We start from the raw sequence: 44,029 nt of genomic DNA on the forward strand, positions 1-44,029 counted from the left end.
CCGGAGCACACGCCCGTCGTCACCGTCGCCGGGCTCCTCGAGGGACGCGAGGGCCCCGGCCGGGACGAGGAGGGGGCATGGGCACTCGACCTGCTGGTCCTCTGCGACGCCCCGCAGCTCGACGCCGAGACCGGCGCCGCCGTCGTGGAGTCGCTGCCCGACGGCGCCCGGCTGGTGCTCAGCGGTGATCCTCAACTGCTCGGCTCAGCCGGTCCGGGGCAGGTCTTCGCGGACGTGATCTCGTCCGGCGCCTGTCCCCGCGTCGCCTCGCGTACGCCGGACCCCGGCCCCATCGGCGAGCTCGTCTCCGGCATCGGGATCGGCGAGCTGAGCCAGGTCGAGGCGCCCGGCAAGGAGGTCGTCATCGTCCCCGTCCGGGATGCTCCGGAGGCCGTGCACCGCACCGTTCAGCTCGTCGCCGACTCGGTCCCGCGCGCGCTGGGCGTGCCTGCAGGCGACACCCAGGTCATCACGCCGGGGCACGGCGGAGCGGCGGGCACGCGAGCGCTCAACGCCGCCTTGAAGGAACGGCTCCACCCCGGGCCCGGCCGGTTCGGCGGCTTCGACCCGGGCGACCGGGTGGTCCATGCGCCCGCCCCGGGCAGGAGCGTGCCGGCGGTGGTCGTCTCCGCCGACGACGAGGGTCTGCGGCTGGAGTACACCGGCAGCGGGGAGAGCGTGGTCGTGGCGCGTGAGCGCGTCGCCGGGGCCGTCCGGCACGGATGGGCGGTCACGGCGCATCAGGCGGTGGGCATGCGCTGGCCCGCCGCGGTGGTCGTGCTCCCCGGGGACGCCACGGGAGCGCTGACGCGCGAGTGGATCTACACGGCCTTCGGGCGCGGAGAGCGGCACCTCTCGGTCGTCCACGGCGTGGAGGACGCGCTGCCGCGCGCGGTGGCGTCGGTGACCTCTCCCGAACGCACCACTCGGCTGCGCACGCTGCTGACGCAGTCCGCCCGGGCTGCTTCAGCGGCCGCGGCGGAGCCGGCTCAAGGGCAGGAGCAGAGCGCGGAGCAGGAGCAGAGCGCGGGGCACTGACGGCGGGCGGAGCACCTGCGGAACCGCGGGCAGGAGGGCCTCACAAGCGTCCCGACGCCACGAGAGGTCCGCCGCCGCGCCACGGCCTGCCGTTAGGCCCGCGATCCGTGAGGGCCGGACGGGCCGGTCCTCACGGTCAGCCGCATGGTCAGTCGTCGTCGTCCAGTTCCAGGTCGCCTTCGTCGAAGACGGAGCTGACGTCGAACCGGCAGATCACCCGCTCGGGGTCGGCCTGCTCGAACGGAGCCGTCAACCACTCCCCCGGCTCACTCGGCTCGTCGGCCGCCGCCACCCACAGTGTGGAGTCGCCTTCGTCCAGCCCGAATTCCTTGTGGCGGGTGGCGATCTCATCGGCCTCGTACTCTCCGAAGAGGACGCCCAGCGCGGCGTGCACGCTACTGCCGGCCGACGTCCCTGCCGCAGAGTCCTCGTCCGTGGAGTCGGGGTCGAGATCGGTGACGCGCTGTGCCTGGGCCAGGAGCCGCTGCGGCTCGACGACGGTGTAGTCGCGCCGGATCAGGACGGTCAGAGCACTGGGCACCTCGGGACCCGTGTAGGCGGGCATGGAATCGCCGCCCGGGATCTCGAACGGAGTGACCTCGTCGTACTTTTCGTAGAGCAGCTCGTCGTACGCCTCCCCGGCAGCCGCGAGCTCGTCGAACGCCGCGTAGACAGCTGTGTCGGAGGCGCCGTCCTCGTCGTCTTTCCCGGCGCCTTCCGCTCGTCGCTCGACCGCCTCCAGGTGCCGGTCCAGCGCGGCTTTCACCGCATCGGCGGCGGCGCGTACGTCGGCAGCCGTGGGCTGCGCAGCATCAGACATAGTGCAGACGCTATCCGCATCCGTCCTCTGCCCGCACAATAGATGAGATGCCGGAATACGAATTTCGCGATGTGTACGTCCCTCGCGGGGTCACCCGCAAGGCGGCGACCCGACTGTTGACCGAGCATGCCGAGTACGGGCACTGGGAGTTGGCCCGCACACGGCTCTACCCCGACGGCAGCCGCAGGGTGCGGCTGCGCCGCCGGATCATCCGCCAGCTAAGCGCGACCTGGTGAACCTCAGGGCTCACGGCTGACAACGCGACGGAGCGGGCCCCACATGAGTGGTGCCCGCTCCGCCGCCTGTCCTGCTGTCCTGAGTCAGCGACGCGCGACCCGCCCACGGCGGTAGAGGACGAAGCCGCCGATCAGCAGCCCCGCGCTCAGCGGCGCGGCGATGCCGATGGTGTCCGCACCGGTGTGCGCCAGCTCGCCGGTGGTCTCCGGGTTGGAAGCCGCCTCCACGTCCGTCGCCTCGGGGGCCTGCTCGGCGTCCGGGGTGATGTCCGACCCCTCGTCCGCCGGGGGCTGCCCGGGGTTGTCGGGGGTGTTCGGCTCATCCGGGGTGTTGGGCTCGTCCGGGGTGTCCGGTGTGTTCGGCACCTCGGCGTCACCGCAGGCGTCACCGCCGGCGGGGCTGAGCTCGGTGACGGCGCTGACGCCGTTCCCGCACACGTTCACCGGGACGTTGACCGGGGCCTGGATGTTGTTGCCGGAACCGACGGAGCTGGAGCCGTCATCCGAGCTGCTGCCCGAGGACCCGCTGCCGCTGGTGCTCGACTCGGAGCCGCCACAGGCGCTTCCCGAGGCCGAGTTGAGTGCTCCGATGACGCTCACCGTGTTGCCGCACACGTTGATGGGAGCGTTGATCGGCGCCTGCACGTTGTTGCCCGAGAGAAGCCCCGAGCCCGAAGCCGTCCCCTGGGTCGACTCCGCGTACGCCGTACCGCCCGAGAGCGCCGCGAGCACACCGCTCGCCGCGGCCACGGTGATCAGGCCTTTTCTTGTGACCTGTCGCATGGTTCTGATTCCCCTGCCTTGCTATCTGCCAGTTGGTGTTACAAGGGCACACAAGGGAGGGCGTGGAGTTGTTCGCGCGCCCTCCCCTGGAAAGGCCAGGCCGCCGTGAAGGTGCGAAAGCACGCTCAGGCCGCCCGGACTTCACTTCCTCACGCGATGAGGATTCAGTTTCACCTGCCGGGGCACGCACTGCCGCCGGCCGAGTTCATGAACCCGAGCGCGGAGACGGTGTTCCCGCAGACGTTGACCGGAATGTTGACGGGCGCCTGCACGCTGTTGCCGGAGACCAGCCCGCCACCTGAGGCGGTGCCCTGAACTCCCTGCTGAGCGACGGCCATGCCCGCACCGGCGAACACGAGACCGCCAGCGGCAACCGCAACCGCGGCAACCTTCTTGATCATGAATTCCTCCTCGTTGGCATGCAGTTCAAGCTTCGAACCGCATCTCCTGTAACGAAGATGGAGGAATCCGGGTACGAGCCGACGCGGGCATTCACTCTTTCCGGGGGCGGACGCACAAGAGGCCGAATTCATTCCCTCGACCGTACGAACGGGCGGCAGGCCGGGAGGACGGCCTGCCGCTCAACGCCCGTACCGGGGTTCAATTCAGCACTGGTCGAGGAACCGGTCCAGCACTCGCGCACCGAACTTCAGCCCGTCCACGGGCACTCGCTCGTCCACACCGTGGAACATGCCGGCGAAGTCGAGCTCGGGCGGCAGCTTCAGGGGTGCGAAGCCGAAGCAGCGAATGCCCAGGGCGTCGAAGGACTTGGCGTCCGTACCGCCGGAGAGCATGTACGGCACCGCCCGCGCGGCCGGGTCCTCCGCCTTCAGGGAGGTCTGCATGGCGTCGACGAGGGCGCCGTCGAAACTCGTCTCCAGAGCGATGTCCGCGTGCACGTCCTCGCGCTGGACGCGGGGCCCCAGCACCCGGTCCAGATCGGCGAGGAACTCCTCCTCGTGTCCGGGCAGGAACCGGCCGTCGACGTGGGCGGTGGCCTGGCCGGGAATGACGTTGACCTTGTAGCCGGCGCCCAACTGGGTCGGGGCGGCGGTGTTCTGGAGGGTCGCCCCGATGATCTTCGCGATGCCGCCGAGCTTGGCGAGCGTCTCCTCCATGTCCTCGGGGTCGAGCTCCGTGCCGAGTGCGTCGGAGAGCTCGTCGAGGAAGGAACGCACGGTCTTGGTCACCCGGACCGGGAACTTGTGACGGCCCAAGCGCCCGACGGCCTCGCACAGTTCGGTGATGGCGTTGTCCGTGTTGGTCATCGAGCCGTGGCCCGCGGTGCCGTCCACGGTGAGCCGCATCCAGTGCATGCCCTTCTGGGCCGTCTCGACGAGGTACAGCCGCAGGTTCTCGTTGACCGTGAAGGAGAATCCGCCCACCTCGCCGATGGCCTCCGTCACGCCCTCGAAGAGGTCGCGGTGGTTCTCGACGAGGTGCTTCGCCCCGTACACACCGCCGGCCTCCTCGTCGGCGAGGAAGGCGAGGACCACGTCTCGGGGCGGCTTGCGGCCGCTGCGCAGCCGGTCCCGTACGACGGCGAGGGTCATGGCGTCCATGTCCTTCATGTCGACGGCGCCGCGCCCCCAGACACAGCCGTCGGCGATCTCGCCGGAGAAGGGATCGTGAGTCCAGTCCGCGGCGTTGGCGGGCACCACGTCCGTGTGCCCGTGGATCAGCAGCGCCGGACGCGAACGGTCCTCCCCCGCGATGCGGGCGACGGTCGAGGCCCTGCCGGGCGAGGACTCGAAGATCTCCGGTTCCAGGCCGACCTCGGCGAGCTTCTCCGCGACGTACTCCGCTGCGGCACGTTCGCCGGGGCCCTCGTTGTTGCCGTAGTTGCTGGTGTCGATGCGGATGAGATCGCGGCAGAGGTCGACGACCTCACTCTCGGCGCTCACACCTTTACCGACCGGTTCAGGGCTCGGCTGGTTCACACTGCCTCCTCGTGTCACGGGTCCACTCCCATACTCCCGCTTCCCGGGCAGGCCCCCAAGGGCAGGGACCGGCGGGGTGATCTGGGGGGTCGCATCCAGTGTTAAAGTTGGCCTGCCGCACGCCGATGGCGGGCGGTGCACCATGTCGGGGTGGCGGAATGGCAGACGCGCTAGCTTGAGGTGCTAGTGCCCTTTACAGGGCGTGGGGGTTCAAGTCCCCCTCCCGACACCGATACGGAGCCTGCGGGCATCGTGCGAATGCCGGCCGAGAAGTCTTCGGCCGGCATTTCTGTTTCGCGGGGGCGGACGAGACGCCCCGCCCGGCCGGCAAGCGCGGTCAGGGCGGGCAGCGGAAAGGGGCCCGAGGCACATGCGGGACGAGCAGGAACCACGGACCGTCTTCGATGTGCCGGGGCTCTCCGCGCCCGTGGAGGTCCTGATCGACCGGTGGGGCGTGCCGCATCTGTACGCCTCCTCCCGCCGGGACCTCTTCCTCGCCCAGGGGTTCAACGCCGCCCGCGACCGGCTCTTCCAGATCGATCTGTGGCGCCGCCGCGGACTGGGCCTGCTCTCCGAGGTCTTCGGCCGCGCGTACCTCGAACACGACCGCGCCGCACGGCTGTTCCTCTACCGCGGCGACATGAAGGAGGAGTGGCGGGCCTACGGGCCCGGCACCGAGGAGAGGACGAAGGCGTTCACCGACGGTGTCAACGCCTTCGTGACGCTGTGCCGCCGGGAACGCTCGCTGCTGCCGCCGGAGTTCGCCCTTCTCGGCTACGAGCCGTCCCTCTGGGACGCCGCCGACGTCGCACGCATCCGCAGTCACGGGCTCTACTACAACCTCAACGAGGAGGTCTCCCGGGCTCTGACCCTGCGCGACTTCGGCGCCGAGGTGGAGGACCTGCGGCGGGTGCGCGAGCCCGGCCCGCACCGCATCCGGGTGCCCGACGGCCTGGACCTGACCGTCATCCCCGACGACGTGCTCCGCGTGTACCGGCTGGCGACCGTGCCTCCGTGGGCGGCGCCGTCACCGGGCGGGCTGCCCGCCCCTTCCCGTACGGGCCTCGACGGGAGCAACAACTGGGTGATCGGCGGCTCCCGTACGGCCACGGGACGACCGCTGCTGGCCAACGACCCCCACCGGGCGGTCACTCTGCCCTCACTGCGGTATCTCTCGCACCTCTCCGCGCCCGGTCTCGACGTCATCGGCGCGGGCGAGCCCGCGCTGCCCGGCATCTCCATAGGGCACAACGGGAAGATCGCCTTCGGGCTGACGATCTTCCCGATCGACCAGGAGGACCTGTACGTCTACCGCACCGACCCGGCGGACCGGACCCGCTACCGGTCCGGCGAGGGCTGGGAGTCCATGGTCAGGGTCGAGGAGACCGTCCCCGTCGCGGGCGGCGAGGACGCCGAGGTCGAGCTGTGGTTCACGCGGCACGGCCCAGTGATCCGCGAACACCCCGACAGGGACGCGGCGTTCGCGGTGCGGGCGGCCTGGCTGGAGCCCGGCATGGCCCCGTACCTGGGCAGCATGGACTACATGGGCGCCCAGGACGCCGACGAGTTCACCGCCGCGATGCGACGCTGGGGCGCTCCCGGTGAGAACCAGGTGTACGCCGCCGCAGACGGCACCATCGGATGGTCCCCCGCAGGACGCGTCCCGATCCGCCGCGGCTGGGACGGGACGCTGCCCGTACCCGGCGACGGCCGCTACGAATGGGAGGGCCACCTCGACGCGGAGGAACTCCCCTCCGAACGCGACCCGCGGCAGGGCTGGTTCGCCACGGCCAACGAGATGAACCTCCCGCCTTCCCATTACGACGGCACCGATTCGAAGCCGCCGGTCACCTACGACTGGTACGCGCCCTACAGGCACCGGCGCATCGCCGAGGTGCTTCACAGCGGTGACGAGTGGACCGTGGCGGACTGCGTACGGCTGCAGACCGACCACGTCAGCCTGCCCGCCCGAAGCATCCTGACGGTGCTGTCCGGGTTGGACTCGGAGGACCGGCGGCTCGCCGACGCCCTTGAAATGCTGCGGAGTTGGGACGCGAAGCTGTCTCCCGACTCGGGCGCGGGAGCCCTCTTCGAGATCTGGTTCCGCCGGCATCTGCGTCCCGCCCTGCTGCGCGCTGCCCTCTCGCGGCTGGTGCCCGCGGATCAGGTCGGACGTGCGCTCGCCCGCGTCCTGCCCGCTGAGGACGCCGCAGCCGATCCACGCGTCGATCTGCAACTGCTGCTGGAGCCGGGCGACCGTCTCGGCCCCGATCCGTCCGGCACGCTGCGCGAAATCCTGCTCGGCACCCTCGCCGACGCCGTCCGCGAGACGGAGGGGCTGCTCGGCGAGGACCCGGGCGAGTGGCGCTGGGGAACGCTGCACCGCAGCCTGCTGCGGCATCCCCTCACGGGGCTGGGGCTCCTGGGCGAGCGCGGCAAGGGAGAGCCGGAGTGGGCCACGGTGGGGCCGGCGCCACGCGGCGGCAGCGGCGACACCGTCGGCGCCGCCGCCTACACCTCCGACTTCCGCCAGAGCGGCGGCGCCACCTTCCGCCTCGTGGTCGACGTCGGCGACTGGGACAGGTCCGTGGCCATGAACTCCCCCGGCCAGTCCGGAAATCCCTCAAGCCCGCACCACCACGACCTGTTCAGCCGGTGGGCGGACGACGAGGCCTTCCCTCTTCTCTACAGCCGTGCGGCGGTCGAGGAGCACACGGCGCGGCGGCTGCTCCTCAGGCCGTCTCCGGAGCAGGAGCCCCGGCCTGGGAGCGGTCCAGCCAGCCGGTCGTGATGAGGTACTGGCCGAAGATGTAGCCGGCCATGATCAGCAGCTCCTGCGAGGGGACCTTCCTGCCCGCGGCCTGAAGGCCGATCAGCAAGTCCGAGCCGAGGAACGCGGCAGCGCCCGCGCCGACCCTGCCGCCCACTCCCAGCGCCGTCGCGCCCATCACCGTCAGCGCGAGGCTGTAGCCGGCGACCGGCAGCCTCAGGTTCTTCTCCAGCGACGGCGCCAGCACGGCGTTCACCGCGGCCCAGCCCGCCAGGCAGCCGACCGCGGGCCACGGCTTGCGGCGTATGGAGCGCAGGGCGCCGAGCCGGGCGTATCCCGCGGTGTAGCTGACCTGGGTGCCGAGGAAGGCGGCCATGCCCAGAAGAAAAGCCGGCTCGTGCTCGTCGAAGAGCAGGGCGCTGTCTCCGGCGGTCGCGAACGCGAGACCGGTGACGAGCGCACCGGGAGCGGGAGTTCGCGTGTCGGGGCGGCGGCGCAGGGCGTACGAGGCCAGGGCGGGCATCAGCAGCGGCTTGGCCGCCCGGCGAAGCCCCCGTGCCCGGCCGTCCCGCACAGCCGCCAGGTCGGCGGCGGCGAGTGCGCCGAAGGCCACGAGCGCACCGCGGCCGTGCCCGTCGGGCCGGGTGAGACGCGCTGCGGCGGCCTTCGCCGCCGAGAGGAACGTGTGTCTGGGAGACCGCCCGGTGATCGTCATGCCGGGAAGTCTGTCCGGCAGGTTACCGACGGGTCAACAGCACCCGGGCGCGGGCCAGGTGGGCGAAGCGCCGCTACCGCCTGCGACCGGGGCCCGCCGTCCGGCGCGACAGTCCGTGATGGCGGACGACGCCGTCCCACAGGGACTGCGGATCGCACACGCCGAGCGGGCGGTAGACCTCTTCCCTCGGGATCGTGCACGGCCGGTCGTACTGGAGCCAGCTGCCCTCCTGACGGTTCATCGTCCGCCAGCCCTTGGTGCCGATCTCGCCGTAGTGCGCCGGCAGCCCGCTCTTGTCGCGGCTGGTGATCTTCAGGGCGCGGATCTGCGACGCGTCCGCCTCGATGACCAGGCAGGGGCGCCGCTTCCCGCCCGGCCCGTCCTCGTACGGATACCAGGCCTCCCACACCTGTCCGGGCAGAGGGCTCGAGCCCGGGCGGGGGAAGGGCGGCAGCTCCGCATGCGGCGCCCGGGGCGTGCGCACACGGGTGGACGACGCCGTGGAGGGTCCGCGGGACGGCCGGTGCGTGGGGCGGCGGAGCGGCAGCGGACGCCTGAGGCCCAGTAGGAGGCAGGGCAGCAGGGGCGTGACGGTGGAGACGAGCACGCCGGCACCGGCGGGTGTGTCCGTGATCGGGACGGCGCCCGCGGGTGCGGAAGCGGCGAGCAGGCCGCCGAGCACGTTGAGCGCGACCAGGAGCGCGGCGACGGCGGGCAGCGAGCCGCGGAAAGCGGGGAAGATCCGGCGGCTGCGGGCGTCCGTCAGCCACAGCAGCAGGCTCAGACCGCCGATGGCGACGAGCAGGACCAGGGCCCAGCCGCCCGCGCCGAGGTCCGCCCCGCCGCCGGTCGGTACGGAAGCGCGCAGCGTCCCGTGCAGGAGCCAGGCGGGGAGGGCGCACCACACCCACACCAGGAAGAGCAGGGGGACCGCGAGCGTGCGGCGGAGCCCGGAACGCACTCCCACCCGGCACCCCCATGATCGTCCGCTCCGGAACGCGCCCAGTTTATGGGGTGCGCTTCACGAAGATCCGTCCGCACCGGCCAACGCTGACCCGCTCCTCTGGGATGCGCTCAGGGGCGCGGAGTAGCAGTCTTGATGCATGACACCTCCGATAGTCGTGCATCCGCTCGCGGCAGAGGGCGGCCGCCGGGTCACGGCGCACGCAGAACGACTCGGGGTGGCCTTCCGCCCGGAGGACGTGACCGAGTTCCTGCGGCACGCGGGCCTGAGCGAGGACGAGATCCAGCTCGACGACCCGAACCTGATCGAGTGGCGTGGCGGCGGACCCGACGTGTGGAAGTGACGTGCGGCAGTGAGGAGCCGCACGGCTGCTGAACTTCCGCACGGTCCACACGCACCAAATGGCGGCCGCAAGCGATGAGTCAGGGCCGTCCGGCCGGTCAATCCCGGCACAGGCACAAGGGGAACGACGGCCAAGGAGGACGGCGCACATGCCCAAGATCACGACCAACCTGTGGTTCGACACCCAGGCCGAGGACGCGGTGAACCACTACACCTCGATCTTCCCCGACTCGCGTGTGATCGACATCCAGCGGTACGGCGAGGCGGGGCCACGCGAGGCGGGGATGGTCATGACGGTGGCCTTCGAACTGGCGGGGCAGCGTTTCATCGCGCTCAACGGCGGCCCCGAGTTCAACTTCACCGAAGCGGTGTCGATGTACGTGGACTGCGCGGACCAGGCCGAGGTGGACATGTACTGGGCCAAGCTCGGCGAGGGCGGCGAGGAAGGCCCCTGCGGCTGGCTCAAGGACAAGTACGGGCTGTCGTGGCAGATCATCCCCAGGGCCCTGACCGAACTCCTCAAGGACCCCGACCCGGTCAAGTCCCAGAAGGTCATGCAGGCCATGCTGGGGATGTCGAAGATCGACGTGAAGGCCTTGGAGGACGCCCACGAGCAGTGAGCGGGACGCGTGCCGGAACGGGCCGGCGCCGGTCCGGGCCGAGCGTGGACCCGTGGGGTGCGGGACGAGTCGGCTCGTCCCGCACCCTTATGCTGCGCGGTGCCCGACCCTGCTTCGAAGGGACCGACCGATGACGCCTGAGCAGTGGGCCACGATCCGGCGTCTGGTGGAGTGGCTGGACACCGCCAACGGCGTCGGCGAGCAGGAGACGGCGATGCGGCTGATGAAGCTGGCCGAGGAATCCGGCGAGGTGATGCAGGCCTACATCGGCACCAGAGGCCAGAATCCGCGCAAGGGCCACACCCACACCTCCTCGGACGTGGCCGCCGAACTGTGCGACGTCATCCTCACGGCTGCGGTGGCACTGCACCGGTTCACCGACGACCCGGCGGCCGCCCTGGACGAGAAGATCCGCCAGGTCGCGCTGCGCTCACTGCCGCCGGAGCCACTCCCGCCGGGGAACGGCCACCCGCCCGGCGACGGCCAGGCCGCCTGCGGCACGGCCTCGTAACCGGCACGGCCGGGGCGGAAATCCGGTGCGGGGCGGCCCGTCGCCCGTCAGACTGACGGCCATGAGCGCCAAGATCACCCGCCTCAATCCCGACAGGTTGCACGAGACGCCCGGCTACCACCACATCACCGTGGTCGAGGCCGGCCGCACCGCCTATCTGGCAGGGCAGTGCCCTCTCGGAAGCGACGGCGTCCTCGTCGGACCCGGCTCGCTGGACGTCCAGATCGACCAGGTCGCGGCCAACGCCCTGACCGCGCTGAGCGCCGTGGACGCCCTGCCGGAGCACGTCGTCCGCTCGGTGATCTACGTGCGTACCGATGAGACCCCCATCCTGGGCGGCGCCTGGCAGCGCTTCACCAGCTCGGTCATCGGCCCGGCGTTCACGACCGCCAGCACGCTTCTCGGGGTGTCACAGCTGGGGTTCAGCGGACAGCTCGTCGAGGTGGACCTCACCGTGGCGCTGCCCGGCTGACCGGTACGGGCCGGGCCGGGCCCTGGATCGGACCCGGCCCGTACGCGGACCGCGACGGCAGGTTCAGGGCCTGGGCTCCGGAGTCCCGCCCTGCGGCTCGGGAACCGCCTCAGCGATGTGGCCCGTCAGCACGGGTTCCGCCTTTGCGGGCGGTAGCGGCGCGGCACCGTCGGAGGGGGCCGGGTCTTCGACCAGTGCGCCCTCGGTCTCGGGGGGCAGCGACTTCTGCGCGCGTCCCATCGCGAACAGGAGGACCACCATGATGATCGGGCACAGGGCGAAGCTGGTGAACGCACCGCCCGTACCCAGGCCGGCGTCCAGCAGGACTCCGCCGAGCCAGGGGCCGATCATCGCGCCGACCTTGGCGACGGACGACGCCCATGCCGCACCGTTGGCACGTATGGGCGTGGGATAGAAGGTGCCGGCGATGCTGGTGATGCCTCCATGGCCGCCGTTGACGAACATCTTCGCGGAGATGACGACGCACACGTAGAGCGCGGGACCGGGCGATCCGAGACCCAGCGTCAACATGGCCACGGTGGCCATCAGCGGCATCCACAGGATGCTCCCGACGCCCTTGCGGTCCACGAACCGGCTGATGGCGAGCTGGGCGGCGGCGCCGGCGACGCTCGCGGCCGCCGCGATGAGCGCCGCCGAGCTGACGCTGAAGCCCATCCGCTCATTGATCATCGGCGTCCAGAACACCATGAAGTAGATCAGCGCCGAGGAGCACAGGTAGATCACCCAAAGGAGCGGCGTGATACGGGCGAGCGAGCCGCGGAAGAGGGTGGCGGGCGTGAACTTGCCGGCGGTGAGCGCCGGTTGGGGGTCGCCCGGCACGAAGTGCGTGCCGGGGGCGACGGTGTATCCCGGCCAGAGCTTGGAGAGCGTCGCCACGATGCGCTTGTCGTCGCCCGGACGGCCGCGCTGGGCAAGGAACTTCACGGACTCGGGAAGGTAGATCAGCACCGGGACGAGCGCCAGCAGCGAGCACACGCCGCCCGCGACGAAGACCGACTTCCAGCCGTAGTCGGGCACGAGCAGGTTCGAGATGGGGCCGCCCGCCGCTCCGCCGAGCGTGTAGCCGACCATGATCACCGAGATCGCGGTGACGCGGACCCGCTTGGGCGCGTACTCGGCTGCCAGCGCCCACGAGAGGGGGAGCACCCCGCCGAGGAAGAAGCCCGAGATGAAGCGCAGCAGGATCAGGTGCCCGTAGGTCTCCGCGAGCGCGAAGGCGAGCATGAAGACGCCGAAGCCCACGACGCACGCCACGATCGAGGGTTTCCGCCCGATGCGGTCACCCAGGAAGCCCATGCACAGACCGCCGACGAGCGTGCCGAACAGCCCCACGGTGCCCAGCGTGCCCAGTTGGGTGTCGCTGAGGGCGAAGTCGCCTTTGAGGTACGTGGCGGTGAAGGAGAGGATCTGGAAGTCGAAGCCGTCCAGGAAGGTGATCAGACAGCAGACGGCGAACACCCGGTACCAGGCCCTGCGGCCTTGCTGCTTCTCGACCAGCGGTGCCAGTTCGACGACGGGTGGTGACTCGGCGGACGGTGTGGATGACATGGAGAGCTCCTCGTCATTGAGGGTGCGCGGGATAGACCGAGATCACGCCTCGGTCGGCGTCGACGTGGACCCGGTCACCGGTACGGATGACGGTGAGGGGGTCGCGGTCCAGCCCGGTGACGCTGGGGACCCGGGTGACGACCGCCCCGAGGGCGGCCTTGGTGGTGACGGTCACGAAGATCATGGCGAGCGGCGCGGTGCCGAGAAGCCGTGTGGACTGGAAGAAACCGGCCCAGCCGGAGGAGCCCTTGGCGCCCGGGAAGACGAGGACCTTCCCCGCGAAGGACTGCTCGTAGAGCGGATGACGGCGCTCGATGATCACGCCGCGAGCGGGGTCGATCCCGCCCCAGCCCGAGATCGTCTCCTGGGAGACGAGCGCCTCTCCCTCCGCCGTACCCGGCACGACCGTCCTGCCCCGCAACTCCAGCGGGGCGGCGGGGAGTTCGCCGGGGGGCGCGAAGGCGTGCGTCTCGTGTGCCTGCGTCTCGTGTGCCTGCGCCTCGGGTGCGGGCGCCGGCGTGAACGCGTGGGGGTCGTGGCGAAGACTCATCGGAGGTCTCCCTTCCAGCGGCCGGTCACGGCGGCCGAGACGCAGTCCTCGAGCGTGCCGAACCAGGCTTCGATGCCGAGGATCGCGGGCAGGTAGTGCGCCTGCTTGGCGGAGTCGGTGGCGAAGACCTTGGTGCCGGGCGGCGCGGACCGTGACATGGCCGGGCAGGAGTCGGTGAGCACGCGCCCGCCCGCCCGTTCGATGATCTCGGTCCACCCGTTGCGGTCGGCGGTGGTGCGCAGTGCCCGCGGCACCATCAGCCACAACTGGGTGCCGGAGTGCAGCCGCTTGCCATCGAGCAGCTGGGCGGTGTCGCGTACTTGGTCGAGCGAGGCGTGCGGGCAGCCGAGGAGGACGAAGTCGACGTCGGTGCAGTCGCCTTGGGAGTTGAGATCCTCATAGACGCTGCGACGCTCACGCTCCCCGTACGGCACCGCCTCGGGCACGGCCGCTCCCCCGAACGCCGCCTCGGTGGTGGGTGCTTCGGGTGTGACGCCGGGCAGGTGGTAGATCTCCACTCCGCCGGACGACGCGGCCGCCGCGCCGAAGTGCTTGAGGTCCAGAAGGTCCGGCTGCTTCAACTCGCCGGTGACGACGGGGCGTTCCTCCTGCACGAGGCCGCCGGCGAAGTATCCGAGCATCCCCCAGTCGAGCGGCCCCTCCACGGGGGTACGGGCCTCGATGAGGTGGGTGCCGTAACGGTTCTCCGGGTGGTGGTTGCCCCAGCAGGGGATCCGGCCCGTCAGCGACGCCGACCCCGTGGAGGCACCGCCCTCGCAGTTCGTACGGGCGCCCAGTACGGAGTTCGCGTAGACCACCGCCGAGGACTCCATCCACGCCACGTGCTCTCCGCGGACGGGGATGTTGCCGACCTGGTAAGGGGTGCACGTCGCAAGGATGTTGACGCCTTTGCGGCCGTAGAAGGACTCGGCGTCGCTCTGAAGCTCGATCAGCTCCTTCGGGTAGGGCGCGATGCCCACGGAGTCCGGCCCGAAGGACTGCTGCAACTGGCATGTCGGGACGCGCATGTCGGGGATCTCCAGCGCGTCGTCGCAGTCCAGGTTGATCACCGAGTACGCCTTGTCCCAACCCCCTTCGCGCACCAACCGGGCCTTGACCGGGGAGGGTTGGGTCATCGTCCCTGCGACGTTGCGGACGTCGCACAGCCGCTCGGCGTCCAGCGCGCGGCCGTAGCGGACGAGCAGGTCCATGGCCGCCGCGACGGCCGGGCCCTCCTCGCCGTCCAGCATGGCCTTGTCGGAGTCGGTGAGCTGCATCAGCGGGAGGTCCCTTCCGCGTGGTGTGACGGGCGCCCCGGCCCGCGGGGTGAACGGGGTGAGAGAACCGCACCCTCCTGGAGGGGCCGTACGGTGCGGCGGTAGACCGACAGCCAGCCCCGTGCCGCAGCGTCGTCCGCACCGGCAGCGGTTCCGGCCGCGGCCAACGCCTCCCGGCGGCGGGCGAGTTCGTCGTCCGGCACGCGCAGGTCGGCTCGGCGGACGCCGAGGTCGATCTCGATCGTGTCGCCGTCCTCGACGAGTGCCAGCGGCCCGCCGTCCGCCGCCTCCGGGGAGACCTCGCCCACGACGACGCCCTTGTTGACCAGGCCTGAGAGCTGGCCGTCGGTGACCACGGCGACCTGTCCTGTCAGCCCCGCGCCGTCGAGTGCGAAGACGGGGCGTGAGGCCATGCCCATGCCGGGTGTGCCCCTGGGGCCCAGCCCGCGCAGCACCAGCACCGATCCGGGTTCGACCTCACCGCGCTTGAGTCCGTCGAGCGCCGACTGCGGTGACTCGAAGACCTTCGCCGGGCCGGTGAAGGAGGTCTCACGCTCCTCGTCGACGGCGAGTTTGACGATGCCGGTGGCCGGGGCGAGGCTGCCGCGGATGAGCACGATGGTCGGGCGGCGCCCCAGTGGCCGCTCCGCGGGGCGGATCACCGCTTCGTCCTCGGGGGTGCCGTCCGGCGTGACCGCCGCCCGTGCGTCGAGGTTCTCGCCGAGGCTGCGTCCGGTGACGGTGTGCACGTCCGTGTGCAGCAGGCCGCCGAGAGCGTGCATGACGGCCGCGGCTCCTCCCGCCTCCTCGAACTCCTCGATGGAGTGGGGCCCGTTGGGACGCACGGCCGTCAACAGGGGGACGCTGTCCGCGAGTTCCTCGTACAGCCCGTAGACGTCGGTGCCCGACTCGGCCTCCTCGGCGATCCCCTGCAGATGCTTCACGGAGTTGATGGAGGCGCTGACGGAGAGCATCAGCGTGACGGCGTTCTCGAAGGCGGACTGCGTCAGCAGGTCTCGGGGGCGCAGGTCCTCGTGTACGAGTTCGACGATGCGGCGTCCCGCCGCGCGCACGTCCGCCCACATCTTCGAGCTCCCGGCGAGCACGGGCGTCGAGCCCGGCAGGGCCATACCGAGCGCTTCGCACGCCATGTGCATGGAGTTGGCGGTGCCCATGCCCGCGCACACGCCCGGTCCGGCCACGGCGTTCTCGCTCATGCCGGTCAGATCCTCCAGGGACAGCCTGCCCTGGGCGTGATGGCCGGCGCCGAGGAAGACGTCCTCGATGTCGCAGTGCTTGCCCTGGAACGTGCCGCAGGGCTGGTAGCCGCAACCGACCATGACGGTCGGCAGGTTGAGGCGGGCGGCGGCCATCAGCTGGCCGGGCGCGGTCTTGTCGCACGAGGCCAGGCAGACCATCCCGTCCAGCTGTGCGCCTTCCACCGCGGCCTCGATGTCGTGGCTGATCAAGTCGCGGGCCGAGAGGATGTAGCCGCCGCGGCCCCCCGCGCTGTGGATGAAGTCGCTGGGGGCGACGGTGCGTATCTCGAAACCCAGGCCGCCCGCTTCGGCGACGGCCTCCTTCACCACCTCCGCGATGCCGTCGAGGTGGCTGTAGCAGGTGGCCAGCTGGGACGAGGAGTTGACGATGGCGATCTTCGGCTTGGCCATGTCCTCGTCGGTGAGTCCGAGGGCGCGCCACTGGGCACGGCGTACCGCCCACGGAGAGGTGCCCGGCGTGTAGTTGCTGCGCAGTTGCGTCATGAGCGCGTCCTCATCGTCAAGTCGCCGGTCAGTCGTCGAGGTTGGAGGCGAGGCGTTCGCGGAGGACGGGCGTGTCGATGTCGTGGACGCTCCCGCCGCTCGCCAGGTCCAGTGCGTGTGCGGCGCCCGCGCCCATCGCCGCGCACGGGCCCATGACCCGGACGCTGGAGAGGGCGGCGGCGTCGCCGTCCGCGCAGCGGCCCGCGGCGACGAGGTTGTCGGCGTCCGGGGAGAGCATCGAGCGCAGCGGCACGTAGTGCAGGTGGTCGGCGTCGAACATCTCCCAGACGTAGCCCTCGGCACGGTCGTGGAGTTCGATGGGCCAGGCCGTGCGGGCCACCGCGTCGTGGAAGCGGGTGCCTGCGCGCACCTCCTCCAGGCTCAGCGCGTGCACCCCCTTGATCCAGCGGGTCTGACGCCGTCCGGGCAGCCCGTAGGAGCGCACCCGCGCCTGCCCGAACGCCTTGGGGTACTCGGCACGGAGGAACTCCACGACCCGGTCGGCCTGTTCGCGTCCTTCGAGCTGTGCCTGCGCGGCCCGGACGGGGTCGAGCGGCGCCTCGATGTGGGTCATGTTCATCACGGCCGTGTTCCGGCCGGGGAAGAAGAAGGCGAGGCCGTCGCGGCGCAGGAGCCCGTAGTCGTCGGCCTTGGCGGCCACGTGTTCGGCGAGTTCCTCGCGTCCCGGCTGGTGCGTCTCGTCGAGGTGCTCCAGGACGATCTGCTGCGAGCCGTAGATGGTGCGCTCCGGAATCCGGCAGGGCAGCCCGGCCTCCCAGGCGAGCGCGGCATCGCCGCTCGCGTCGACGAAGCCGGGTGCCGCGACCCGTACGTCGCCGAAACGGGTGGCGAAGGTGACGGCCTCGATGCGTCGCCTGTCCTTCTCGACACCGGTGATCGACGCCCCCAGGACGACGCGGATGCCCAGTTCGCGGATCTTCCGCTCCACCCACCGTCCGAGCGCCACCTCGTCATAACTGACGGTGATGGTGTGTCCGCGGTTGAAGTGCACGTCCTCGCTCGCCCCGAGATCGGCGAAGATCTCGTCGAACATGCCGTGCGTGAGCTGCCGGTAGCCGGGCGCGTTGCCGAACACTCCGCAGAAGAGACCGATGAGCGAGTTGACCATCTGCCCGCCCAGCACCGGCAGGCTGTCGACGAGCACGACGTCGCGCCCGAGCCGGGCGGACTCGATCGCCGCGGAGACCCCGGAGACGCCCGCCCCCACGACGCACACGTCGGCTTCCAGGGCGTGGGCTGCGGGAGCGGACGGCCTGGTGACGGTGTGCACCGTGAGTTCTGTCAGGGCGTGGGGCATACGGGCTCTCCAATTCCGTGACGTGCGCCGGAGCCGCCCTCAACACGCGTCTCCGGGTGGAGGGCGGAGGGGGCGAAACCGTTGCGGGCAGACTAGGAAGTCGCCGTCCAGAAATGGAATGTCCGGTTCAATAGCCTGTTTGGCTGGCCGCCATCAACGCCGCTTATGAGGCGCGTTCTCCGGTTCCCTCACCGGCGTCGCCGTCAGGTGTGCCGCCTGCCGCGCCGTCGCCGAGTTCGGCCGCCGCCCGCGCCACCAGGCCGCGCAGCCAGACATTGGCCGGGTCCTTGTCGTAGACCGTGTCCCACCAGAGCAGTTCGTCGATCTCCTCCAGCGGGACGGGCCACTCCAGGGCGCGCAGTCCGCGTTCGGCCGGCAGCCGTGCCGCGAGCCGGGCGGGGTAGAGCGCGACCCGGCTCGTACCGGCGATGAAGTCCGGCACCGCCCGGTAGCTCTCGACGCGTACGGCGATGCGCGGGCGGATGCCCAGTGCCGTCAGCTGGCGGGTCGCGGGTGAGGCCGAGGGATATCCCGCGTCGCGGTGGTACGGGACGACCCAGGGCAGCGGGGTGAGGTCCTCCAGCCCGAAGGAGTCCGCATCGCAGAGCGGATGGTCCGCCGAGAGCAGGCACATCCAGCGGTCGCGGAAGAGCGGCGTCGAGCTGACGGGCGTACGGAAGTGCCCCAGGCGCGGGGAGACCATCCCGTCCACGAGCCTGATGGTCTCGACGATGTCGTCGCCGATCGTCTCCCGCACCAGCCGCATGTGCAGGGCGGCGCGTGGCGCCTCCCTGGCCAGCAGCCGGGAGAGCCGGTCGCCGAGCACCGTCGCCGGGTAGTCGGACATCAGCAGCGTGAACTCGCGCCGCGAGTCGGCGGGCTCGAAGGCGCTGCCGGTGGCGAAGAGCCGCTCCGTGGCGGCGCACACCGTCTCCACCTGTTCCGTCAGCTGCGCGGCGAGCGGGGTGAGGACGTACACGCTGCCCGTACGCAGCAGGAGCTCGTCCCCGAAGTGTCTGCGCAGCCGGGACAGGGACGCGCTGACGGCGGGCTGCGAGACGCCCAGCCGCCTGGCCGCCCTCGTGACGTTGCGCTCCCGGAAGAGCTCGCGCAGCGTGACCAGCAGGTTGAGGTCGAGATTGGCGAGATGCGCGGGTGGACGCGACGGAACGATGGCCATGCGGGGAGCGTGCGCGGTCGCCCCCGGCCGGGCAAGGCCTGGTTCCGGGAAGTTCCCTGCAAGACCGGGGAAACGGAACAACTCATTCCTCCCCGGCCGTTCCCTGCCGCCCGGGGCCCGCGCCGGCTCCGGCGGATCGTGCGGCCGTGCGTTGACGGATTCCGGACACCTGTCTAGCTTTTCGCCAGGGCGACGCACCCGCCCGGAGGAGTGCCGCATGGATGAGGGGAACCGTTCCGCGACGGGGTCGGTGACCGGCAGGGCACTACGGGTGCTGGAGGCGTTCACGCCCACCGCCCCGGTGCTCACGCTCACCGACATCTCCCGGCGTACGAGCCTGCCGCTCACCACGGCGCACCGCCTGGTGGGCGAGCTGACGAGCTGGGGCGCGCTGGAACGCGACCAGGACGGCGGCTACCGCATCGGGCTGCGCCTGTGGGAGATCGCCGCGCTCGCGCCGCGCGGCCTCGGGCTGCGCGAGCTCGCCCTCCCCCACCTGTCGGACCTGGGCCGTGTCACCGGCGAGAACGTGCAGCTGGCCGTACGCGAGGAACTGTCCGTCGTGTACGTGGAACGGCTCGCCGGACAGAAGTCGGTGCCCGTGCTGACGCGGGTGGGCGGACGGTTCGCGCTGACGCCCACAGGCGTCGGACGGGTCCTCCTCGCCCACGCGCCGCCCGAGATCCAGGAGCACGTCCTGTCGCAGCCGCTGGTGCGCTACACCGAGCGGACCGAGTGCGACCCCGGGCGGCTCCGGCAGGCGCTGGCCGAAGTACGGCACACCGGCGTCGCCGTGTGCGAGCGTCAGGTGACCATGGACAGCGTGTCCGTGGCCGCTCCCGTCTACGGTCCCGGCAGCGAAGTGGTCGCCGCCGTCTCGGTCGTCGCCCATGTCGAGGCCGTGCAGGCATACGCCTTGGTGCCCCTGATCCAGGTGGCCGCCTCCGGCATCTCGCGCACGCTGAACGGCGCCCCGCCGCCGGGGCGCCGCTGAGCGGGACGGTTCACAGGTCGAGCACGAGCCGCCCCTCCTCGCACCGGGAGACGCAGATGAACATCACGTCCCCGGCGGCCCGTTCGTCAGCGGTCAGCAGCGAGTCACGGTGCTCCGGGACGCCCTCCAGCACACCCGTCTCACACGTGCCGCACGTCCCTTCGCGACAGGAGGAGAGCACCGGCGTCCCCGCCTCCTCGACGACCTCCAGCACGGACCGGTCCGCGGGGACGGTCAGGGTCTTGCCGGAATGCGCGAGCTCCACCTCGAAGGCCCTGGACGGCTGCTCCTCCCCCGTCGCCCTCGGCGCGAAGCGCTCGGTGTGCAGGACGCCGGGCGGCCAGGACGCGCTGCGCTCCTCGACCGCGTCGAGCAGCGGTTCCGGACCGCAGCAGTAGACAGCGGTGTCCGGCCCGGGCACGGCCGGCAGCGCGTCGAGGTCGAGCAGCCCGCACTCGTCCTGCGGGGACAGCTGGACTCGCGAGGGCCAGCGCTGCGTGAGCGTTCCGGTGAAGGCCATGGAGGAGCGGGTGCGGCCGCCGTAGAGCAGCTGCCAGTCCGCTCCCCGGCTGTCCGCTTCGGCGATCATCGGGAGGATCGGGGTGATGCCGATGCCGCCCGCGATGAAGAGGTAGCGGGGGGCGTCGACGAGGGCGAAGTGGTTGCGCGGCCCGCGTGCCCGCACCGTCGAGCCGACGTGCAGGTCGTCGTGCACGTGCCGCGATCCGCCGCGTCCGTCCGGTTCCCGCAGGACCGCCACCTGGAGTGACGAGGTGTCGCCGGGGTCGCCGCACAGTGAGTACTGCCGCTCCAGCTGCGGCCCGAGAAGCAGGTCGATGTGTGCGCCGGGCTTCCAGACGGGCAGCTCGCGGCCGTCGCCGGCAGTGAGAGTCAGCCGCGTCACGCCCTCGGCGAGCCTCTCCTTGTGCGTGAGCGTGAGCGTCAGCTCGGCCTCGGCACTCTCGCTGCGGGAGGCTCCGGCGGTCGGCGCAGTGGCCGGCGGAGTGGTCGGCGCAGTGGTCGGCAGAGCAGCCTGCGCAGTGGTCGGCACGGCAGTGGTCACGGGGAATCCCTCTCTGGGTACGGCAGCACGAGGCCGTCGTGGGCGTCGGAGTCGGTGCCGGGGTGTGCCAGCAGCCAGTCCCACAGCTCGACCGGGTCCTCGAACTCCCGCTCGGTGCGGCAGAAGCAGACGGCGAGCAGCCGGTCGGTCCCCGGGATCCAGTGGATGCGCTGGACGCCCTCGCCGGGGAGAGCTGCCGTCCGGCGGGGGCCTTGCGACTGCTCCGGCCGGCTCGCGCGGGTCATCGTGCGACGGCCGGTTCGCCGGCCGGTGCGCCTTCCCGGCGCAGCCGCTCGAGGATGCGGCGCGCGGCGAGTCCACCGGTGTCGATGTTGATGCTGAGCTCCTGGTAGCCCTCCTGCTCCGCCTGAAGGGCCTGCTCCAGCACGTCCAGGGCGACGACGTCCTGGAGGACGACGGTGCGGTTGCTCTCGCGCAGGAAGTCGGTGACCTTCTCGTCCTCCGGGGCGAAGTCCCGGGCCACGGCCCAGAAGTCGTGGGTCGTCCCCTCCGTCTCGGGCGTGATGGCGTACACGACCTCGACGTGGAAGGCGTCCGGGTCGCTGCCGTCCTCCTCGGCGGGAGGCGGGGTGCCGACGGGTGCGATGCGGCTGTGCAGCAGATACAGGCACGGGGCGTGGTATTCGATGTCCTGCCAGCGCGTGATGCGCCCTTCGATGCCGGTGGAGGTGGCGTAGAAGGGCGGGCAGGCCGCGTCGTCCATGTGCCGGCTGACGCGTACGACCGCCGCGCTCTCGTCGACCTCGGTCGTGATCGGCGTCTCGGCGACCTCGGGGGTGCCGATGTGCCCGCCGTGCAGATACGTCTCGTGGGAGAGGTCGAGCAGGTTGTCCACGAGCAGTCCGTAACGGGCGTTGAGCGGCTCCATCCCCTTGACCACGGTCCAGCCGGGCCGGTCCAGCCACGGTGCCCGCGGGATGAGCTTCTCGTCGGCGAGTTCGCGTTCGCCGATCCACACCCACACGAACGAGTCCTGCTCGACGACGGGGTAGGTCGCCAGCCGCGCCGTGCGCGGAACCCGCCGCTGCCCGGGGACCCCGACGCACACACCGTCGGCGCCGTAGGTGAACCCGTGGTAGCCGCACACCACTTGGTCGCCGTCGAGGTGGCTGGGCTCCTGCGAGAGCGGGAAGCGCCGGTGCACGCAGCGGTCGGACATGGCCGTCACCTCGCCGGAGCGGGTACGCCACAGGAGCACCGGCTCGCCGCAGACCGTACGGGAGAACAGGCGGCGGCCCACCTCACTGCCGTAAGCCGCCACGTACCACTGATTGCGGATGAAGGACGTCATCGTGCCTCCTGCACAGAGGGCCCTTGGGGGAGGTGGCCCACGGTGCTCCCGCCGCAGACGGGCGAACAGAGGCGTTTCCGTTCAACGGAAGTGCGGAAGGCGATCGGTCACCGCAGCGCGTCGCGCAGCCGCACCGACAGGCACGTCACACAGCCCTCCAGCTTCTCGAACTCGCTGATGCCGACCACGACCGGCTCGTAGCCCAGACCGGCGAACAGCTCCGCGCTCCTGGGCGCACTCGCGGCCATCAGCAGCCGGTTCCCGCCGAGCAGCACGACGTGCGCTCCCGAGTCCTCCGGCACGGGCCTGAACTCCCTGAAGAGCGAGACGTCTTCGGCCAGTGACGGAGCGCCGATGACGGTCCCGTCCGGGAGGGCGGTGACCGCGGACTTCAGATGCAGCACCTTGCTGACGGGCACGGGCACCACGCGTGCGCCGAGCGGCTCGAAGGCGGTGGTCAACTGCCGCAGACCCTCGGCGTTCGTACGTCCGCCCTGCCCGACGTACACGGTCTCGCCGGTCTTCAGCACGTCGCCGCCGTCCAGCGTGGCCGGGGCATGGAGCCGGTGAACGGCGTATCCCTGCGCCCTCACGGACTGCTCGACGCCTGCCGTCTCAGGCCGGCGCTCGGGTGCTCCGGAACGGCAGATGAGCGCGGCACCGCGGAAGACGACGACGGCGTCCTCGACGAACACGCTGTCGGGACAGTCGTCTTCGGACGGCACCTCGACGGTGTGCCAGCCGTGCTGCCGCATCGCCGCGACGTAGGCGTTCCACTGGTCCATCGCCACGTCCTGGTCGACCGGCACGCGCTCCTGGTGCGTGACCAGGCCTTCCGCAAGACGTGAACTGGGCCTGCGGACAAGCGCCTTCGGAATCGTCATCGCACCCTTCCAGCAACGGTCGCGCCCGCACCGGCGCGCGTCGCCCATCCTGACAGACCCGCCGGGCGCTGCCTGGAGTTCAGGGTGCCAGGGCGGTGAGCAGGGGCTGGAAGAAGCCACTGGAGTCGGGGGTGTGCCAACGGGGTGCTTCGAAGCCCGCCTCCAGGACGAAGTCCGTCAACTGCCGCTGTGTCAGGGCCCAGTAGGTGGTGCGCCCGACCTCGACGTGCCAGCCTTCGTCGCGGGGCAGCAGGCGGAAGAGACGGAGGTCGTAGCGTTCACCGTCGTCGTGCCAGTCCCAGACCTGGAAGGTGAAGGCCTGCCCGTCGGCTGTCTCCGACAGCTGAGGCGCCGTCGTGCGAGGACGCGAGCGCAGGATCTCGTCGTACGGGCGGGTGCTGATCATCAGCAGTCCTCCGCCGCGCAGCACCCTGCGCATGCCGGTGAGAGCTGCGAGGACGTCCGTGCCGGTCAGCAGGTGGGGCAGCGAGTTGTCCGCGCTGAGGACGGCGTCGAACCGGGCGTCGGGGAACGGCAGTCGGCGCATGTCGGCGACAGCGGCAGGCAGCCGGACCGCGCGGGCGGCGGCTTCGTCCACGGCCCGCGCCACAGCCGCACGGCTCAGATCCGTGCCGGTCACCCGGTGCCCGAGACGGCTCAGTCCGACCGCCTGCGTGCCGATGCCGCAGGAGCAGTCCAGCACGGACGCAGACCCGGTGCCGAGGCGTGCGCCGATCACGGCGTGCAGGCTCGCGCTCTGCCGCGACATGCTCGCGTCCCAGTCGTGGTACACGAGGTGATAGTCGGCGGCGAGCCGGTCGTAGAACCGCTCCACCGATGCGTCGGCCACGGCTCCAGGGTATGGCGCGTCGTCCGCTCCCGCGTCTCCGGCCGTTCCGGGCGGGGGGAGCGTCTAGGACGGCGTGATCGCGCCCAGCAGTGCACGAGCGCACAGGTCCCGTACGTCCTCGCGCGGCATGGCCGGTTCCTCCAGCCACTCCAGGCACACCGTGACCATGAACGACAGCCAGCCCCGCACGGCGATACGGAGGCCCGCCGCCGTCATCTCCGAGGCGAGCCGGGCGACTTCGGGGTCCGCGGCCAGCGCGTCGAGGATCTGACGCTCCTGCGCGTCCAGACCCTCCCTGTAGACCTTGCGCACCACCGGATCACCGGCCGCCTCCGCGCGGTGGAAGGCGCGGAAGCCCTGCGCATGCGACTCGACGTACTCGAGGAAGCTGTCCAGGCCCAGCGAGAGCTGCTCGCGGGCCGGCACGCCGGGGACCGCGGCTGTCAGCTGGAGCATCCGCCGGCTCTCACGCTCGACGACGGCGGCGAAGAAGTCCTTCTTGGTCGGGAAGTAGTGATAGAGCAGCCCGCGGGAGACACCCGCGATCTCGGCGACCTCTTCGATCGACACGTCCTCGTGGGGGCTTCGCGAGAACAGCCGGGCTCCGACGGCCAGCAGCTCTTCCCTGCGCTCCTCGGTGCTCAGCCGGCGACGTGTGCGTCCCCCCTGCTTCCCGGCCATGCCGGTCACTTTACTTGACGTGCGTTCAACAGCGAGCACACACTTGGAGCGCGCTATTGAACCGATGTACAACAAGCGCGACGGGACGTACGACGCGGGGAGTTGACCCGGATGACGCAGGCACAGGCGGCACCCAGGACCGGTACGCCCAAGGGCTTCCGCAGCGCCGAGCTCTCCTGGCCCGAGCTGCACCGCATCCCCCGGCCGCCACGCCGCATCCCGTTCCTGGGAGACGTGCTCGGCGCGGACGTCAGCGCCCCCGTGCAGGACTCGATGCGCTTCGGACGGCGGCTGGGCCCCATATTCCGGCGCAAGGCCTTCAACAACGAGATCGTCTTCGTCTGGGGCGCGGACCTCGCTGCCGAGCTCGCCGACGAGTCGCGCTTCGCCAAGCACGTCGGGCTGGGGATCGCCAACCTCCGGCCCATCGCGGGCGACGGTCTCTTCACCGCCTACAACCACGAACCCAACTGGCAGCTCGCGCACGACATCCTCGCCCCCGGCTTCAGCCGCGCCGCGATGGAGGGCTACCACCCGCTGATGCTCGACGTCGCCAGGCAGCTCACCTCGCACTGGGACGAGCAGGCCTCAGCGAGCCGCCCGGTCGACGTTCCCGGCGACATGACGAAGCTGACGCTGGAGACCATCGCGCGTACGGGCTTCGGCCACGACTTCGACTCCTTCGAACGCCCGACGCTCCACCCGTTCGTCAACGCCATGGTCGGAGCGCTCTCCTACGCCCAGCGCCGCAACACGGTGCCTCCGGTGCTGAGTTCGCTGCTGCTGCGGGGCGCGACGAAGCGCAACGTCGTCGACCGGGAGTTCCTCAACAGCACCGTCGACCAGGTCATCGAGGCCCGCCGTGCCAACGGCGAGGCGGGTTCACGCGACGACCTGCTCGACATGATGCTGAGGACCGCTCATTCCGAGACGGGCGAGCGCCTCTCGACCGAGAACATCCGCCGCCAGGTCCTCACGTTCCTCATCGCCGGACACGAAACCACCTCCGGCGCCCTCTCGTTCGCGCTGCACTACCTCTCCCGCAACCCCGCCGTCCTGGCACGGGCACGTGCAGAGGTGGACGAGGTGTGGGGGGATTCGCCCACACCTGCGTACGAACAGGTCCCCAGGCTCCGTTGCATCAGGCGCATCCTCGACGAGACCCTGCGTCTGTGGCCCACCGCGCCCGCCTTCTCCCGCGAGGCACGGCACGACACCACGCTGGGCGGTCTCCATCCCATGCGTCAGGGCGCCTGGGCTCTCGTCCTCACGTTGTTGCTGCACCGCGACCCGGCGGCCTGGGGTGAGAACGCGGACGAGTTCGACCCGGACCGATTCACGCCCAAGGCCGTACGCGCGCGGCCGGCCCATGTCTTCAAGCCGTTCGGCACCGGAGCGCGTGCATGCATCGGCCGGCAGTTCGCGCTGCACGAAGCGACCCTGGTCCTGGGCCTGCTGGTGCGCCGCTACGACTTCACCGCGGACCCCGCCTACCGGCTCAAGGTCGCCGAGCGGCTGACCCTCATGCCGGACGGTCTGCGGCTCGGGCTCACCCGACGCACCGCAGAGGCACGCTCCGAAGCGTGAGCCCGCGTGCCCGTGCGTGTCATCCGCCCTGCCCCGACGGGGCGTTGACCTCGACGGGCGTGTCCCAGTCCAGCTGCCGCTGCAACTCCTCGTCCGCCTGTGACGTGGAAGCGCCAGCAGGACGGAACCGCGCACGGTAGCTGCGCAGGGTCCGCTGAAGGCGGTTGGGCGCCCGACGGGGCGTCAGCCGGGCGCTGTTGACGATGTTGCGCTCCACGCGGGGGCGTCGCAGCTGTTCGTAGGTCTCCATCGCCACCTGCGTGGTGGGGGCGTCGCGCAGCGACTTGGCCAGCACCACCGCGTCCTCGAGCGCCATCGAGGCGCCCTGCCCGGTCGCCGGGGAGGCGGCGTGCGCGGCGTCGCCGACCAGCAGCATGCGCGGCGTACGCCACCGGGTGACGGTGGACAGGTCACGGGCGTTGGTCACCATCAGCCTGTCCCCGGTGGCCGCGACGATGTCGGCGGCAGCCGTTGCGTCCGGCCGAAGCAGCGGGAGGAGTTGGTCGCGCCACTGCGCGGGAGTGGTCTCCGCGATCTCGGTGTCCGTCAGCTCGCCCTCCGAGATCCGCGCGAACCAGAACGTCTCCCCCATCGGTGAGACCGCGTACCCCATGGCGGAGCCGCTGCCTCGGAGCATGTCGATGCGCCCGACTTCGTGCGGCGGCGTCGCCTTGCTGGTGTAGCCGTAGAAGACCCGCTGGCCCGCGTACCGGGGCGGGGTGGCGTCCGGGTCGGTCAACGACCGTACGACGGAGTGGATTCCGTCAGCACCGAGGAGCAGATCACCGCGTGCCGTGGTGCCGTCGGCGAAGGACGCCGTCACGCCGTCCTCGTCCTCGGCGGCGGTGACGAGCCGCTTTCCGTGCTGCACGGCGATGCCGCGGCGCACCGCCTCGGCCCTCAGCGCCGCGCCCAGTTCGGCCCGGCGCAGACAGCGGAAGCGCCGCAGGGGGTGTTCGGTCTCGCCGAGCGGCACGGTGGAGACGACCGCACCGGTGTCGGTGGTGATGCGCATCGCCGTCAGCTCGAAGCCGGCCGCCGCGACGGCCTCGGCGGCGCCGAACTGCGCGAGCGCGCGCATGCCGTTGCTGGCGAGGGTGAGAAAGGCTCCGGTGTCCTCCCCGGTCTCGGGGTGCGCCTCGTGGACGGTGGCCTCGAGCCCGGCCTTGTCCAGGGCGAGCGCGGCCGCTGTTCCCGCGATGCCGCCACCGATGATCAGGATCCGCATGTTCCGAGCCCTCATTCGCTGGTCGGTGTCCCGGTTGTTCCGCGTCAACGAGCCGTTTCTCAGGGCGAGTTGGCTTGCCCCAGCCCGCACAGGAGAGTCTCCCCCACCGGCTTTCGCCGGGCCCCGGTGCGAACGGATCCGAAGTCGTTCCGGAGAACGGTACCCGTTGCCCGGCTCCGCCGCCGGAGGCCCGCGCCGTTCGCTCAGGAGCCTCCCGAAGGTGTGTCCAGCAGGTCCGTCACGCACGCCAGGTACATGGCCAGAGCCCGCGTGGGCTCGCGTACGTCCGTACCCGAGAGCCGGGTGATCTTATCCAGCCGGTATATGAGGGTGTTGCGGTGTACGTGCAGGCGCTCAGCAGCCCGCAGCAGGCTGAATCCGCCTTCGGCCCAGCCGATCAGGGTGGCCCGCAGGACGGGCCAGTCCGCATGGTGGTGCAGCTCGCGCAGCACCGAATCGGCGTACCTGTGACGGGCGGTGCCGGACACCGAGGCCACCAGCTGCGGCACCCGGAGCTCCGTGATCGTGAAGATCCTCTCCCCCCGGGGCGACGGAGGGGCCGATGTGCAGCGCCGTGGCCGCGTCACGGCAGGAGGTGTGCATTCCCGTCGGGCCCGAGCCCGGTTCGCCGAGAGCCATGTGCATCTCCAGCCGTGCCGCTCGTGCAGCAGACCGAGCAGGTTCTCGCACCGTCTCAGCAGGGCGGGCTGCCCGCCGGAGGTGGCCGTCAGTACGGTGAAGCGCCCCGTGGCGGTCTCCCCCGCGACGTCCTGACCTCCGCGGAAGACCCCCCGTATCGTCCGCAGCACGGGCAGCCGCCGGGCGGGAGGGCGCGAGGCGGCCCCGGCCCCGCGTTCGCCTGAGTCCCGTACGCCGGTCTCCTGTCTGCCGGTCTCCCGCACCCGCAGCAGCACGGCCGTCCTGGGCAGGGCGGGGGCCAGGCCCAGTTCGGCCGCTCGCGACTCCAGGGCATGCGCGTCGACGATCGCGGGGTCGTAGAGCGCGATGTCCCTGACGAAGTCGTCGACGACGCGCTCGTGCACCATCCGCGACCGCAGCAGGGCCGCTTCCTCCAGCAGGATCTCCGTCTGCCGCTGGACCGCCAGCCCGAACCTGTGCACCTGCTGCGGCTGCCCGGTGAGGCAGACCGTGCCGATGGCCTCCTCGCCCACGATGATCGGCAGGCTCATCCCGGGCTTCACGCCCTTCATCCGCCCTGCCTGCCGCGCGGCGTGCGTGGCGGGGCGACGGCTGCGCAGCACCTCGAACGAGGCCTCGTGCGGGGAAGGGCTACAGCTTCTCCGTCGCCGCCGACCCGCTCCCCTCCCGCCTGGTGCACCTCGGCTCGGCGAAGGTGGTGCTCACCCCCGTCGGAAATCGCGTCAGGGTGGCCGGGACGATGGAGTTCGAACGCGACCCGGACCGTTTCCGGCGCCGGCGCATCGACGCGATCGTCTCGGCAGCACGTCCCTATCTGCGCCATGCCGACTGGGACGACTGCCAGGAGGAGTGGGTGGGTGCCCGTCCGATGACGCCTGACGGACTTCCGCTGATCGGCCGGCTGCCGCACAGCCCGAGGGTGTTGCTGGCCACCGGTCACAACATGCTCGGCCTGATGCTGGGACCGGCGACCGGCAGGCTCGTCAGCGGGTTGCTGACCGGGACCGCGGATCCGGCCACCGCGGCGCCGTTCGAGCCGTACCGGCGGATCAGGCGTTACGGCCGCACCCGCACCGGGTCGGCCGGCCGCCTGTGAACCCCCGCGACGCAGGCCGGACTTGCGCTCACTCGGACTTCCTCGCGACGCCGCCCAGCACGGGCACGCTCGTCCCTGTCGTGACGTCGGCGTCGTCGGCCGGACGCCACAACGGGCAGGGGACGACGCCGGGTTCGACGAGCTCCAGGCGGGCGAAGTACCGGCTGATCTCCTGAGGTGAACGCAACTGGTAGGGCGCGGCACCGGACTTGCCGTACTCCTGCATGGCGGTCCTGTAGGCCTCGTCGGTGTCGGTGCCGTCCCTGATCGCCAGATGGCTGCCGACGGGAAGGTCCTGCATCAGCCTGCCCGCGATGGCGCGTGCCTCGGCGTAGCGGGTGACGTGACCGAGGATGCCCATCAGCATCACGCCCACCGGCTGGTCCAGGTCCAATGTCCGCGAGGCGTAGCTCAGTATGCGGTCGGGGTCGTGCGCGTCCGCGTGTATGTAGTCGGCGGCGCCCTGCGAGGACCCGGCCAACAGCGCGTCGGCACGGGCCAGTACGAGCGGATCGTGGTCGACGTAGACGACGCGGCACTCCGGAGCGATGCCCTGGGCGACCTGGTGCGTGTTGCCCGCGACGGGCATGCCCGTACCCACGTCCAGGAACTGCCGCAGACCCGCCTCTTCGACCATGTACCGCACCACCCGCCCGGCGAACTGCCGTGACAGACGGGTGAGTTCCCGCATCCGGGGGAAGGCGGCGAGGACCTGCTCGCCCGCGCTCCGGTCCACGTCGAAGTGGTTCTCGCCGCCGAGCCAGTAGTCGTTGATCCGCGCCGGGTGAGGAACCGTGACGTCGACGGCAGGAGGTGGTCCCTCCTGACCCGTCACCGCAGGCCTCGCGCTGGGACGTACGGGCGCAGGCGCAGCGCCCGTACGTCCGTTGTGCACGTGAGCGACATCCCACTCCCCCGCAGTGGTACCCCGCAAGCCCTCGCTACCGGCCCGACGTCCGACTGATGACGTCCCGCTTCCCCTGCACCGGTGAAGAGCATCACGTTGCCACTATGTCCCTGTAGGCTTCAGGCCGCAAGCTTCGTTCTGATAATTTCAGAGTCAAGTCGCAAGGAAAACGCTTGTGTTGACGAAGACCCGGCTGCCCACTGCGGTCCATCTCAATCAGCGGCCTGGTGTGGTCATCGCGGCTGCAGGCGCTCCCATGTGTCCGAAGCCGGCTGCCGAGTACGCGCCGGGCCCCCGGCCGTACCTGAACCACCGCGGAAGGAGTTCGTAAATGAACCCCGAGGCAGAGACCGAAACCATCACCGGACGCGTCTACAACGGCATGCCCGCCCGTGATCTGGGCACCGAGGACTGGCACAAGCCCTGGAGCGGTCAGAACGGCGGCGCCTGCCTGGAGGCGAAGAAGCTCGCGGACGGACGCGTCGCGCTGCGCCAGTCCACCGATCCGGACGGGCCGGCGCTGCTCTACACCCCCCAGGAGATCAACGCGTTCATCCAGGGAGCCAAGTCGGGGAAGGCCGATTTCCTCACCGCCTGACGCAGAGGGTGAGCACGTTGCGGCAGGTTCACTTGCCTTGGAGCGCGCTCCAATTCGTAGCGTTCCCGGCATGACCCCTCCTCAGCACAGCACCACCCCTCAGCACAACCTCGGCTCCGGCTTCGGAGCCCACAGCACCGCCGCCGACGTCCTGCGCGGCATCGACCTGTCCGGGAAGCTCGCCGTCGTCACGGGCGGCTACTCGGGTCTCGGTCTCGAGACGACGCGTGCGCTCGCCTCGGCGGGCGCACGCGTCGTGGTGCCGGCACGTCGTCCCGAGACCGCCCGGGAAGCCCTTGCCGGCATCTCCGGAGCCGAGGTCGACACGCTCGACCTCGGCGACCTCGAGTCCGTCGCCTCCTTCGCCGAGCGGTTCCTCGCCACGGGCCGCGACGTCGACCTGATGATCAACAACGCGGGCGTGATGGCCTGCCCCGAGACGCGGGTCGGCCCCGGGTGGGAGGCCCAGTTCGCCACGAACCACCTCGGCCACTACGCGCTGGTGAACCGGCTCTGGCCGGCGATCGCACGCGGCGGCGCCCGCGTCGTCTCCGTCTCCTCCGCCGGACACCGCCTCTCGGGCATCCGCTGGGACGACGTGCACTTCGAGAAGGACTACGACAAGTGGCAGGCCTACGGGCAGGCGAAGACGGCCAACGCGCTGTTCGCCCTCCAACTCGACGCGCTCGGCCGCGACTCGGGCGTACGGGCCTTCTCGCTGCACCCCGGAGGCATCCTCACGCCGCTCCAACGTCACCTGCCCACCGAGGAGATGGTGGCTCTGGGCTGGATCGACGCGGACGGGAATCCGCTGCACACCTCCTTCAAGACACCCGAGGCCGGCGCCGCGACCAGCGTGTGGGCGGCGACGTCGCCGCAACTTGAGGGCATGGGAGGTGTCTACTGCGAGGACTGCGACATCGCGGAGCCCGTGCAGGGCGACCCGGCCTCCAACGGGAGCGGTGTACGCGCGCACGCGACGGATCCCGAGCAGGCGGCGCGCCTTTGGGCGCTGTCCGCCGAACTCACCGGTGTGGACGCCTTCTCCGTCGCTGCCGGACGCTGATCGCCGGGTCGGTGACCTCCGGCCACTGATCTCCGGTCACTGATCTCCGGCTGCCGACCGAGTGGTTCGGCACGCGGGTCCCGGCAGGCCTCCGGGGCCCGCGATTCCACCGCTCAGCCCGCGCGGCCCGCCACCTGGACCGTGCACAGGGCGTCCGCGCGGAACGGGGCGAGCTGGTCCTCGCTCGCCCCCTGGTCGGTGATCAGGGTCCAGGGACGGTCGAAGGTCGACCACCAGTGGGATTCGGCACGGCCCAACTTCCCTGCGTCCGCGAGGACATGGACGTCCCGGGAGCGGTCGATCATCAACTGCTTGAGCGTGCTCTGCTCCGGCGACGCCTCACAGATGCCGCGTCCGGCGACCACCCCGTCCGCGCCGAGGAAGACGGCGTCCGCGCTGAGCCTGGAGACGGCTGCCTCGGCCAGCGGCCCGACCATGCCCAGGCTCAACTGCCGGACGCTGCCGCCGAGTACGACGAGTTCGATCCCGGGGACCCCGGCCAGGATGTTGATCGAGGTGAGCCCCGGCGTCGCCACGGTGAGCCCGCCGCGCCCCGCAAGCCGTCCTGCCAGCGCTCCGACCGTGGTGCCGGCGTCGAGCAACACCATGCTGCAGCCCGCCACATGGGCCTCGGCCGCCCGCGCGATGGCGGCCTTCTGCGCCACCGCGAGGCCTTCGCGCTCGTGGAGGGTCTGCTCCTCACCCGTGGCGTGCGACAGGGCACCGCCGTAGGTCCGTACGACCTGGCCCGACTCCGACAGGCGGGTCAGATCGCGCCGGATGGTCGACTCGGAAACGCCGTAGCGCTCGGCGAGTTCGGCCACCGCGATGGGCCGCACCTGAAGAAGATCCCGGATCTCACCGCGCCGGTCGTCGCCGTTCACCCGGCCTCGCCCGCCTGGCTCTTCACGGCGGCCGCGCCCGTACGGTCGGGGGCCAACTCGACGGCCTGCCGGAGCGCTTCGAGCATGCTGGCCTCGTCGGCCGTGCCGGTGCCGGCGATGTCGAAGGCGGTGCCGTGGTCGACGCTGGTGCGGATCACGGGGAGTCCTACGGTGACGTTGACGCCCGCGTCCAGTCCGAGCACCTTGACCGGGCCGTGGCCCTGATCGTGGTACATGGCGACGACGAGGTCGAAGTCGCCGCGTACCGCTCGGAAGAAGACCGTGTCGGCGGGCAGCGGCCCGCGAGCGTCGATGCCGCTCGCCCGCACCGCCTCGATCGCCGGAACCACCTTGGACTCCTCCTCGCCGTACCCGAACAGCCCGTTCTCACCGGCGTGCGGGTTGATGCCGCAGACGGCGATGCGCGGCTCGGCGACTCCGGAGGCCACGAGGGTGGCGTGGCCACGGCGCAACGTCCGCTCCACCAGCCCCGGTTCGATCTTCGCCACGGCGTCGACGAGTCCGATGTGCGTCGTGACGTGGATGACCCGCAGCGTGGGCGCGGACAGCAGCATCGAGACCTCGTCCGTCCCGGTCAGCTTCGCGAGGAGTTCGGTGTGACCGGGGTACTTGTGCCCCGCCGCGTGCAGCGCCTCCTTGTTGAGCGGAGCGGTGCAGATGGCGTCGACGCGATGCTCCGAGGCCAGCCGTGTGGCCACCTCGATGTAGCGGTACGCGCCCTCGCCGGCCACCTCGGAGAGCTCACCGAACGGCAGGTCCTCCGGAATGTTCGCCAGATCGATGCAGTCGGCCACTCCTGGCGTCCAGGAAGCCTCCTCCGGCGAGGCGACCGGGTTGATCTCCAGCTGTGCGCCGGTGAGTTCGACCGCGCGGCGCAGCCGTGCCGCGTCGCCCACCACGAGGGGCCGGAAGGAGGGGTCGGCAGCGGCGAGTGCCTTGACGATCACCTCGGGGCCGACGCCTGCGGCGTCTCCCATCGTGAGGGCGATGACGGGTCGGGACATGGTGACAGCCTTCCGCAAGTGAGGGGTTGAAGCGAAACCGGGCATCGGTCAGGGCAAGGATCCGGACACGTACGGCCCGTCGTGCCGGGAGGGCGGTGACAGCGGGCGGACGATGCGCAGCAACGTCCCGGAGTCGCCGAACGATCCGGCCTTGGTGACGACACGCAGCCCGCCCGGCGTGCGCATGCTCACCACTCCGGGCTCCAACTCACCCTGCACGGCAAGGGTGTTCACGCCGCCCGCGGTCAGCGCCGACCTCGCCGTCTCACCGCCGGTCGCCACGAACGTCCCCGCGGCGTCGAGACCGGCGCGCGCCACCTCGCCGAGGAGAGCGGCGACTTGGCCCGAACGGGCCGGGTCCACCGGCTCGTCCGGGTCGGGGAAGACGGCCACATGCCGACCGTGCGTCAGTGCCGAGTGCACCTGCTGCGCGGCCGCCTCCAGGGCACCGTCGACCAGAGCGACGCGGACGGCGACGCAGTCCGTGCCGTCGAGCAGTTCCCGCAACTGGGCGCGGGCGGCGTCGCTCCGGCTGCCGACGCACACCAGCGCCGGCCCTGACGCACCCGCGGCAGCTCCCCCGCCGCCGGAGCCCGATGCCGAGGTCTCCGGGTGCAGATGGTGGGCGAGCCCGCCGGAGCCGACCAGCAGTGCGCGAAGTCCCGTGCAGGCACGTGCCGTTCGGGCGAGGTCTTCGTCGGTGAGTGCGTCCACGACCACGGCGTCGGCATCGCGGGTCCCGGCCAGCACTGCTTCGGGGCTGCCGTCGCGCAGTTCACGCAACGGCAGCCGGGCCACCCTCAGCCCGGCGGCCTCGAGCTGCCCGATCAGCGGCTCCCGCGACGGATGCAGGGCGCGGAGAGGCTCACCCCCGACGAGGACGCTCCCGTCGACGACGGTGCGCCCCGTCGCGGGGAACGCCGGTGCCACGACGGCCAGATGACGGCCGCCGGCCCCGATGTCCTCATCGAGCCCCGACAAGGCGGCCAGGCTCGCGGCGATCTCGGGGCCGATGTTCCCGCGCAGCGTGGAGTCGATCTTCTTGTAGACCAGGGTCTCCGGTCCGGCCCGTCCGATGACCGCCGCGCAGGCGGCCGCGGCCGCCGGGCCCGGCAGATACCGGCTGTCGGTGTCGACGGCGATGACCGAGGAGCGCGGCCAGTCCGCCTCCGCGTGGAGAGCGACGGCGCTGTCCGCGCGCCCGGCCAGCGCGGCGGCGCTGTCGGCGGCGCCCGAGAGGTCGTCGGCGACGATCAGGACGGCCGGTTCGGTTCTCATCGGGGCTCTGCAGCTCCTTCGGCCTGCTCCCGCGTCTGCGCGATTCGCGCATCCTGCTCACCGGAAGGTCCATCGGCGCCGGATTCGGAGTCCCCTTCGGGCTTCACCGAGCCGTCCGTCTCACCTTCCCTGACGTCCAGCGCACCTTGCCGCTCCAGGCGACGGTGGTAGGCGAGGGTGATGGCGGGCACGAGCAGCGAGGTCACCACGACCGCGGCGGCCACCAGGATCGTGGCCTTCTCCGCCGCCTCCTTGTAGGCGGGATTGGCCGCTGCGACCAACGCGGGCACTGCTGTCGCGTTGCCCGCCGTGGTCGCCGCCGCGAGCCCCGCGAGTCCGCTCCCGCCCACCAGCCGGTCGGTGAAGAAGAGGGTGGTTCCGCTGACGACCAGTACGAACAGCCCCAGCCCGATGCCGAGGAGCCCCGCCGTCCAGACCGCGGCGAGGTCGATGCCCGAGCCCAGCGCGAAGCCGAAGAAAGGGATGCACACCGGCACGGCGGCTCCCAGGAACTTGCGCATCTGCGGGTCGAGGTTGCCCAGCACCATGCCGATGAGGAGCGGCAGGATCGCGCCGAGCATCGTCTGCCACGGGAAGGCCGACAGGCCCGCGACTCCCAGAGTGAGCATGGTGAGGAACGGGCCGGACTCCAGGCTCATCAGCGAGTACGCGGCCGCGTCCCGCTGCCGTCCGAACTGGCTCATGAGCGCCATGTACAGGCCGCCGTTGGTGTCGTTGAGGGCGGCCACGACCGCGAGCGTGGAGATGCCGGCGAACACCCCGCCGTCCACGGGCGCCTCGTCCAGGAACTGGCCCATCACCACTCCGGCGACGACCGCGACGCCCGCCTTGGTGATCAGCAGCGCCCCGCCCTTCTTGAGGATGTAGGGCGTCGTCTTCAGTTCGATCGTGGCGCCCATGCACACGTAGAAGACCGCGAGGATCGTCAGCGCCCCGGAGAAGAGCGCCCCGGTGAAGGACCCGAAGAAGTCCCCCGTCCCCTCATGGGCGGTGTTGATGATCGCTCCCACCAGGAGCGGCACCAGCATCATGCCGCCGGGAACACGTTCCAGGCTCGCCTTGATCGGTATCGACATGTGCGGGTCCGCCTTCCATCGGTCCTCGACGAGACGCCGGCCACCGCCGGGTCCGGCATGGAGCGGAAGTTACGCGGCTTGCGCGTTTCATGCAAGGTGCGCGAATCGCGCATGCAACAGGACGCCACACGGAACGTCCTTGATATTATTTAGCCGGAGCGCTAATAATCGCTTCATGAGCGAACCGATCACTTCCATCGCCCGCTACCGCGTCAAGCCCGGCTGCGAGAGCGAGTTCCTCGAAATCGTCGACCGGCACTGGACCACGCTGCGCGAGGTGGAGCTGGTCACCGACCGCGAACCCGAGGTCTACGTCGGCACGGAGAAGCGCCCGGAGGGGCCGCTGATCGTCGAGATCTTCGACTGGGTGGACGAGGACGCCTCGCGGCGCGCGCACACGCATCCGCTCGTCAGCCGCATCTGGGAGGCGATGGGCCCTCTCTGCGAGGAGCGCGAGGGGCAGCCCGCGTTCGAGTTCGCCGGACTGCGGCGGCTCGCACGCCGGTGAGTCCTGCGGACGAGGCGAAGCCGGCGCGGGGGCTCCGCGATCTCGACGACATCGAAGCGGTCTTCAGCGCGCTCGGGCACGCCACTCGGCGCCACATCCTCCAGGTGCTGGCTGCGCGGAACGGCACACTGACCGCCGGTGAGCTCGCCACCCGCTTCAGCCACAGCTGGCCGACGACGACGCGGCACCTGGGAGTCCTCACCGAGGCGGGGCTGGTCTCGGTGGCCTCCGCCGGGCGGGAACGCCACTACCGGTTGGAACGTCAGCGGCTCGGTGACGTGCTGGCGCTGTGGCTGGGCAGCGTCGGCTTCGATCTCCACACCACGGGACAGGACAGCGAGCCGGAACCCTCGGAGGGCACACGATGACGAACATGGACCGTCTCGAACGGATCGCGGCGCGACTGCCGGAGGCGGAACGCGTCGACATCGAGCAGTGGGGCGACCATCCCACCTTCCGGGTCAGGGGGAAGAACTTCGTCTTCTGCGACGGCGAAGCGCGCCACCTGTCGCTGAAGTTGTCCCGGGAGGAGGCCGCGGCCGTCGCGGCGACCGACCCGGGCGTCGAGCCCGCAGGCTACGGCCTCGGCAGGCACGGATGGATCGCCCTCACCCTCACCCCCGGCGAGGACCAGGACGAGGACCGGTGGCAGCAGATCACGGAGTGGGTCCGCACCTCCTACACCCTGGTCGCGCCGAGGAGACTGGCCCGCATCGTCGAGGAGGAGGACGGCACGGCCTGAGGGGGGACAGGCACGGCGGGCGCGTGAGCGCGACGAGGCGCGTGAGTACGACGGGGCACGTGAAGGCGTTCAACTCCGGGAAGGCTTCGGCCATGACCGACACCCCCTCTTCCGGAGGCACCCGGCTGCGCCTCGCCGTCGCCGGGCTCGGAGCCGTCGCCCGCACCGTGCATCTGCCCCTGCTGGAGAGACGACGCGATCTGTTCGAGATCACCGCCCTGTGCGACCTCTCCGGCAGCAACCTCGACGAGATCGGCACGCGCTACCAAGTCCCGCAGAATCGGCGGTACTTGAGCACGGACGCATTGTTCGCCGGAGGCGGCTTCGACGCCGTGATGCTGCTGACTTCCGGCTCCCACGGAGATGCCGCCGAGGCCGCCCTTCGAGCCGGCTACGCCGTGCTGTGCGAGAAGCCGCTGGCCTTCACGCGTGCCGAGGCCGAGCGGGTCGCGGCCGCCGAGGACGCGCAGGCGAGCGGCCCGCGGCTGATGGTCGCCTACATGAAGCAGTACGACCCCGCCGCCCTGCGCCTGGTCCGGCTCCTGGAGGAGGCGGGCGGCCCCGAGGCGGTCCGTTCCGTGGAGGTGTGCGTCCTGCACCCGACGGGCAAGTCCCAACGGGACTTCGCACACCTGCCGTTGCCTCCGGGCGACATCGACCCGGACGCGCTCGCCGCGCTCCGCGCCAGGGACGCAAGTCTGATCGACCACGCGCTCGGGGTGGAAGCACCACCGGCTGCCCGTTCCCTGTACGAGATCGTCAACGCCTCTGTGTGCCACGACCTTTCGCTCATGCGCCTCGTCCACGGATCCCCGGAGACCGTGGACTTCGCAGCGACGTGGCCGAGCCGGGCCGGTCAGACGGGACCGGGTTCCGTCGAGCTGTCCGGGCGCCTGCCGGGCGGCGCCCGCTACGCCATCCGCTGGCACTACCTGCCCGGGCACGCCGCCTACCGCGAGACGGTCGACGTGCACCACGAGGGCGGCACCCTGCAACTCGCCTTCCCCTCGCCCTACTTGATGAACACGCCCACGGTGCTGACAGCCACCGACAACGACGGCGGCACCGAGCGCCGCGCCCGGTTCCGCTCCGTGAGCGAGGCCTTCGAGGCGGAACTCGTCGCGTTCCACGCGATGGTCACCCGCGGCGAGCCGCCCCTGACGGGCGTGCGCGGGGCCACCGAGGACCTGATCACGGCTCAGCGCGCCGTTGCCCGGCTCGCCGCCCTGGAAGGGCACCCCTGCGCGGGGGAAGCGGCGTCGGCCTGAGCATGACCGGGCGTCAGCGCTCACGGTGAGCGGCTTCCCGGGGAGCACCCGCCTGGTGGAGCGGTGCACCGGGAGCTGAGGAACCACCGTTCGGATGAAGGAGGCGCCCCTGGGGCTCCGTCAACTGACGGAGCCCCAGGCCTCCGCCCGGGCACACTCGCGAGCTGCGGACCACCTCCCCCGTACACCGGTTTCACAGGGCCGACCATGGGAGGCGGGGCCCGGTTCGCTCTGCTACAGGTGATTCGTGGCCCGTTTTTCTTTCAGAACTCCGAGAAAGTCGCAATGCGTTGCCCCAATGGGGTTGTCGCGTTCATGGCGGGTTGCTTTTACTGGCGAGGCGCGGAATTCGATTTCAGCCCGCGCGGGAAGAGGGCCGGCTGCCTTCTCCCGCGCGGGTCCCCCCACTCTTCGGTGACGGAACTCCGAGCGAGCGAGCCACCGTTCCCACCCTCGAAGGAGATCGAGATGGCTGCACAGCAAGGCTTCGACCGCCGCTCGCTGTTGCGCGGTGGTGTGGCGGCCACGGCTGCCGGCGCGATCGGTCTGAGCGCCGCCGGGACCGCGAACGCCGCCGGTTCGTCCGCGGCGTACCGCTCACAGGGCGCACGCGCCAAGGCGGTCGCCGAACCCCGCATCTACAGCACGGAGGAGTGGGGCGCACGTCCTCCCTCCAGCGCCATCGTCGTCGAGAACCACGTCCCCACCTTCATCGTCGTCCACCACACCGCCGAGCCCGGCAACAGCGAGGACTACTCGCTGGAGCACGCGAAGAAGATCTGCCGGGACATCCAGAACTTCCACATGGACGGCAACGGCTGGGCGGACACGGGCCAGCAGTTCACCAACAGCCGCGGCGGATACCGCCTGGAGGGACGCCACAGGAGCCTGGAAGTGGTCCGCGGCGGCACCAAGCACGTGCAGGGTGCCAACGTCGGCAGCCACAACAGCGAGGTCATCGGCATCGAGAACGAGGGCCTCTACTCCGACGTCGACGTACCGCAGGCGCTGTGGGACTCCCTCGTCCAGCTCGTGGCCTGGATCGCCGGTCAGTACGGCACCGACCTGGCGAACATCCAGGGCCACCGGGACTTCAACTCCACGGAGTGCCCCGGCGGCGTCCTCTACGGGCGTCTGCAGGAGCTGCGTGACGCCGTCGGCAACGCGCTCGGCGTGAAGTCCGCCGAAGGGCTGCTGACCTGGCCGCTGCTGAAGCCCGGTGCGGTGGGCCCCCAAGTACGCGCCGCCCAGCACCTGTTGCGGGCCAAGGGCTTCAAGTCGGTGCCCGTGGACGGCGTCTTCGGGACGGGCACCAAGCGGGCCGTCGCCGAACTCGCCGACTCCTACGGCATCGAGAAGCACGCCTGTGCGGCCTCGCACCACAGCAAGGTCGACGAGACCGGCTACCTCGGCTCCGACATCTGGCCGCTGATCACCCCGTCGGTCCGTTCGGCAGGCGCCGGCGACGTCCAGGACGCCGTCAGCACCCTTCTCCGTAAGACCCGCGGCACGGTCTCCTCCGTCGAGGAGCTCACGCAGTCCGACTGGAAGCGGCTGCTGTCCTGACGCGGCAGCTCTGACCCGGCGGGGGCGGCCGAGCGATGCCCCTCGCCGCCTCCGCCGGGTCGCCGGAGCACCTCCCGGTTCGCTCTGCGATGCTGGACACGTGCCGCAGACGCCCCGCGATCCGCAGCCCGTCACACCCGATCCGCCTCCCCCGACGGGGAGCGCGCTGCTCACGCAGTCATGGCTCGACCTGGCTTTCGTGCACTGGCCCGCGGACCCGGCCGACGTGGCTCCGCTGCTGCCCGTCGGCACCGTCCCAGACGTCCTGGACGGCAGGACCTACATCGGCCTCGTCGCCTTCCGCATGCACCGCGTGGGCTGGTTCCGGCTGCCCGGCATCCCGTACCTGGGCAGCTTCCCCGAGACCAACGTCCGCCTCTACTCGGTGGACGAACACGGCCGCCGCGGCGTGGTGTTCCGCTCTCTCGACGCCTCGCGTCTGATCCCGGTGACGGTGGCGCTCAGCGTCTTCCGCATGCCCTACCGGTGGTCCCGTATGGCCGTGGACCACCGGGGCGGCAGCGTCACCTACACCAGCACCCGGCGGTGGCCGGGCCCCAGGGGCGCGCGCTGCCGGATGACGGTACGGATCGGGGAGCCCATCGCCGAGCCCACGGAGCTGGAGCACTTCCTGACGGCGCGCTGGGGGATGCACAACGCCTTCTTCGGGCGCCCGGTCTTCCTGCCCAACGACCATCCGCGCTGGCCGCTCCACCGTGCCGAACTCACCGAGTGCGACGCGGACTTGATCCGGTGCGCCGGGCTGCCCGCGCCGGCCGGTGCTCCGGTGAGCGTGCTGTACTCGCCCGGTGTTCCCGTACGGTTCACCCGCCCCGCACACCCCGCGGGCGTACCGACGCCGTGAGGCCTCAGCGCGGACCGCGCCGCAGCCGCACCCGGTAGGAGTACTGCTCGGGCAGGAAGTGACTGATCGCCAGCTCGGCGCGCTGCCCGTCCGCCGTGCTGTAGAGCCGGTCGATCCGCAGCAGGGGAAGTTCCGGTTCGCAGTGCAGCTCCACGGCGACCGTCTCGGGCGCGGCGGCCACGGTGATGCTCTGTTCCGCATCGGTGATCGGCGAGGGCAGCCGCTCGTCGAGCAGCCCGATGACGGTGACCGTGCTGACCGCGCCGGGCGCGGCGAGTTCGGGTACGGACCGCAGCCGCTCACCCACCTCGGGTGGCAGCCACACGGTCGTGTGGCAGAACGGCACTTCGTCGTGCAGACGCCGGAACGCGAGCGTGTGTACGGCGTCGCTCTCCAGTTGCAGCCTGCTCGCGGCGTCCACGTCGATCTGGCGGCGCAGGGGGCTGGAGACCTGCATCTTCGTGTCGACGGACAGACTCATCAGGTCCTCGACCGAGCCGAACTGCCGCAGGTAGCGGCTGTCGCGCTGCGCGGCGAACGTGCCGCGCCCGGGCACCCGTTGGACCAGCCCCTCGGCGACCAGATCCTGGAAGGCACGTCGTACCGTCTGCCTGCTGACGCGGTAGGTGCGGGCAAGCTCGGCCTCGGTCGGCAGCCGTACCCCTTCGGGATAGCGCTGGCCGAGGACGTCCGCGCGCAGATCGTCCGCGAGCTCGCGGTAGGCGCTCCGGCGTCGGCTCGGCCGACTGCCGCTCACGCGAGGCTCACCTCCGCGGTGGCGTGCGTGTCCTCCCGGCTGCCGGCCACCCACAGCCGCAGGCGTGTCCCTTCGGCGTCCACGCCCGTCTCCTCGCCGCACGTCAGCAGCCGCTCGCCGCAGAAGGCGGGCGTGCGCAGCCGGTACGACAGCGTGCGCACCGCACGTCCGGGCGCCTCGCGGCGTACGAGCTCCAACATCGACAGGACCAGCAGCGGGCCGTGCACGACCAGCCCCGGATACCCCTCGGTGCCGGTCGTGTAGGGCGCGTCGTAGTGGATGCGATGGGCGTTGGCGGTCAGCGCGCTGAAGCGGAAGAGCAGGGACGGGTCGGTCCCCCAGGGCGACTGCCAGGGTGCGTCGGACGCCGGTGTCGTGTCCGTGTCCACCGAGAGCCCGGCCGGTACGGGCGCCTGCCCGCCGCTGCGGTAGACCAGGTCCACCTCCTCCGTCGCGCACAGCACGCCGCCCTGCCGGAACTCGCCCTGCACGGTGACGAACAGCAGCTCGCCGCTCCTGCCCTGCTTGAGCTCGACTCCCTTGACGGAACTGGCCAGTTGGGCCGGTGTTCCCAGGAGCAGCGGCGTGTGGACCTTCAGTCGTCCGCCCGCGAACATCCGCCGCCGCTGCGGGATCGGCGGCAGGAAGTGACCGTCGCGGAGGTGCCCGTCGACGCCGAGCTCGCTCTGCCGCGGGCTGCTCAGAAAGTGCAGCCAGTGCCACAGCGGCGGAATCGGCTGCCCGGTGACAGCCGCGGGTGCGGGCAGATCGAGCATCGCCGAGAGAGCGGCGGCGGGGCCGGCGTCCATCGGGTCGGTGCTCTCGGTGCCGGGCGGACGCCAGGTGCGCGCGATGCTCTGCAGAACGCCGGCGTCATCGGTGGGCATGGACACGGGCTTCTCCTCGCTCACGCCTGACGGCCGTGTGCGGCTTGTTGCGTACAAAGCAGGGGCATTCTGTGAACCACACCGCTCAACCGTCAAGCAGGACGGGCATCTTCGCAGTTGAGAGCCGTCATTGACACCCCTGTTCTTTGGCCGTACAAATCGTCTGACCGGGACGGCGACAGGACGGAGTGATGCGAGGATGACTCAGCGCCCGCTGGACGGGATCACCGTCGTCAGCCTCGAGCAGGCCGTGGCCGCCCCGTTCGCCACGCGCCAGCTCGCCGACCTCGGCGCCCGCGTCATCAAGGTCGAACGCCCCGGCGGCGGTGACTTCGCCCGCCGCTACGACACCACCGTGCACGGGCACTCCAGTTACTTCGTCTGGCTCAACCGCTCCAAGGAATCCCTCACGCTGGACGTGAAGGACGAACGCGGACGTGCCGTGCTCGGCCAACTCCTCGCGCGGGCAGACGTGTTCGTGAACAACCTCGCGCCAGGAGCCGCAGGCCGGCTCGGACTCACCCCCGACATCCTGACGGCCGAGCACCCACGGCTGATCCCCTGCACCGTCTCCGGCTACGGCACCAGCGGACCGTGGGCGGACCGCAAGGCGTACGACCTGCTCGTCCAGTGCCAGACCGGACTCGTCTCGCTCACGGGCAGCGGCGAGGAGTCGGCCCGCGTCGGCATCTCCGTGGCGGACATCGCCGCCGGCATGTACGCCTACAGCGGCGTCCTGACGTCCCTGTTCACGCGAGCGACCACCGGCGTGGCGCGGCCCGTCGAGGTCTCGCTGTTCGAGGCGCTCGCCGAGTGGATGGGTCAACCGGCCTACTACACGGGCCACTCCGGCACACAGCCGCCGCGCATCGGCACCCAGCACCCCACCATCGCCCCGTACGGCGCCTACACCGCGGCCGACGGCAAGGAGGTGCTGTTCTCCATCCAGAACGAACGCGAATGGACCGCCCTGTGCGCGGAGTTCCTGGAGCAGCCGGAGCTGACGGACGATCCGCGTTTCGCCACCTCGTCCGCCCGCGTCGCCAACCGTGAGGCTCTCAACGCCGTTGTCGCCGAGCGCTTCTCCCGTTCCCCCGCGGCGGAGATCGCCGCACTTCTCGACCGGACCGGCATCGCCTACGCCGAGGTCAACTCCGTCGCCGACTTCCTCGACCATCCCGTCCTCCACGGCCGGGACCGCTGGCGGGAGGTCGGCGTGCCCGGCGCATCGGTCCAGGCGCTGCTGCCGCCCGTCGACATCGCCGGGACCAGCGCCCGGATGGACCCGGTGCCCGGAGTCGGGGAGCACACCGACGCGATCCTCGGCGAACTCGGCCACTCCACCGCCGACGTCGAGG

45 protein-coding genes, 1 tRNA gene and 2 pseudogenes are annotated in these 44,029 nt (G+C 71.0%); 20 read left to right on the top strand and 28 right to left on the bottom strand.

The genetic code is table 11. The features are described from left to right. Positions 1-1,038 (top strand): annotated as a pseudogene (locus H5J26_RS06670) (ATP-binding domain-containing protein); the annotation flags it as partial. A gap of 148 nt (positions 1,039-1,186) precedes the next feature. Here the strand turns inward: H5J26_RS06670 and H5J26_RS06675 are convergent. Beyond that, complete coding sequence (locus tag H5J26_RS06675) at positions 1,187-1,858, bottom strand: hypothetical protein (RefSeq protein ID WP_181764782.1); 672 nt, start codon at positions 1,856-1,858, stop codon at positions 1,187-1,189. Between the two features lie 47 nt (positions 1,859-1,905). Between H5J26_RS06675 and H5J26_RS06680 the strand changes: the two genes are divergently transcribed. Further along, positions 1,906-2,094 (top strand): DUF5703 family protein, encoded by a 189-nt coding sequence (locus H5J26_RS06680; protein ID WP_181764783.1) that lies wholly within the window; start codon positions 1,906-1,908, stop codon positions 2,092-2,094. A gap of 84 nt (positions 2,095-2,178) precedes the next feature. Here H5J26_RS06680 and H5J26_RS06685 read toward each other — a convergent pair whose 3' ends face one another. From H5J26_RS06685 to H5J26_RS06695, 3 genes are all read right to left on the bottom strand, one after another. Beyond that, the gene (locus H5J26_RS06685; RefSeq protein ID WP_181764784.1) at positions 2,179-2,877 is read right to left on the bottom strand and encodes a chaplin; all 699 of its coding nucleotides are present in this window, start codon (positions 2,875-2,877) and stop codon (positions 2,179-2,181) included. Positions 2,878-3,047: 170 nt separating this feature from the next. Further along, positions 3,048-3,278: a chaplin gene (locus H5J26_RS06690; RefSeq protein ID WP_181764785.1), complete on the bottom strand. Its 231-nt coding sequence runs from the start codon at positions 3,276-3,278 to the stop codon at positions 3,048-3,050. A gap of 204 nt (positions 3,279-3,482) precedes the next feature. Continuing rightward, complete coding sequence (locus H5J26_RS06695; protein ID WP_181764786.1) at positions 3,483-4,817, bottom strand: M20/M25/M40 family metallo-hydrolase; 1,335 nt, start codon at positions 4,815-4,817, stop codon at positions 3,483-3,485. A 144-nt stretch (positions 4,818-4,961) separates the two neighbouring features. Here H5J26_RS06695 and H5J26_RS06700 point away from each other — a divergent pair. Together H5J26_RS06700 and H5J26_RS06705 are read left to right on the top strand one after the other, a co-directional pair. Further along, positions 4,962-5,046 (top strand) — tRNA-Leu (locus tag H5J26_RS06700). Positions 5,047-5,187: 141 nt separating this feature from the next. Further along, on the top strand, positions 5,188-7,608 hold the full coding sequence (locus tag H5J26_RS06705; protein ID WP_181764787.1) for a penicillin acylase family protein: 2,421 nt from the start codon (positions 5,188-5,190) through the stop codon (positions 7,606-7,608). Here the strand turns inward: H5J26_RS06705 and H5J26_RS06710 are convergent. Beyond that, a complete protein-coding gene (locus tag H5J26_RS06710) occupies positions 7,550-8,302 on the bottom strand; it encodes a lysoplasmalogenase (protein WP_181764788.1) in 753 nt (250 codons plus the stop codon). The two genes, H5J26_RS06705 and H5J26_RS06710, sit on opposite strands and share 59 nt — an antisense overlap. 73 nt (positions 8,303-8,375) lie before the next feature. Next, positions 8,376-9,263 carry a type II toxin-antitoxin system PemK/MazF family toxin gene (locus H5J26_RS32210; protein WP_181764789.1) on the bottom strand — a complete coding sequence of 296 codons (888 nt, stop codon included), beginning with the start codon at positions 9,261-9,263 and terminating at the stop codon, positions 8,376-8,378. Positions 9,264-9,405: 142 nt separating this feature from the next. On the opposite strand from H5J26_RS32210, the gene H5J26_RS06720 reads away from it, so the two are divergent. The 4 genes from H5J26_RS06720 (at position 9,406) to H5J26_RS06735 (ending at position 11,211) form a co-directional block, all read left to right on the top strand. Further along, positions 9,406-9,609 carry a hypothetical protein gene (locus H5J26_RS06720; RefSeq protein ID WP_181764790.1) on the top strand — a complete coding sequence of 68 codons (204 nt, stop codon included), beginning with the start codon at positions 9,406-9,408 and terminating at the stop codon, positions 9,607-9,609. 148 nt (positions 9,610-9,757) lie between these two features. After that, positions 9,758-10,228 (top strand): VOC family protein, encoded by a 471-nt coding sequence (locus tag H5J26_RS06725; RefSeq protein WP_181764791.1) that lies wholly within the window; start codon positions 9,758-9,760, stop codon positions 10,226-10,228. Positions 10,229-10,358: 130 nt separating this feature from the next. Beyond that, positions 10,359-10,739: a MazG-like family protein gene (locus H5J26_RS06730; RefSeq protein WP_235980447.1), complete on the top strand. Its 381-nt coding sequence runs from the start codon at positions 10,359-10,361 to the stop codon at positions 10,737-10,739. A gap of 61 nt (positions 10,740-10,800) precedes the next feature. Next, entirely contained in the window at positions 10,801-11,211 is a 411-nt protein-coding gene (locus tag H5J26_RS06735) for a RidA family protein (RefSeq protein ID WP_181764792.1), read from the top strand. Positions 11,212-11,274: 63 nt separating this feature from the next. On the opposite strand, the gene H5J26_RS06740 is transcribed toward H5J26_RS06735, so the two are convergent. The 6 genes from H5J26_RS06740 to H5J26_RS06765 form a co-directional block, all read right to left on the bottom strand. After that, complete coding sequence (locus H5J26_RS06740) at positions 11,275-12,780, bottom strand: MFS transporter (RefSeq protein WP_181764793.1); 1,506 nt, start codon at positions 12,778-12,780, stop codon at positions 11,275-11,277. Positions 12,781-12,793: 13 nt separating this feature from the next. Beyond that, a complete protein-coding gene (locus H5J26_RS06745) occupies positions 12,794-13,330 on the bottom strand; it encodes an aconitase X swivel domain-containing protein (RefSeq protein WP_181764794.1) in 537 nt (178 codons plus the stop codon). Beyond that, on the bottom strand, positions 13,327-14,607 hold the full coding sequence (locus H5J26_RS06750; protein ID WP_181764795.1) for an aconitase X: 1,281 nt from the start codon (positions 14,605-14,607) through the stop codon (positions 13,327-13,329). The genes H5J26_RS06745 and H5J26_RS06750 overlap by 4 nt, the downstream gene beginning before the upstream one ends. Further along, positions 14,607-16,370, bottom strand: a complete 1,764-nt coding sequence (locus H5J26_RS06755; protein WP_181764796.1) for a dihydroxy-acid dehydratase — start codon at positions 16,368-16,370, stop codon at positions 14,607-14,609. Before H5J26_RS06755 ends, H5J26_RS06750 begins: the two co-directional genes overlap by 1 nt. A 28-nt stretch (positions 16,371-16,398) precedes the next feature. After that, positions 16,399-17,688 (bottom strand): FAD-dependent oxidoreductase, encoded by a 1,290-nt coding sequence (locus H5J26_RS06760; protein WP_181764797.1) that lies wholly within the window; start codon positions 17,686-17,688, stop codon positions 16,399-16,401. A gap of 163 nt (positions 17,689-17,851) precedes the next feature. Next, positions 17,852-18,868, bottom strand: a complete 1,017-nt coding sequence (locus H5J26_RS06765; protein ID WP_181764798.1) for a LysR family transcriptional regulator — start codon at positions 18,866-18,868, stop codon at positions 17,852-17,854. Positions 18,869-19,085: 217 nt separating this feature from the next. Between H5J26_RS06765 and H5J26_RS06770 the strand changes: the two genes are divergently transcribed. Beyond that, positions 19,086-19,862: an IclR family transcriptional regulator gene (locus H5J26_RS06770; protein ID WP_181764799.1), complete on the top strand. Its 777-nt coding sequence runs from the start codon at positions 19,086-19,088 to the stop codon at positions 19,860-19,862. Positions 19,863-19,872: 10 nt separating this feature from the next. On the opposite strand, the gene H5J26_RS06775 is transcribed toward H5J26_RS06770, so the two are convergent. From H5J26_RS06775 to H5J26_RS06800, 6 genes are all read right to left on the bottom strand, one after another. Next, positions 19,873-20,889: a PDR/VanB family oxidoreductase gene (locus H5J26_RS06775; RefSeq protein ID WP_181764819.1), complete on the bottom strand. Its 1,017-nt coding sequence runs from the start codon at positions 20,887-20,889 to the stop codon at positions 19,873-19,875. A gap of 32 nt (positions 20,890-20,921) precedes the next feature. Continuing rightward, positions 20,922-21,170, bottom strand: a complete 249-nt coding sequence (locus H5J26_RS06780; RefSeq protein WP_181764822.1) for a hypothetical protein — start codon at positions 21,168-21,170, stop codon at positions 20,922-20,924. Further along, positions 21,167-22,237: an aromatic ring-hydroxylating dioxygenase subunit alpha gene (locus H5J26_RS06785; protein WP_181764800.1), complete on the bottom strand. Its 1,071-nt coding sequence runs from the start codon at positions 22,235-22,237 to the stop codon at positions 21,167-21,169. The genes H5J26_RS06780 and H5J26_RS06785 overlap by 4 nt, the downstream gene beginning before the upstream one ends. 107 nt (positions 22,238-22,344) lie before the next feature. Then, complete coding sequence (gene ddaH, locus H5J26_RS06790) at positions 22,345-23,121, bottom strand: dimethylargininase (protein ID WP_181764801.1); 777 nt, start codon at positions 23,119-23,121, stop codon at positions 22,345-22,347. Between the two features lie 79 nt (positions 23,122-23,200). Then, positions 23,201-23,971, bottom strand: coding sequence for a class I SAM-dependent methyltransferase (locus H5J26_RS06795; RefSeq protein WP_181764802.1), 771 nt, complete (start codon positions 23,969-23,971; stop codon positions 23,201-23,203). A gap of 63 nt (positions 23,972-24,034) precedes the next feature. Continuing rightward, positions 24,035-24,652 carry a TetR/AcrR family transcriptional regulator gene (locus H5J26_RS06800; protein WP_181764803.1) on the bottom strand — a complete coding sequence of 206 codons (618 nt, stop codon included), beginning with the start codon at positions 24,650-24,652 and terminating at the stop codon, positions 24,035-24,037. Positions 24,653-24,763: 111 nt separating this feature from the next. On the opposite strand from H5J26_RS06800, the gene H5J26_RS06805 reads away from it, so the two are divergent. After that, positions 24,764-26,239, top strand: coding sequence for a cytochrome P450 (locus tag H5J26_RS06805; RefSeq protein ID WP_181764804.1), 1,476 nt, complete (start codon positions 24,764-24,766; stop codon positions 26,237-26,239). A gap of 19 nt (positions 26,240-26,258) precedes the next feature. Here the strand turns inward: H5J26_RS06805 and H5J26_RS06810 are convergent, their stop codons facing one another. The 3 genes and pseudogenes from H5J26_RS06810 to H5J26_RS31895 all read right to left on the bottom strand — a co-directional run. Beyond that, entirely contained in the window at positions 26,259-27,467 is a 1,209-nt protein-coding gene (locus tag H5J26_RS06810) for an FAD-dependent oxidoreductase (RefSeq protein ID WP_181764805.1), read from the bottom strand. A 203-nt stretch (positions 27,468-27,670) separates the two neighbouring features. After that, on the bottom strand, positions 27,671-28,513 hold the full coding sequence (locus tag H5J26_RS06815; RefSeq protein WP_268933016.1) for a PucR family transcriptional regulator: 843 nt from the start codon (positions 28,511-28,513) through the stop codon (positions 27,671-27,673). Beyond that, positions 28,487-28,735 (bottom strand): annotated as a pseudogene (locus H5J26_RS31895) (sugar diacid recognition domain-containing protein); the annotation flags it as partial. The pseudogene H5J26_RS31895 and the gene H5J26_RS06815, both read right to left, overlap by 27 nt. 62 nt (positions 28,736-28,797) lie before the next feature. On the opposite strand from H5J26_RS31895, the gene H5J26_RS06820 reads away from it, so the two are divergent. After that, positions 28,798-29,223: an NAD(P)/FAD-dependent oxidoreductase gene (locus H5J26_RS06820; RefSeq protein WP_235980451.1), complete on the top strand. Its 426-nt coding sequence runs from the start codon at positions 28,798-28,800 to the stop codon at positions 29,221-29,223. Between the two features lie 28 nt (positions 29,224-29,251). On the opposite strand, the gene H5J26_RS06825 is transcribed toward H5J26_RS06820, so the two are convergent. Further along, positions 29,252-30,058 carry an SAM-dependent methyltransferase gene (locus H5J26_RS06825; protein ID WP_181764806.1) on the bottom strand — a complete coding sequence of 269 codons (807 nt, stop codon included), beginning with the start codon at positions 30,056-30,058 and terminating at the stop codon, positions 29,252-29,254. 403 nt (positions 30,059-30,461) lie between these two features. On the opposite strand from H5J26_RS06825, the gene H5J26_RS06830 reads away from it, so the two are divergent. Beyond that, positions 30,462-30,728, top strand: a complete 267-nt coding sequence (locus H5J26_RS06830; RefSeq protein WP_181764807.1) for a DUF397 domain-containing protein — start codon at positions 30,462-30,464, stop codon at positions 30,726-30,728. A gap of 70 nt (positions 30,729-30,798) precedes the next feature. After that, positions 30,799-31,794 (top strand): SDR family NAD(P)-dependent oxidoreductase, encoded by a 996-nt coding sequence (locus H5J26_RS06835; RefSeq protein ID WP_181764808.1) that lies wholly within the window; start codon positions 30,799-30,801, stop codon positions 31,792-31,794. Positions 31,795-31,907: 113 nt separating this feature from the next. Here the strand turns inward: H5J26_RS06835 and H5J26_RS31305 are convergent, their stop codons facing one another. Genes H5J26_RS31305 through H5J26_RS06850 form a run of 4 tightly spaced genes read right to left on the bottom strand, consistent with a single transcriptional unit; the run spans position 31,908 to position 36,078 of the window. Continuing rightward, positions 31,908-32,678: a DeoR/GlpR family DNA-binding transcription regulator gene (locus H5J26_RS31305; protein ID WP_181764809.1), complete on the bottom strand. Its 771-nt coding sequence runs from the start codon at positions 32,676-32,678 to the stop codon at positions 31,908-31,910. Continuing rightward, positions 32,675-33,703: a 4-hydroxythreonine-4-phosphate dehydrogenase PdxA gene (gene pdxA / locus H5J26_RS30975; protein ID WP_210771071.1), complete on the bottom strand. Its 1,029-nt coding sequence runs from the start codon at positions 33,701-33,703 to the stop codon at positions 32,675-32,677. The genes H5J26_RS31305 and pdxA overlap by 4 nt, the downstream gene beginning before the upstream one ends. A 48-nt stretch (positions 33,704-33,751) precedes the next feature. Then, positions 33,752-34,981 carry a four-carbon acid sugar kinase family protein gene (locus H5J26_RS30980; protein WP_210771072.1) on the bottom strand — a complete coding sequence of 410 codons (1,230 nt, stop codon included), beginning with the start codon at positions 34,979-34,981 and terminating at the stop codon, positions 33,752-33,754. Then, positions 34,978-36,078 (bottom strand): 2-keto-3-deoxygluconate permease, encoded by a 1,101-nt coding sequence (locus tag H5J26_RS06850; RefSeq protein WP_181764810.1) that lies wholly within the window; start codon positions 36,076-36,078, stop codon positions 34,978-34,980. Before H5J26_RS06850 ends, H5J26_RS30980 begins: the two co-directional genes overlap by 4 nt. A 175-nt stretch (positions 36,079-36,253) precedes the next feature. Here H5J26_RS06850 and H5J26_RS06855 point away from each other — a divergent pair, with 175 nt between their 5' ends. The 6 genes from H5J26_RS06855 (at position 36,254) to H5J26_RS06880 (ending at position 41,027) form a co-directional block, all read left to right on the top strand. After that, complete coding sequence (locus tag H5J26_RS06855; protein WP_181764811.1) at positions 36,254-36,586, top strand: hypothetical protein; 333 nt, start codon at positions 36,254-36,256, stop codon at positions 36,584-36,586. Next, the gene (locus H5J26_RS31905) at positions 36,583-36,954 is read left to right on the top strand and encodes an ArsR/SmtB family transcription factor (protein WP_419183758.1); all 372 of its coding nucleotides are present in this window, start codon (positions 36,583-36,585) and stop codon (positions 36,952-36,954) included. The genes H5J26_RS06855 and H5J26_RS31905 overlap by 4 nt, the downstream gene beginning before the upstream one ends. 5 nt (positions 36,955-36,959) lie before the next feature. After that, positions 36,960-37,328, top strand: coding sequence for an MmcQ/YjbR family DNA-binding protein (locus H5J26_RS06865; protein WP_181764812.1), 369 nt, complete (start codon positions 36,960-36,962; stop codon positions 37,326-37,328). 92 nt (positions 37,329-37,420) lie between these two features. Continuing rightward, complete coding sequence (locus H5J26_RS06870) at positions 37,421-38,596, top strand: Gfo/Idh/MocA family protein (protein ID WP_181764813.1); 1,176 nt, start codon at positions 37,421-37,423, stop codon at positions 38,594-38,596. Between the two features lie 468 nt (positions 38,597-39,064). Continuing rightward, positions 39,065-40,162, top strand: a complete 1,098-nt coding sequence (locus H5J26_RS06875; RefSeq protein ID WP_181764814.1) for an N-acetylmuramoyl-L-alanine amidase — start codon at positions 39,065-39,067, stop codon at positions 40,160-40,162. Positions 40,163-40,262: 100 nt separating this feature from the next. Then, the gene (locus H5J26_RS06880) at positions 40,263-41,027 is read left to right on the top strand and encodes a YqjF family protein (RefSeq protein WP_181764815.1); all 765 of its coding nucleotides are present in this window, start codon (positions 40,263-40,265) and stop codon (positions 41,025-41,027) included. Between the two features lie 4 nt (positions 41,028-41,031). On the opposite strand, the gene H5J26_RS32215 is transcribed toward H5J26_RS06880, so the two are convergent. Both H5J26_RS32215 and H5J26_RS06890 read right to left on the bottom strand, forming a co-directional pair. Then, on the bottom strand, positions 41,032-41,784 hold the full coding sequence (locus tag H5J26_RS32215; RefSeq protein WP_181764816.1) for a GntR family transcriptional regulator: 753 nt from the start codon (positions 41,782-41,784) through the stop codon (positions 41,032-41,034). Then, positions 41,781-42,671, bottom strand: coding sequence for a hypothetical protein (locus H5J26_RS06890; protein WP_181764817.1), 891 nt, complete (start codon positions 42,669-42,671; stop codon positions 41,781-41,783). Before H5J26_RS06890 ends, H5J26_RS32215 begins: the two co-directional genes overlap by 4 nt. A 199-nt stretch (positions 42,672-42,870) precedes the next feature. Between H5J26_RS06890 and H5J26_RS06895 the strand changes: the two genes are divergently transcribed. After that, on the top strand, positions 42,871-44,029 hold a 1,159-nt coding region (locus tag H5J26_RS06895; RefSeq protein ID WP_181764818.1), incomplete at its 3' end, for a CaiB/BaiF CoA transferase family protein.

The organism is Streptomyces albidus (ex Kaewkla and Franco 2022), from assembly GCF_013870515.1.
GTDB classification, from domain to species: domain Bacteria; phylum Actinomycetota; class Actinomycetes; order Streptomycetales; family Streptomycetaceae; genus Streptomyces; species Streptomyces albidus.

What these genes read in the sequence shown, in the direction of transcription:
- H5J26_RS06805 (WP_181764804.1), top strand. Translation starts at nt 24,764, where the DNA reads ATGACGCAGGCACAGGCGGCACCCAGGACCGGTACGCCCAAGGGCTTC.
- H5J26_RS06750 (WP_181764795.1), bottom strand. Translation starts at nt 14,607, where the DNA reads ATGCAGCTCACCGACTCCGACAAGGCCATGCTGGACGGCGAGGAGGGC.
- H5J26_RS06725 (WP_181764791.1), top strand. Translation starts at nt 9,758, where the DNA reads ATGCCCAAGATCACGACCAACCTGTGGTTCGACACCCAGGCCGAGGAC.
- H5J26_RS06765 (WP_181764798.1), bottom strand. Translation starts at nt 18,868, where the DNA reads ATGGCCATCGTTCCGTCGCGTCCACCCGCGCATCTCGCCAATCTCGAC.
- pdxA (WP_210771071.1), bottom strand. Translation starts at nt 33,703, where the DNA reads ATGTCCCGACCCGTCATCGCCCTCACGATGGGAGACGCCGCAGGCGTC.
- H5J26_RS06735 (WP_181764792.1), top strand. Translation starts at nt 10,801, where the DNA reads ATGAGCGCCAAGATCACCCGCCTCAATCCCGACAGGTTGCACGAGACG.
- H5J26_RS06810 (WP_181764805.1), bottom strand. Translation starts at nt 27,467, where the DNA reads ATGCGGATCCTGATCATCGGTGGCGGCATCGCGGGAACAGCGGCCGCG.
- H5J26_RS06720 (WP_181764790.1), top strand. Translation starts at nt 9,406, where the DNA reads ATGACACCTCCGATAGTCGTGCATCCGCTCGCGGCAGAGGGCGGCCGC.
- H5J26_RS06875 (WP_181764814.1), top strand. Translation starts at nt 39,065, where the DNA reads ATGGCTGCACAGCAAGGCTTCGACCGCCGCTCGCTGTTGCGCGGTGGT.
- H5J26_RS06855 (WP_181764811.1), top strand. Translation starts at nt 36,254, where the DNA reads ATGAGCGAACCGATCACTTCCATCGCCCGCTACCGCGTCAAGCCCGGC.
- H5J26_RS06730 (WP_235980447.1), top strand. Translation starts at nt 10,359, where the DNA reads ATGACGCCTGAGCAGTGGGCCACGATCCGGCGTCTGGTGGAGTGGCTG.
- H5J26_RS30980 (WP_210771072.1), bottom strand. Translation starts at nt 34,981, where the DNA reads ATGAGAACCGAACCGGCCGTCCTGATCGTCGCCGACGACCTCTCGGGC.
- H5J26_RS06815 (WP_268933016.1), bottom strand. Translation starts at nt 28,513, where the DNA reads ATGGTGCACGAGCGCGTCGTCGACGACTTCGTCAGGGACATCGCGCTC.
- H5J26_RS06685 (WP_181764784.1), bottom strand. Translation starts at nt 2,877, where the DNA reads ATGCGACAGGTCACAAGAAAAGGCCTGATCACCGTGGCCGCGGCGAGC.
- H5J26_RS06835 (WP_181764808.1), top strand. Translation starts at nt 30,799, where the DNA reads ATGACCCCTCCTCAGCACAGCACCACCCCTCAGCACAACCTCGGCTCC.
- ddaH (WP_181764801.1), bottom strand. Translation starts at nt 23,121, where the DNA reads ATGACGATTCCGAAGGCGCTTGTCCGCAGGCCCAGTTCACGTCTTGCG.
- H5J26_RS06770 (WP_181764799.1), top strand. Translation starts at nt 19,086, where the DNA reads ATGGATGAGGGGAACCGTTCCGCGACGGGGTCGGTGACCGGCAGGGCA.
- H5J26_RS06865 (WP_181764812.1), top strand. Translation starts at nt 36,960, where the DNA reads ATGGACCGTCTCGAACGGATCGCGGCGCGACTGCCGGAGGCGGAACGC.
- H5J26_RS06680 (WP_181764783.1), top strand. Translation starts at nt 1,906, where the DNA reads ATGCCGGAATACGAATTTCGCGATGTGTACGTCCCTCGCGGGGTCACC.
- H5J26_RS06830 (WP_181764807.1), top strand. Translation starts at nt 30,462, where the DNA reads ATGAACCCCGAGGCAGAGACCGAAACCATCACCGGACGCGTCTACAAC.
- H5J26_RS06760 (WP_181764797.1), bottom strand. Translation starts at nt 17,688, where the DNA reads ATGCCCCACGCCCTGACAGAACTCACGGTGCACACCGTCACCAGGCCG.
- H5J26_RS06780 (WP_181764822.1), bottom strand. Translation starts at nt 21,170, where the DNA reads ATGACCCGCGCGAGCCGGCCGGAGCAGTCGCAAGGCCCCCGCCGGACG.
- H5J26_RS06850 (WP_181764810.1), bottom strand. Translation starts at nt 36,078, where the DNA reads ATGTCGATACCGATCAAGGCGAGCCTGGAACGTGTTCCCGGCGGCATG.
- H5J26_RS06740 (WP_181764793.1), bottom strand. Translation starts at nt 12,780, where the DNA reads ATGTCATCCACACCGTCCGCCGAGTCACCACCCGTCGTCGAACTGGCA.
- H5J26_RS06755 (WP_181764796.1), bottom strand. Translation starts at nt 16,370, where the DNA reads ATGACGCAACTGCGCAGCAACTACACGCCGGGCACCTCTCCGTGGGCG.
- H5J26_RS06890 (WP_181764817.1), bottom strand. Translation starts at nt 42,671, where the DNA reads ATGCCCACCGATGACGCCGGCGTTCTGCAGAGCATCGCGCGCACCTGG.
- H5J26_RS06745 (WP_181764794.1), bottom strand. Translation starts at nt 13,330, where the DNA reads ATGAGTCTTCGCCACGACCCCCACGCGTTCACGCCGGCGCCCGCACCC.
- H5J26_RS06675 (WP_181764782.1), bottom strand. Translation starts at nt 1,858, where the DNA reads ATGTCTGATGCTGCGCAGCCCACGGCTGCCGACGTACGCGCCGCCGCC.
- H5J26_RS06785 (WP_181764800.1), bottom strand. Translation starts at nt 22,237, where the DNA reads ATGACGTCCTTCATCCGCAATCAGTGGTACGTGGCGGCTTACGGCAGT.
- H5J26_RS06705 (WP_181764787.1), top strand. Translation starts at nt 5,188, where the DNA reads ATGCGGGACGAGCAGGAACCACGGACCGTCTTCGATGTGCCGGGGCTC.
- H5J26_RS06800 (WP_181764803.1), bottom strand. Translation starts at nt 24,652, where the DNA reads ATGGCCGGGAAGCAGGGGGGACGCACACGTCGCCGGCTGAGCACCGAG.
- H5J26_RS06870 (WP_181764813.1), top strand. Translation starts at nt 37,421, where the DNA reads ATGACCGACACCCCCTCTTCCGGAGGCACCCGGCTGCGCCTCGCCGTC.
- H5J26_RS06690 (WP_181764785.1), bottom strand. Translation starts at nt 3,278, where the DNA reads ATGATCAAGAAGGTTGCCGCGGTTGCGGTTGCCGCTGGCGGTCTCGTG.
- H5J26_RS06710 (WP_181764788.1), bottom strand. Translation starts at nt 8,302, where the DNA reads ATGACGATCACCGGGCGGTCTCCCAGACACACGTTCCTCTCGGCGGCG.